The following is a 56,259-nucleotide window of genomic DNA, read 5'->3' as shown; positions in this document are numbered from 1 at the left end:
AGGTCGTCGTAGAGGTGCTGCCCGGGGCACTCGGTCGGATAGCCGTCGCGGTGACCGGAGATGCGGTGCATCGTGACCTGCTGGCCCAGTTTGTACTTGCCGTTGTCCGCCCCGGCCGTGAGCACCACGGTCCCGGTCGGGTCGAGGCCGTACAGGCCGAGCTTCCAGGCGGCGACCTTGGCGACCGACTCGCGCACCGCGGCGCCGGCGGTCGCCGTCGAGTAGTCACCGAGCACGGAGATGCTGCTGGTGGCGGTGTTGAAGCCGTAGGTGTGCGCGCCGAGGACGGGCTTGTCGATGCCTCCGGCGCGGCCCTCGAAGACGGTGCCGCACTTGTCGACGAGGAAGTGGTAGCCGATGTCGTTCCAGCCGTTGCTCTTCACGTGGTACAGGAACACGCCCCGCACGATCGACGCCGACTCCGAGCAGGCGTAGTCGTTGGTGCCCGCCGTGTGGTGCACGAAGATCGCCTTCGTGTCGGCGGTGTAGGTGGGCGGGTCCTTCACCAGGGACTCGTCGGCGCCCCACGCGGAGCGGGACGTCACCGCCGGGCGCTCCGCCGAGGGTGCCCCGGCGGCCGGGGGCACGGCGTCCGGGTCGACGGCCCCGGTGTGCACGGCGTCCGTCCCGCCGGCCGGGTCCACCAGGTCCACGCGCAGCCCCTCCGGCAGCGCCGTGCCCGAGACCCGCACCTGCACCCCGTCCGAGGGGCCGGTCCACAGCGGCTGGGTGCCGCCGCGCACCCCGGCGCGGTCGCGGTCGGGTCCCGTCTCGGGGGTCCGGACGCCGAGGTCCAGGGCGTGCCAGGCGCTCCACGCGCCCGTCTGACGGGAGCGGGTGCGCACCTGAGCGGTGCCCTCCAGCTGCGCCTTCGGGTCGTCCCAGGTGACCCCGAGCAGGCTGAACGGTTCGGTGGTGCGCGGGGCGAGGGACCGGTCGTGCGGGTCACCGTCCGGCACCCGGACGGTGTGCACCCCGTCGGAGGCGTCGGCCCGGGCGGGCTGGGCCAGACCGAGGGCACCGAGGGCCAGGGCGGTGGCGACCGCGGTGGGCAGCAGGCGGGAGGTCATACGGCGCTCGCCTTTCGTGGGCGGTGGCATCGCGGGCAGCACTCCCCGGTACGTCACTTGGACCAAACCTGTCCGGCCGCGCGCTCCCGAGGACGGCGGGTCGGATTGACCCGAACGGTGGGCGGGGACCGGGAACCTGACGCGCTGTGACACTTCCGCGCGCACCGGCGCTGATCACCGTGAGGATCGCGCACGCGGCACGGACGAGGACGTCACTTGGGTCAGGGAGCGGAACCCCGGCGCGCGCAGGCGCACGACGGGGAACTGGGCGCGGCCGTCGCACGGGCCCAGCAGGGTGACGAGGACGCCTTCGCGGCGGCCTACCGGCTGGTGCAGCCCGGGCTGCTCGGCTACCTGCGCGGGCTCGTCGGGGACGACGCCGAGGACGTGGCGTCCGACGCCTGGCTGGAGATCGCCCGGGACCTCGGGCGGTTCCGGGGCGACGGGGCGGGCTTCCGCGGCTGGACGGCGACCATCGCCCGGCACCGGGCGCTGGACCACCTGCGCCGGCAGCGGGTACGGCCCCGGCCGTCGGCGCTGGAGCAGGACGTGCTGGACCTGCCCGGGCCGCAGAGCACCCACGACCAGGCGCTGGAGGCCCTGTCCACCGAGTGGGCCCTGGAACTGGTGCGCGGGCTGCCGCGCGACCAGGCCGAGGCGGTGCTGCTGCGCGTGGTGGTCGGTCTCGACGGACCGGCGGCCGCCCGCGTGCTGGGCAAGCGGCCGGGTGCCGTGCGCACGGCCGCCCACCGGGGACTGAAGCGGCTCGCGAGCCGGCTCGGCGCGCCGAGTGTGACGGATGAGGCGCCGCGGACGCTGGGTGAGTCGACGTGAGCGGAGCCCCGGGCTCCGCCACCCGGCGGCCCGGGCTCCCGGGCGCACGCACCCCGCGGGGCTCTGAACAGGGCCGATCGGCGGGACGTACGGAGGAGACCCGGTGAGCCGGGTCGGGCGGATCGAGCAGAGGCGGGGCGGACATGGGTGAACGGCGAAGCGACGGCGGGCTTGCCGGCCGTGGTTCCCGTCACACCCTCCTCGAGGCCGATGTCGAGGCGCTGATCGTCGCGTGCCTCGTCCGGGACGGCGTCGACGCCGAGGCCGAGCAGCGGGCCGTGGCCGCCTTCCGGGCCGCCCGGGACGCCGGGACCGCGCACCGGCACGTCCGCCGGCGGCGCGACGACTGGAGCCCTGGGGGACCGCGCCTGCTCGGACGCTCCCTGCGGACCACGCTGTCCGTGCTGCTCGCCAGCCTCACCCTGGGCGGGGTCGCCGTGGCGGCGATCGGCGTGGCCGGCGGCTCGGCGGACGGACCGGACGACACCCCCGAGCGGCCGCCCTCCTCCAGCGCCGCCCCGCGCGACCCGGCCCCGGACCCGCCCAGGACCCCCCGCACCCCGCACCCGGGCGACGGCTCGGCCCCGGCCGGCCGGGCACCCGGCCGGGAGACGGCGGGGACGGGGAAGGGCGGCAACGCCGCGGACGCCCGGGACATCGAGGCGCACTGCCGCGCCTACGAACGGGCCGGGGGCAGCGGCCGGGCGATGGAGAGCACGGCCCTGAAGCGTCTGATCGACGCCGCGGGCGGTGAGAGGAACGTCACGGCGTACTGCGCCGCACGGAAATCCGGGGCCGAACCCGGCCGGAGCGACGCCCCCGCCACCAAGCGTCCCGGTGCGCAGGGCTCCCCGGCCGCGGGCGAGGGCTCGGACGGCAAGGCGGGCGGGGCAGCGGGCCAGGGGGCCGACAAGGGCCGCTCCGACGGCAAGCGCTCACCGTCCAACGGCCGCCGACTCTGAGGGACTTGGCGCCGTCCGGCCGATGCCGATGGCAACGGCCGGGGCCGCCACCCCCCACAGGAGAGGCCCCGGCCGTCGCGCGGCACGGGCCGCGCGGCGGCCCGTACTCCCTACAGCGCGCCGAGTGCGGTTTCTGTCACACCCCGCCGTGTCACGGCTTAGTTGCATCTCCGGCGGACATGGACGGGGAGTGGTTTCAGGTCGTAACGTGCCATTCGCGCCAGGGGCGGAGGCGGCAGGACCACCGCAATCACCTGCGGGCTTGTGACCGCAAGCATCAATCGGACGACCACGACGGCGAGAACCCGGCCCGCGAGAGCGGCGCCGGATCAGGCGCAGAAGGGCGCGCGGTGCTGGGGGACGACGCGGAGCTGACCGCCGCGGTGCGCGCGGCACAGGACGGGGACGAGACCGCGTTCCGGACCGTGTACCGCACCGTGCACCCGCGGCTGCTCGGATACGTACGGACGCTGGTCGGCGACCCCGACGCCGAGGACGTCACCTCCGAGGCGTGGCTGCAGATCGCCCGCGACCTGGAGCGGTTCACCGGCGACGCGGACCGCTTCCGCGGCTGGGCCGCCCGGATAGCCCGCAACCGGGCGCTGGACCACATACGGATGCGCGGGCGCCGTCCCGCCATCGGTGGCGACGAGACCGAACTGACCGGCCGGGCCGCCGAGTCCGACACGGCCGGCGAGGCCATCGAGGCCCTCGCCACCGACGGAACGTTCTCCCTGATATCCAGGCTGCCGCAGGACCAGGCCGAGGCGGTGGTGCTGCGCGTGGTGGTGGGACTCGACGCCAAGAGCGCCGCCGAGACGCTCGGCAAGCGGCCCGGCGCCGTCCGCACGGCCGCGCACCGGGGCCTGAAGCGGCTCGCCGAGCTGCTCGGTGACGCCCCTCGGGCCGATCCGGAATCGGCGGGGGTGCTCGACGCCCTGCCGCCCCAGAGAGAACCACGTGGCGGCGCGGTGACGTCCGCAGGTGTGACGCACGGCGTCGCGCGGACGCAGAAGGATGTGTGATGGCCGACGAGCAGTACGGGTGGCTGGACCGCGAGACGGCGGAGCGTTTGCTGAGCGGAGAGCCACCGGAGGCTGTCGACGGCGCCGGCCGGGACGAGGCCGCACGGCTCGCCGCGATCCTCGGAGCCCTGTCCCCGGCACCCCCGCCGGCCGGTGAGGAACTGCCGGGCGAGGCCGCTGCGGTGGCCGCTTTCCGCAAGGTCCGTGCCGAGCGCGCCGACGCGCACGCGGCCGGTGCCGCGGCCGCAGGCCGGGAGCCGTCCGGGCCCGCCGACGCCGGGCTCGTGCACATCGGGCACGCCCGCGCGGGCGCGGCCGCTCGCGGACCCCGCCGCCTGCGCCCCGCCCGCCTCGCGCTGGCCGCCGCGCTCGCCGTCGGCATGGTCGGCGGGGTCGCGGTGGCCGCCGGAACCGGAGCGCTGACGCCGTTCGGCGGGGACGATCCCGCCCCCGGCTCCTCGGTCTCGGCCGGCGCCGCCTCCTCCGGGCGCCCGCCGGGGTCGCCCTCGCCGAGCGACGCCGCTCAGGGCGGCGCCGGCTCCGGCGGCCTCGCCCCCGGCGGCGGCCCGACGGGCGCGACCGGCGGCGCCGGACGCCACGAGGCGGGAGGCGGCTCGACCACGAAGCCGGAGCCCGGCGGGAGACCCGGGCCGTCCGGCGGGGACCGGGAGGTCCTCGCCTCGGCCTGCCGCGACCTGCGCCAGGGCAAGCGCCTGGACGACCACCGCCACCGCGCCCTGCGCGACGCGGCGGACGGCACCCGCGTGTGGACGTACTGCAAGGGCCTCCTGTCCGGAGCCGACCGGGGCTCCGCCGGGCGCAACGGCGCGGGCAAGGGCAACGGCGCGGGCAAGGGCGACGGCACGGGCGCGGACCACGGCAAGGGCACGGCCCACGGCGACGGCGCTGGCTCCGGCAAGGGCGCCGGCAAGGGCGAAGGCAAGGGCGAAGGCGGCCACCCGGGCTGGGAGCGGAACAAGCCCGACCGCGGGCAGGACCGCGACCGGGGCCGTGGGCAGGACGGGCCCGACCGGGCCGACAAGCCGTCGGCCCACCGCGACCCGTCGGCCGGCGGCGCGGACGGCGACCGGGCCCAGTACGCGCCCGCACCGCTGCGACCTGCGGTTTCGTACACCGTGAAGGGCGCCTCGCCGAGGGTGTGACGTTTTTGCGGCCCGCGACGCAGTACTGAGTGAGCCGACTGGTCATCGGCTGTCGCACGGAGCCGGGGTTCCCCCCGTACCTACGGCTCGTGCACCTGAGCGCGGGCGGGACACGTTCCCCCGGTCCCGCCCGCGCCCCATCTTCCGCCCGCGCCCCTCACCAGGACACGACGACCTTGTCACCGTCGCGGACCTGTGCGTACAGCGCGGCGATCGCCGCCTCGTCGCGGACGTTGACGCAGCCGTGCGAGGCGCCCGCGTAGCCCCGGGCCGCGAAGTCCGCCGAGTAGTGCACCGCCTGGCCGCCGCTGAAGAACATCGCGTAGGGCATGGGCGAGTCGTACAGCGTCGACACGTGGTGGCGGGACTTCCAGTAGACGGAGAAGACACCCTCCCGGGTCGGCGTGTACTCCGAGCCGAAGCGAACGGCCATCGTCGACACCGTCCGGCCGTCGATCATCCAGCGCAGGGTCCGGCTGGTCTTGTCGATGCAGAGCACGCGCCCCGTCGCGCAGCGCGGGTCGGGCCGGTCCGCGGGCTGGCCGCCCATCAGATACAGGTCCCACCGGCCCGGCTCGCGGGTCATCCCCCGCAGCCGCTGCCAGGTGACGCTGTCGGTCCGGCCCGTGCGCGGCAGCCCGCGCTTGCCCTGGAAGCCGCTCACCGCCTCCCGCGTCCGCTCGTCGTACGTGCCGGTCGGGCCCTCGAACAGCCACGCCACCTGCCGCAGCCGCGCCTGGAGTTCCCGGACGTCCCGGCCGGTGTCGCCGTAGGACCACAGCACGCGGGGCGGGGTGCGCGGCTTGCCGTCGGCGCCGGACGGCGTCCCGTCCCCGCCGCCCGGCGTGCGGGCGGGGGAGGGGGTGCCGCCGGGCGGTTCGACGTGCACCGGCGGGCGGTGCCCGCCCTCGCCCCCGGGCGTCTGCACGGTGCAGCTCGTGAGTGCGGCCAGTGCGGCCAGTGCGGCCGATGCGGCCAGTGCCGTCGCGACGGCTCGTCCCCTGCCCGTGATACGCACGCGCCCCCCTGTCGTCCCGCCGCCGTGCCCGGATGTCACCTGAGATGTTCCCCGGGCGTGACCCGCCGCGAACCAGGGGGCATGGTGGTGAGCGAGGTCACTGCTGAGCGGGAGGCAATGCACCATGGCGCGCGAGTCGGAGTCGGGTCTGCCGATCGAGCCGGTCTACGGGCCGCAGGCCCTGGAGGGCTGGGATCCGGCGCGGCGGCTGGGGGAGCCCGGGGCCTATCCGTACACGCGGGGTGTCTACCCGACGATGTACACCGGCCGGCCCTGGACGATGCGCCAGTACGCGGGCTTCGGGACGGCGGCGGAGTCCAACGCCCGGTACCGGCAGCTGATCGCGCACGGCACGACGGGTCTGTCGGTCGCCTTCGACCTGCCCACCCAGATGGGCCACGACTCCGACGCCCCCCTCGCGCACGGCGAGGTCGGCAAGGTGGGCGTGGCGGTCGACTCGATCGACGACATGCGGGTGCTGTTCGGCGGGATCCCCCTGGACCAGGTCTCCACGTCCATGACGATCAACGCCCCCGCGGCGCTGCTGCTGCTCCTGTACCAGCTGGTGGCCGAGGAGCAGGGCGTGCACGGCGGGCAGTTGACCGGCACGGTCCAGAACGACGTGCTCAAGGAGTACATCGCCCGCGGCACCTACATCTTCCCGCCCCGGCCCTCGCTCCGGCTCACCGCCGACATCTTCCGGTACTGCAACACGGAACTGCCGCGCTGGAACACCATCTCCATCTCCGGCTACCACATGGCCGAAGCCGGTGCCTCGCCCGCGCAGGAGATCGCCTTCACCCTCGCCAACGGCGTCGAGTACGTGCGCACGGCCCTCGCGGCCGGGATGGACGTGGACGACTTCGCGCCGCGCCTGTCCTTCTTCTTCGTCGCCCGCACGACCCTGCTGGAGGAGGTCGCCAAGTTCCGTGCCGCACGCCGGATCTGGGCCCGCCTGATGCGCGAGGAGTTCGGTGCGGGGAACCCGAAGTCGCTCATGCTGCGCTTCCACACCCAGACCGCCGGCGTCCAGCTGACGGCCCAGCAGCCCGAGGTGAACCTCGTCCGCGTCGCGGTCCAGGGCCTGGCCGCCGTGCTGGGCGGCACCCAGTCGCTGCACACCAACTCCTTCGACGAGGCCATCGCCCTGCCCACCGACAAGAGCGCCCGCCTGGCCCTGCGCACCCAGCAGGTGCTCGCCCACGAGACCGACGTCACCGCCACCGTCGACCCCTTCGCCGGCTCCTACGCCGTGGAGCGGATGACCGACGACGTCGAGGAGGCCGCCCTCGCCCTGATGCGCCGGGTCGAGGACCTGGGCGGCGCCGTGGAGGCGATCGAACGCGGTGTGCAGAAGGACGAGATCGAGCGCAACGCCTACCGCATCAGCCAGGAGACCGACTCCGGCGAACGCGTCGTGGTCGGGGTCAACCGCTTCCGGCTCGACGAGGAGGAGCCCTACGAACCCCTCCGCGTCGACCCCGCCATCGAGGCCCGGCAGGCCGAACGCCTCGCCGCGCTGCGCGCCGGACGCGACCGGCGGGCCGTGCACACCGCTCTGTCCGCCCTCAGGAAGACCGCCGAGGGCGAGGACAACCTCCTCCACCCGATGAAGGACGCCCTGCGCGCCCGGGCCACCGTCGGCGAGGTCTGCGACGCCCTGCGCGAGGTGTGGGGCACGCACGTCCCGTCGGACGCCTTCTGAGCCCAGGGCCGAGCGGGAAACGGCATGTCGTACCGCCCGTCCCGCGTGCGACACTCCTTCGCATGTTCGGTGTCATCGATCTGCCCACCTACCTGGCGGGCCTCGCCCTGATCATCCTGCTCCCCGGCCCCAACTCGCTGTACGTGCTGTCCGTGGCCGCCCGCCGCGGCGTGCGGGCCGGGTACACCGCCGCCTCCGGCGTCTGGTGCGGCGACGCGGTGCTGATGACGCTGTCCGCGGCCGGCGTCGCCTCGCTGCTCCAGGCCAACGCCGTGCTGTTCGCCGTCGTCAAGTACGCCGGCGCCGGCTACCTGACCTGGCTCGCCGTCGGCATGCTGCGGGCCGCCCGGGCCATGTGGCGCACCCGCGCCGAGCGGACCGCCGCCACGGCGTCGACGCCCGTGCCCGCCGAGGAGCGGCCGTTCCGCCGCGCCCTGGTCGTGAGCCTGATCAACCCCAAGGCGATCCTGTTCTTCGTCGCCTTCTTCGTGCAGTTCGTGGACCCGGGGTACGCCCATCCCGCGCTGTCGTTCGTCGTGCTCGGGATCCTGGCCCAGCTCGCCAGCGTGCTGTACCTCAGCGCGCTGATCTTCGGCGGCACCCGGCTGGCCGCCGCCTTCCGCCGCCGCAGGCGCCTGTCGGCGGGGGCGACCTCGGCGGCGGGCGCGCTGTTCCTGGGCTTCGCGGTGAAGCTGTCCCTCGCGAGCGGCTGAGACCGGCCGGCCGGTCTAGCGCAGGCCCACGGTGGCCAGGTAGTCCGCGAGCCCGGCCGCCGTGGTGCCCGCCCAGCCGACGTAGCCGTCCGGCCTGACGAGGTACAGCCCCGGGCCGTACGCCGCCGGTGCGGAGCCCTGGACGACCCGGATCCGGGGGGTGGGTCCGGGGGCCTCGGCGCCGCCCAGGGCCAGCAGGGTCCAGTGCGGGCCGCGGAAGGCGTCGAAGAGCCGCACGCCGTCCACCCGCCCGTCGGGTGCCCGGTCCCCGGCCCGCAGGGGGCCCGGGTCGGTCCGGGTCTCGCAGGTGAGCGGCGAGTCGGGGTAGCCCAGGGAGAGCTGCCGGGTGGCCCCGCCGCGCCGGGTCTCGCCCCGGTGCACGCGGGTGGACAGCCCGAGCATGTCCGCGGCGACGGGCCGGCGTTCCACCTCGTAGGAGTCCAGCAGATCCGGTCCGGCGCCGTCGCGCAGCACCGCGCCCAGCTTCCAGCCCAGGTTGTAGGCGTCCTGCACGCTGGTGTTGAGGCCCTGGCCCCCCGCCGGCGAGTGCACGTGGGCCGCGTCCCCGGCGAGGAAGACCCGCCCGGAGCGGAAGCGGTCCGCGAGGGCGGCCCGGGGCCGGAAGTCCGAGGCCCAGCGCACCTGCGTCACCGCCTCCGGCGCGAGGTGGGAGCGGGCGGCGACGACCTTCCGCAGCCCTTCGAGGGACAGGTCCGGGGCGGACCCGTCCGGGAACTCGGCCACCAGCTGGAAATCCTCCGTGCCGGCCAGCGGGCAGATCGCCAGGAAGCCGTCGCCCGGGCCGCGCGGCGGGAAGAGGTGCCAGTTGTCCCGGTCCAGGCCGCTGATCCGCACGTCGGCCACGAGCGTCGGGTGCGGGTCGAGGGTCTCGCCGGTCATGGCGATGCCGAGCAGCCGCCGGACGGCCGACCGGCCGCCGTCGGCCGCGACCGCGTACCGGGCGGTGACGTCCGCGCCCGAGGCGAAGACCGCGCGGACCCCGGCCGCGTCCTGCGTCAGACCGGTCAGCTCCCGGCCGAAGGCCACCCGCCCGCCCAGTTCCTCGAGCCGCGCGTGCAGGATCTCCTGCGTCCGCCACTGGGGCACCATCCACGGCTCGTCGTAGGGCGCCTCCTCGCTCGGCTCGGCAGGCTCGAACATCCGGTGCTCGCCCGCGCGCCGGCCGTCCTGCCAGACCATCCCGACCGGGTAGGGGCCGCCCGCGGCGCGGATCGCGCCGAGCACCCCCAGATCGTCGAACACCTCCATCGTCCGCGGTTGCAGTCCCTTGCCCCGCGAGCCGGGGAAGAGCGTCCCCGCCCGTTCCACGACCAGCGCGGACACCCCCCGCCGGGCCAGGTCGACGCCGAGCGCCAGCCCGGTCGGGCCGGCCCCCACCACCAGGACGTCCGTCTCCATCGCCACCCACTCCTTAACGCTGTTAAGTGCCCGTTGTGCCCACGAGGGTCGCCTTAACGGTGTTAAGTTGTCAAGCGTGAGTACGGAACGACGCCCGCCGCTGGACCGCCGCCGGGTCGCGGACACCGCCTTGCGGCTGCTGAACGAGGTGGGCCTGGACGGCCTGAGCCTGCGCGCCATCGCCCGGGAACTGGACGTGAAGGCGCCCGCCCTCTACTGGCACTTCCGGGACAAGCAGGCGCTGCTCGACGAGATGGCGACGGAGATGTACCGGCGGATGGTCGCGGACACCGCGCTCGATCCCGCCGACACCTGGCGGGAGCGGCTGGTGAAGGCCAACCGCGGGCTGCGCACGGCCCTGCTGGGCTACCGGGACGGCGCGAAGGTGTTCAGCGGCTCGCGCTTCACCGGCATCGTGCACGCCGCGCAGATGGAGGACAACCTGCGCCTGCTCACGGCCGCCGGGTTCACGCTCCCGCAGGCGGCCCGCGCGTTCACCACGGTCTACCTGTACACCCTCGGGTTCGTCACCGAGGAGCAGGGCGTGCACCCCCTGCCCGGCGAACGCCGCGAGGGCTACGGCATGGACGAACGCGCCCGCCTGCTGGCCGACTTCCCGCTGTCGGCCCGGGCGGGCGCGGAGATCTTCGAGGACTACGGACGCCACTTCGAGGAGGGCCTGGCCCTCGTCGTCGACGGGATCGCGGCCCGCTACGGCGTCTCATGACACCGCGGCGGCTCCCCGGTCCCCCCGTCCGCGGGCCCGCCGCACGGCGCGGGTGACCAGCGGCGGAAGCAGGTCCTTGGCGAGCCGGCGGGCCCGGGAGGGCACGGGCCGGGCGGGGCGCGCGGCAGCCGGGGGCTCGGGTGCCGCCGGGGCCGCGGCCTGCGCCGGGACCGGCGCCACGTAGTGCCGGGAGGTCGGGAAGGCGGGCGGCTTCATGCCCCGGGACCGGGCCCGCACCAGCCGGTGGCCGGCCGCCTGCTGCACGCTCACCGAGCAGTCCGTGCGCTCCCGCAGCATGGCGAGCAGCTCCTCCTGGAGCGGCTCGGGATCGCCCCAGGTGCCGTACATCTTCTGGGTGCTCAGGCAGACGGGGTTCAGCCCCCGGTTCAGGACGGCCTCCCAGGCGGCGGCGGAGACGCCCGGGGTGTGCTCGGAGCGGAAGTCGTCCAGGACGACGACGCCGCCCGGCTGGAGGAGCTCGCGCGCCGCCCCGATGTCGCCGTGCACGTGCTCGTACAGGTGCGAGGCGTCGATGTGCACGAACCGGCAGGAGCCGGGGGCGACCCGCTCGGTCACCACGGAGCTGGGGGCCGCGATGACGGCCGGCAGGCTGTCGTGGAAGGAGAGGTAGTTCCGCTCGAACGCCTGGCGGGTGAGCGTGGCGTACGACTGGGCCGTCTCCACCTGGTTGGCGCCGTCCGGGGCCTCGCCCTCGAACAGGTCGCAGACGGTGAAGGTCTCGTCCTCGCCGAGGTGCCGGCCGAGCAGGATCGCGCTCTTGCCCAGGTACACGCCCAGTTCCAGCAGGTCGCCCCGGTCGCCCCGCGCGCGCTGCCGCTCCAGGAACCAGGTGAACAGCATCTGGTCCAGCGCCGGGAACCAGCCGGGCACGTCGGCCAGTTCGCCGGGGTGCTGGTCGGTGGGGGCTTGTGCGTTGGTCATGAGGCGAGCCTTCTCCCCGGGCGGTGCCCGAACCGGCGGATGGGTGAACGTCCCGTGGACAGCTCAGCGGCCCTTGGCCAGAGCGGCCCGCAGCCGTGGTGTCAGCGGTTCCTCCACATACTTGTTCAGCAGCCACGCCAGCAGCAGCATTGAGAGCACCGTCAGCCCGAAGGTCACCCCTGATGGCAGACGCAGCCCTTGGTGGAGCGCCTGCACCACCACCCAGCCGAGGTGCTCGTGCACCAGGTAGAAGGGGTACGTCAGCGCCCCCGCCACCGTCAGCCAGCGCCAGTTCACCCGGTTCAGCAGGCCCAGGGCGATCGCCGCGACGGCGAGGAAGCCGACGGTGACGACGAGGACGATCCCGAGCGAGGTGCGGTGGGAGAAGCCGCCCGCGTCCGGCGCGTGCCACAGCCCCTGCACCGCGTGGTGCTGCCCGATCGCCCAAGAGACGGCGACGATGCCCCAGCCGTACACGTCCCGGCGGTCGAGGTGGACCAGGTAGAGGCCGACACCGCCGACGAAGAACGGGGCGTACTCCGGCATCGCGACGATGTCGAGCAGCGGCAGGTGCGCGTTGTCGGCGATCGCGGCCGCCAGCGTCCAGCCGGCGCAGAACATGATCACCCGGCGGCGGGTGGCCCCGGGCAGCACGACGCACAGGGCGAACAGGGCGTAGAAGCGGACCTCCGCCCACAGCGTCCAGCACACCCCGAGCACCCGGTCCACACCGAGCGGCGTCTGCAGCATCGTCAGGTTCACCAGCGCGTCGCTCGGCGACACGGCCCGGTAGGCGACCACCGGCAGGGCGAACACCGCCGTCACGAGCAGCACCGCCACCCAGTAGGCGGGCAGCAGCCGGGAGGCGCGGGAGGCGAAGAACGACGTCAGCGGCCGGCCCCAGCCGCTCATGCAGATCACGAACCCGCTGATCACGAAGAACACCTGCACACCGAGGCAGCCGTAGGCGAAGTACTCGTGCAGGGTGGGGAACTGCTCCTTCGGCGAGGTGCCCCAGGCCCGTGCGATCTCGCCGTCGCGCCCGCCGTAGTGGTACGCCGCCACCATCAGGGCGGCCAGCAGCCGCAGTCCGTCCAGGGCGCGCAGCCGGCCCCCGGACCGCTCGCGGCGCCGCGGGGCGAGCGGGACGCCCGGTGGTTCGGCCGGGCTCGCGGCGGTGGGCCGGGGCCGGCGGGTGCTGACGACCGTCTCGGTCACGCTGGAAACCTCTGTGTGGCTCGTCCGTCCTTACCTGAGCCGCCTGGAGGCGGGCAGGGCGCCTGTCACCCTAGGGCGTGAATTGACGCAATCACGTTCGAAGATGACAGGCTTCGCCTGTCCGTTTCCAGGGGTTCATCCGGACGTCGCCCGGGCGGACCGCCGGGGCCCGCGGCATTCAGCCGCGGACCGCCTTGCGCAGGGCCCGTGCCCGCCGTACGACGCGGCGGGCCGTGGAATTGCGCGGGAGAAACGCCAGCCGCTGCGGAATTCCGCCGGGCAGGCCGAGCGCGGTGAGCCGGCGCTTCTTGAAATAGCGCCGGGTGCGCGGTCCGAGATGACGGGCCAGGAACTGTTCCGCCTGCGGGCGCAGTTCCGGGTAGATCTGCGGCTGCATCGTGAAACCGACGGCCGCGAGGAGTCCGGGCAGCCGCTCCGCCGGCAGGACATCACCATCGTGCGCGTCGTCCAGGTCCGGCAGGGCCGCGTCCGCCAGCGTGGTGGGGACGCGGTTGCTGTTCTGGTAGGGCGTCAGCCGCTCCAGCAGCAGCTCGGTGCCGACGCGGGCGACCGGCAGGTCGTAGAAGGCGGAGGCGGTGAACAGCGCCGTCGAGAAGCAGCCGACGACCAGGGCCGGGCGGGCGCGGTCGAAGAGGACCTCGGCGAGGACGGGGGTGTCCAGCACCGTGAGCTCCACGCCGAGTTCGCCGGCCTCGGTCTCCAGGGCGCGGCTGTAGCGGGCCGGGGCGGTCGGGTGGGGCTTGAAGACGACCGTGCGGTGGCCGCGGGCGACGGCGCCCCGCAGCATCCGCACGTGCAGGTCCTCCTCCTCCTCGGCGGAGAGGATGTCCAGCGCCGACAGGTACTGGCCCAGCAGCAGCGCCGCGTCGCCGGGCACCTCCGGCAGCCCGGGGGCGGCCGCGGCGACCTCGCCGAGCACCTTGAGGAAGGCGGGCGTCGGCACCAGGCGGGCGGGCACGCCGAACTCGGTGAGCAGCATCGGCGTCAGGCCCGGCACCAGGTCGAGGTGCAGCAGCCGCCGCACCCGCGTGCCGACCAGCGGGTCGAGCTTGTTGCGCGTGGGGCCGTAGCTCATCAGGCCGTCGGCGTAGACGTCCACGGGGGCGTCGGTGAACAGCTGGGCCACCGTCAGCGCCGGTGCGACTTGGAGGGACTCCAGGACCAGGCTGACCCGGTCGTCGCCGAGGCCCCACAGGAGCCGCAGATGGCGCTCGAACAGGGGGACGTCGTCGGCGCGCGGCGCCCACGCCCCGGGGTGAAAGGGGCGGATGGCCTCGTTCCAGGACAGCACCTCGTCGAAGTGCGAGCGCAGCGGCTCGAAGCCCGGCATCTCGTCGAGGGCCGGGGTGACCTCGGGGGTCGCGGAGTTGTTGAACACCAGCAGCACCCGGCGGTCCGGCTCCTCGAAGAGGTCGGAGTCGATCGCGGCGGCCAGGGTGGCGACGCCGTACAGCGTCGAGGCGCAGAAGATCTGGGTGGTCCCGGGCATCAGGCGGCCGCTCCCGTCGTGGTGACCCGGCGGCGCAGCCGCCGCAGTCGGGCAGAGCGGTCCATGTCCATGGCCTCCAGTGCGTCGGTGAGCGCGTCCTGCGGCATCCGCCTGACGGCCGCCGCGCTCATCGAGCGCAACTGCCGGGCCACGGACGGCTCGAACCGGTCCTCCTGGGACAGGTGGTGGGCGATGATCGCGCAGTAGGTCCGCACCGCCTTGGGCAGCAGCCGGTCCGCCTCGCGGTCCCGGGCCGTCTCCTCGATCACCTGGTCGAAGGCGCGGATGAAGTCGAGCTGGCGGACGTCGCCGATCTGGGTGAGCGACGAGGCGACCCCCCGCCGGTAGAACACGCCCAGCAGGCTCACCACGGCGAACGACTGCGCCTCCCGGTGCAGTTTCCAGATCCACGGCCGGTCCTCGGCCGTGCGCAGCCCGTCGGTGAAGTGGAGCAGGCCCCGGTCCACCAGGCGCCGGTGGTAGGCGCCGGCCCACGCGTACGCGTAGTCCACGGAGGTGGAGCGGTGCGCGGGCAGGATCGCCTCGCGCGGGTCGAACGCCTCCCAGCGGCGCCCGACCGGCACCCGGTGCACGGACCGGGCGCGCGCGGTGGCCTGGACGTGGTCGGTGCGCACGAAGTCGCAGCCCAACCGGTCCATGGCGGACACCAGTTCGGTGAGGTACCCGGGGGCCAGCCAGTCGTCGCCGTCCAGGAACGTCAGGTACTCGCCCTGAGCCGCGTTCAGTCCGGTGTTGCGGGCGGTGGCCAGACCCCCGTTGCGCTCGTGTCGGATGTAACGCACCTGCGCGACATCCGAGAGCTCCTCGGCGGCCCGTTCCACAATGGCCGGGGTCTCGTCCTTCGAATGGTCGTCGACCAGGACGAACTCGAAATCCCGATCGGCGTTCAGCCGAAGGCTTCTGAGGGTGTCCGGGGCATACTGCTGCACGTTGTAGAACGGCACGATCACGGAAAGCTTAGGCACCCGCAAAACGTTAGGAGGCCGCCCGGCAGGGCAACTTTCCGATGCGCGTACACCGGGTGAACTCCATGTGTCAGAACGGTGCACCCCGTGTACTTCCCGCTTTCCGGCGGGCCAGTTCGGCTCGCGGTGGGGTGTTGTTAACTTTTCGTTGAGTCCCGGTTCCGCCGGACCTCGGATTCGCTTCCTAGCGTCATCGACGTGCCAGCAAGTACACCGAAGCGACCGCGTATCGCGGTTCTCGCGGACTCCGACACCCGATGGAAATGGGGTGCCCTCACCGCGCACCGCATCGTCCCCGGACCGTCCATGGAAACCGCAGGGGACCGGGCCGCGCAACCCGGACCCGTCCTCGACGGGTTCCTGCTGCGCGGCCGGGCCACACCCACCCCGCGCCAGCTGCGCGAAGTGGGCGTGAGCGCCGACTCCCTGCGGGAGGTCACCGCGGCCGAGTTCCTGCGCGTCATGGGCGAGGAGACCTACGACGTGCTGGTCCTCGCGCTCGTCGGCGGCGGTGTGCAGGCGATGCTGCACGGCCTGCGGCACGCCTGGTCGGACCGCACCTCGCGTCCCGTCGTCGTCACCGGTTACGTGGGCGTCGTCTACGAGAAGCTCGCCGACGGCCTGCTGCTGCGGCACGGAGCCGACCTGGTCCTCGCCAACTCCCGCCAGGACGCGGACCGCTTCCGCGCCGTCTACGCGGGAGTGGGCGCCGACGCCGCGTCGGTCACCGAGGTCGCCCTGCCGTTCCTGGGCGGCGCGCCCTACGCCGGGGAGCACGACCCCTACCGGGTCGTCTTCGCCGCCCAGCCCTCGGTGCCCGACAGCCGCCGGGACCGTACGTACCTGCTGGACCGGCTGGTGCGGCACGCCCGCCGGCACCCCGGGCGCGAGGTCCTGCTGAAGCTGCGCTCCAAGCCGGGCGAACACACCACCCACATCGAGGAGCTGCCGTACCAGAAGCTGGTGCAGCGGCTCGACGCGCCGGACAACTTCCGCCTGGTGTACGGCAACATGGGCGAGGTCCTGGACCGCACCGACCTGCTGGTCACGGTCAGTTCCACGGCCGCCCTGGAGTCGCTGCACCGCCGCATCCCGACCGTCGTCCTCACCGACCTCGGCGTGCGAGAGTCGCTCGGCAACCACCACTTCGTCGGCTCCGGCTGCCTCGCCTCCTGGGACCAGCTCGACGCCGGGCACCGGCCCGTCCCCGACGAGGAGTGGGTGGCCCGCCAGGGCGTGCGGGCGGACGGTTCGTACGGCACCGCCTTCGACACCGCCCGGGAACGCATCGCCGAGCTGCTCGGCCGGCCCGGCGGGCTGCCCCCGCTCGCGCCGTACTACACCCCCGCCACCGCGCCCGGCTACCTGCCCGGCGTCCTCGCCCGCCACCACCTCGGCCCCGACGGCGCGCCCCTGCCCGGAGCGCCCACCGCCGACCGGGAGCCCGGACCGGTCCGGCAGATCGTGCGCCGGGCGGCCCGCGGCGCCTACCGGCACGGCGTGCAGCGCGTGGCCCCCGTCATCCGGCGGATGGGCGAGCTGTGAGCCGCCGCCCCGCCCCACGTCAAGGAGCTGAATCCATGTCCCACTCGGAAGCGGGCCCGGCCGCCCCGGCGGTACGCCGGGTGCTCGCGGTGATCCCCGCGCGCGGCGGCTCCAAGGGCGTGCCCGCGAAGAACCTCCTCCCGGTCGGCGGCGTACCCCTGGTGGCCCGGGCGGTGCGCGAGTGCCGCTCGGCGCGGCTCGTGACGGACGTCGTCGTCTCCACCGACGACCAGGCCATCGCCGCCGCCGCCCGCGAGGCGGGCGCCGAGGTCGTGCTGCGCCCCGCCGCCATCGCCGGGGACACCGCCACCTCCGAGGCCGCCGTCCTGCACGCCCTGGACGCCCACGAGGCCCTGCACGGCGCCCCGGTGGACGTGGTCCTGCTCGTGCAGTGCACCAGCCCGTTCCTGGTCCGCGAGGACATCGACTCGGTCGCCGGGGCGGTCGCCGTGAACGGCGCCGACACCGCGGTCACCGTCGCGCCCTTCCACGGGTTCGTCTGGCGGGACGCCGACGACGAGCTCGCGGCCGACCCCGTCGCGGAGAACGACGCGGCCGTGGGCGGCGGTTACGGCGTCAACCACGACAAGTCCTTCCGGCCCCGCCGCCAGGACCGCCCCCAGGACCTCCTGGAGACCGGCGCCGCCTACGCCATGGACGCGGCCGGGTTCCGCGAGCACGGCCACCGCTTCTTCGGCCGCACCGAGCTGGTCCGCACCGACCCCGCCCGCGTGCTGGAGATCGACGACCCGCACGACCTGGCCCGCGCCCGGGCCCTCGCGCCGCTGTTCGACGCGGAGCGGCCCGGCGCCCTCCCGACCGCCGACGACATCGACGCGGTCGTGCTCGACTTCGACGGCACCCAGACCGACGACCGGGTGCTGATCGACTCCGACGGACGGGAGTTCGTCTCCGTGCACCGCGGGGACGGACTCGGCATCGCGGCCCTCCGCAGGAGCGGCCTGAGGATGCTGATCCTGTCCACGGAGCAGAACCCGGTGGTCGCCGCCCGGGCCCGGAAGCTCAGGCTCCCGGTGCTGCACGGCATCGACCGCAAGGACCTCGCGCTGAAGCAGTGGTGCGAGGAGCAGGGCATCGCGCCGGAGCGCGTGCTCTACGTCGGCAACGACGTCAATGACCTCCCGTGCTTCGCCCTCGTCGGCTGGCCCGTGGCGGTCGCGAGCGCCCACGACGTCGTGCGCGGCGCCGCACGCGCGGTCACCACCGTCCCCGGTGGCGACGGCGCGATCCGAGAGATCGCCAGCTGGATCCTCGGCCCCTCTCTCGATTCCCTCACCAGGTAAGGACACCCCACGCCATGAGCACCAACTCCCGCATCCGCACCTTCGGTTCGCGCGAGGTCGGCCCGGGCCGCCCGGTCTACGTCTGCGGCGAGATCGGCATCAACCACAACGGCGAGCTCGAGAACGCCTTCAAGCTGATCGACGCCGCCGCCGAGGCCGGCTGCGACGCGGTGAAGTTCCAGAAGCGCACCCCGGAGATCTGCACCCCGCGCGACCAGTGGGACATCGAGCGCGACACCCCCTGGGGCCGGATGACCTACATCGACTACCGCCACCGCGTGGAGTTCGGCGAGGACGAGTACCGCGCCATCGACGACTACTGCACGTCGAAGAACATCGACTGGTTCGCCTCCCCGTGGGACACCGAGGCCGTCGCCTTCCTGGAGAAGTTCGACGTCCCCGCCCACAAGGTCGCCTCCGCCTCCCTCACCGACGACGAGCTGCTGCGCGCCCTGCGGGCCACCGGCCGCGCGGTGATCCTCTCCACCGGCATGTCGACCCCGAAGCAGATCCGCCACGCCGTCGAGGTCCTCGGCTCGGACAACATCCTGATGTGCCACGCCACCTCGACCTACCCGGCCAAGGCCGAGGAGCTCAACCTGCGCGTGATCAACACCCTCCAGCAGGAGTACCCGAACGTCCCGATCGGCTACTCCGGCCACGAGACCGGCCTGCAGACCACCCTCGCCGCGGTCGCCCTGGGCGCCACCTTCGTCGAGCGCCACATCACCCTCGACCGCGCCATGTGGGGCTCGGACCAGGCCGCCTCCGTCGAGCCGCAGGGCCTGACCCGCCTGGTCCGCGACATCCGCACCATCGAGGCCTCCCTCGGCGACGGCGTGAAGAAGGTCTACGACTCCGAGCTGGCCCCGATGAAGAAGCTGCGCCGGGTCGCCGGCGTGGTCGCCGAGGCGGAGATCGCCACGGCGGCGGGCGAGCCGGTCGGCGTCTGAGCACCCACCCCACCACCCCCTACGACGGGACGGTCGTACGTCGATGAGCCCCCGCGCCGGGAACGCCGGCCCCCACACCCTCGCCTTCGTCGAGAGTCCGGTACAGCTGCTGAACGTGCTGGAGTGGGCGCACGCGCACGCGCCCGGCGTGGGGCTCACCCTCGTGGTGCTGTCACCCGTCGACCCGATGACGCGCGGCCAGCTGCGGCGGATGTCCGACCTGGCCCGCGACGAGGGGCACGAGGTCCGCTGGGAGGAGGCGCGCGGCGGCCCGCTGGCGCCCTTCCAGACCATCGGCGGCCTGGCCGGGCTGCTGCGCCGGGCCCGCCGGATCGTGCTGGGGGACCCCTTCTCCCGCTACGTCCAGCTGCTGCTGACGATCGCCCGCGCCCGCGACCTGGTCGTCGTCGACGACGGCACCGCCACGATGGAGTTCGTCGGCCAGCTGGCCCGGGGCGAACGGCTGGTGCGCTGGCACCGCAAGGGCGGCCGGCCCGGCCCCCGGGACGTGCTCTTCGCCCCGGTGTCGTCCGCCGCCCGGCGCCGCCTGACCCCGGGCGGCGGACGCCGGGTGGAGATCTTCTCCTCCATGCCGATGTCCCAGACCCCCCCGGGCGTGACCGTCAGTGCCCACACCTTCGCCTGGACCCGCGCCCGGTTCGGTCCGCCCCGCATCACCAAGGGCGCGGACATGGTGGGCACGTCCCTGGTGGAGACGGGAGTGGTCGACGACGGCCGCTACCTGGAGGCGGTCCGCGCCCTGGCCGCCGCCCACGGCGCCACGCGCTACTTCGCCCACCGCCGCGAGAGCACCGAGAAGCTGCACCGCCTCGCGGTCGAGACGGGCCTGGAGATCGTCCGCCCGGAACTCCCGCTCGAACTCATCGCCCGGCGCGGCCCCATCGGCCGCACCGTCGTCAGCTTCCCCTCCACGGTCGTGCACACCCTGCCGCTCGCCCTCTCCGGCACGGGCGTGAGGGTCGCGGTCTGCGACATCGACCCGGCCTGGCTCACCGACACGGCCTCCCCCCGGGCCCAGGGCTTCCTCACCGGGGTCACCGACTCGGCCCGCGACGCCCACCGCCTCCCTCCGGCGGGCCGGGACCGCCCGGGCCCGGCCGAAGCCGGGGGCGGCGCCGGCACCGTCACCGCGAGGCAGGGCCCGGTCGGACTGGCGGCCTCCTGATCCGGAACTGCGTCCGGTCGGTGAAAGACGGCGGTGTTCGGCGCGCGGGGCGTGGTAGACGTGGAAGAGGATGGAGGGATACCGGAGTGATGCACGAGTGCGGGATGTCACACTCCGTGGGATGGCGTGCACCCGCGGGGCCCAAAAGGCAGGCAGGTTACCCATCTCAGTTGATACCTATGCGTCCGGCGGTCAGATTTTCCTCCCCTAACGGGTTGAAGTTTTTGTGATCGAGGGTCAGCAGACCGCCCTGGCGCCCTACCCTTCAAAGGGTGAAGCAATTGATGTCACTGGAGTCCGAGGTCGATCTTCCTGGGGGAGCCGAGCTCCCCGGCGCGCTGCCCGACGCTCTGCGCGCCGAGCTCATCGCGTTCCGGCGCGACCTGCACATGCACCCGGAGCTGGGCAACCAGGAGTTCCGCACCACCGCCGCGATCAAGGAGCGGCTGGAGCGGGCCGGCCTCAGGCCACGCGTCCTCCCCGTGGGGACGGGCCTGGTCTGTGACATCGGCCTGGAGGGCGACCAGTGGGAGGGCGGGCCCAGCATGCTCGCCCTGCGCGCCGACATCGACGGCCTGCCCATCCCGGACATGAAGGCGGACTGCCCGTACCGCTCCACCGTGCCCGACCGCGCCCACGCCTGCGGCCACGACGTGCACACCACCGTCGTCCTCGGCGCCGGTCTGGTCCTCGCCGACCTGCACCGGCGGGGCCAACTGCCGCGGCCCGTCCGGCTGATCTTCCAGCCGGCCGAGGAGGTGCTGCCGGGCGGCGCCGCCGACGCCATCAAGTGCGGTGCGCTGGAAGGGGTCGGCGCGATCATCGCCGTCCACTGCGACCCCCGCGTCGACGCGGGCCGGATCGGCCTGCGCGAGGGCCCCATCACCTCCGCCTGCGACCGGCTGGAGATCGGCCTGGACGGCCCGGGCGGCCACACCGCCCGCCCGCACCTGACGACCGACCTGGTCACGGCGGCGGCCCGCGTGGTCACCGACGTGCCCGCCCTGGTCGGACGGCGGTTCGACACCCGCAGCGGACTCGCCATCACCTGGGGCCGCATCGAGTCGGGCCACGCCCCGAACGTCATCCCGCAGCACGCCGAGCTCTCCGGCACGGTCCGGTGCCTCGACCTCGAGGCGTGGCGGCAGGCCCCCGACGTGGTGGTCGGCGCGATCGACGAGATCGCCAACCTGCACCGGGCCAAGTCGGAGATCAACTACGTGCGCGGCGTCCCGCCGGTGGTGAACGAGCCGGGCGTGACCGAGCTGCTGCGCGAGGCCATGATCGCCCGGCGCGGCGTCGAGTCCGTCGAGAGCACCGAGCAGAGCCTCGGCGGCGAGGACTTCTCCTGGTACCTGGAGCACGTCCCCGGCGCGATGGCCCGCCTGGGCGTCCGCACCCCGGGCGAGCGCCACGTCCGCGACCTGCACCAGGGCGACTTCGACGTCGACGAGTCGGCCATCACGGTAGGCGTCGAACTCTTCACGGCAGCGGCCCTGGTCAACGCCCTGCGCTGACACGACCCCACAAGGGGCGCGGGGAACTGCGCGACCAGCCACGACGCAGCCGCACCGGGACGACGACCACCCGGGGACGCCCCGCACCCCGTAGCCCGGGCGGTGGCCATGCCCCCAAAAGGGGCGCGGGGAACTGCGCGACCAGCCACGACGCAGCCGCACCGGGACGACGACCACCCACGGGCAACGCCCCGCGCCCCGGGCACACGCCATGCCCCACAAGGGGCGCGGGGAACTGCGCGACCAGCCACGACCCCGCCGCACAGGACGACCCCCACCCGGGGACCGCCCGTCACCCCACGCACAGCCCCCGGTTGCGCCCCCCGCACCCCGGGGGCAGCCTGGTGCCCGTGACGAGCAGGCACGAGCCGTGTGCCCGAGTACACCTTTCGACCCCGTTCGAACCCGTGGTTCACAAGGGCGTAACCGGCCATCGGCACGAATGGATAACGGCCCCGCGGCGAACCGTTCCCAGGAGTGTCTACGCGCGTTAATGTGCGCCGAACCGAGCACCCACTGCGGGGCTTTGGAGAATGGGGAACTTCAGATGCGTCGGATTTCCAGGATGGCCCGGATCGCGGTGGGGGTCGCGTCGCTCGGGCTCGTCGCCACGGCGTGTGGCGGCACCAGCAGTGACAGCAACGACAGCGACAGCAACGACCGCGGCGTGGCCATCGCCTACGACGTCGGCGGCAAGGGCGACCAGTCCTTCAACGACGCCGCCTTCGCGGGCCTGACCAAGGCCAAGGACGAGTTCGGCTACAAGACGGCCGACATCGAGCCCACCGAGGGCGAGACGGACGCCGACAAGGAGCAGCGCCTGGCGTCGCTGGCCAAGCAGGGCTACAACCCCGTCATCGGCGTGGGCTTCGCCTACGGCCCGGCGATGAAGGCGGTGGCCGCCAAGTACCCGAAGACCACCTTCGGCATCGTGGACTCGGTCGTCGAGGGCAAGAACGTCGCCTCCCTGGTCTTCGCCGAGGAGCAGGCCTCCTACCTCGCCGGTGTCGCGGCCGCCAAGGCGACGAAGTCCGACGTGGTCGGCTTCATCGGCGGTGTCGACGTCCCGCTGATCCACAAGTTCGAGGCCGGCTACAAGCAGGGCGTGCAGGACACCAACCCCAAGGTGAAGGTCCTGTCGCAGTACCTGACGCAGACGGCGGAGGAGGGCGGCTTCTCCAGCCCCGACAAGGGCAAGGCCGCCGCCGAGGGCCAGATCGAGAAGAAGGCCGACGTGCTGTACGCCGCGGCCGGCCTGTCCGGCCAGGGCGTGATCGAGGCCGCCGCCAAGGCGAAGGTCTGGGCGATCGGCGTCGACTCCGACCAGTACAAGCAGGCCGCTCTCGCGCCGTACAAGAACTACATCCTCACCTCCGCGCTCAAGGACGTCGGCGGTGCTGTCTACACGCTGTCCAAGTCGGTCCACGACGGCAAGCCGCTGACCGGCACCCAGACCTTCGACCTGAAGGTCAACGGCGTGGGCCTGTCGGAGTCCAACCCGGAGTACGCGAAGATCCCGGGCCTGAAGGACGCCGTGGCCAAGGCCAAGGAAGGCATCGACGACGGCTCGATCAAGGTCAACACCGAGTGACGACGCCGTAGACGCAGCACATGGAGCGGGCGGGCACCCCTGGTGCCCGCCCGCTTCGCGTGCCGGCGGCCGGGAGCCGCGGAACCGGGCACCGGATCACCCAGCGCCACCCCCCGTTTGCGGTCGGCAACACCGGGGCCGGGACCCGGTGATGGCTTGGGCACGGGCGGATAACAAGGTGGACAGAAGGGGTTTTCAGGCAGGTCTACGCGCGTTAATCTGCGGCGAAGCCAGCGCTGAAGCTGAACCGTCCCGGCGCTGTGCGACCTCGGTTGTACGACAGGAGCACCCACACATGCGCCGGATTTCCCGGATCACGGTCGCAGGCGCAGCGACCGCCTCCCTGGCCCTCGCGCTCTCCGCCTGCGGCGGCACCTCGACCTCCGGGTCCTCGGAGTCGAAGGGCGGCGACAAGGGCCTCGCCATCGCCTACGACGTCGGTGGCAAGGGCGACCAGTCCTTCAACGACGCCGCCTTCGCGGGCCTGGAGCAGGCGAAGAAGGAGTTCGGCTACAAGACGGCCGACCTGGAGCCCACCGAGGGCGAGACGGACGCCGACAAGGAGCAGCGCCTGGCGTCCCTGGCCAAGCAGGGCTACAACCCGGTGATCGGCGTGGGCTACGCGTACGCCGCGGCCATCAAGGGCGCCTCCGAGAAGTTCCCGGACACCACCTTCGGCATCGTCGACGACTCCACCATCGAGGCCAAGAACGTCGCGGACCTGGTCTTCAGCGAGGAGGAGGCCTCCTACCTGGCCGGCGTCGCCGCCGCCAAGAGCACCAAGTCGAACGTGGTCGGCTTCGTGGGCGGCGTGGACATCCCGCTGATCCACAAGTTCCAGGCGGGCTTCGCGCAGGGCGTCAAGGACACGAACCCGAAGGCCAAGGTCCTCTCCCAGTACCTCACCCAGACGGCGGAGGAGGGCGGGTTCTCCAGCCCCGACAAGGGCAAGACCGCCGCCGAGGGCCAGATCGAGAAGAAGGCGGACGTGGTCTACGCGGCCGCCGGCCTGTCCGGCCAGGGCGTCATCGAGGCCGCCGCCGCCAACAAGGTGTGGGCCATCGGTGTCGACTCCGACCAGTACCAGCAGGAAGCCCTCGCCAAGTACAAGGACTCGATCCTGACCTCGGCGATGAAGGATGTCGCCAAGGCGGTGTACAACCTGGCGAAGTCGGTCGAGGACGGCAAGCCCGAGACCGGTATCGTTCGTGGCGATCTGAAGACCGGCGAGGTGAGCCTGTCGAACTCCAACCCGAAGTTCGCGGACGACGCCGAGCTCCAGGAAGCCATCAAGACGGCCAAGGAGAAGATCATCAGCGGCGAGATCAAGGTCAAGAGCAGCTGACGAGCGACTGCCTCGCAGCAGGCGGTAACCCCCGGGGGTTGCGTCCGCTCGACGGGGTACGGGGAGGCCGCTCCTCGTGCCCCGTCGCCGCGGGTCGCCGACCCCTTTGTATGCCGTAGGGGCGCTACGCGCGTAGACGGCCCCCGTCCCCAGGAGAGTGCGCCATCAACGCGTCCAGCAGCCCTCCGGCCGGAGCGGCGGTCAACGATTCGGTGACCGCCGTCGAGCTCGCCGGGATCACCAAGCGTTTCCCCGGTGTCGTGGCCAACCACGACATCCACCTCAGCGTCCGCAAGGGCACCGTGCACGCCCTCGTCGGTGAGAACGGCGCCGGCAAGTCGACGCTGATGAAGATCCTCTACGGCATGCAGAAGCCGGACGAGGGCACCATCGCCGTCGACGGGCAGCAGGTCGCCTTCTCGTCGCCGGCCGACGCCATCGCCCGCGGCATCGGCATGGTCCACCAGCACTTCATGCTCGCCGACAACCTCACGGTCCTGGAGAACGTGGCGCTCGGCAGCGAGAAGCTCTACGGCATCGGCGCCAAGGCCCGCCGCAAGATCAAGGAGCTCTCCGACCGCTACGGCCTCGGCGTCGAGCCCGACCTGATGGTCGAGGAGCTCGGTGTCGCCGCCCGCCAGCGCGTGGAGATCCTCAAGGTCCTCTACCGCGGCGCGACCACCCTCATCCTGGACGAGCCGACCGCGGTCCTCGTGCCGCAGGAGGTCGACGCCCTCTTCGCCAACCTGCGCGAACTGAAGTCCGAGGGCCTGTCGGTCATCTTCATCTCGCACAAGCTCGGCGAGGTCCTCTCCGTCGCCGACGACATCACCGTCATCCGCCGCGGCACCACCGTCGGCACCGCCGTCCCGTCCGAGACGACGCCCCGTCAGCTCGCGGAGATGATGGTCGGCAGCGAGCTGCCCACGCCCGAGACGGCCGAGTCCACGGTCACCGACCGCCCGGTCATCACCGTCGACCGCGTGCGCCTCGCGGCCCCCGGCGGCAAGGCCCTCCTCGACGACATCAGCTTCACCATCCACGCCGGCGAGGTCCTCGGCATCGCCGGCGTCGAGGGCAACGGGCAGACCGAACTCGTCGACGCGCTCATCGGCCTGCGGTCCCCGGACAGCGGCACGATCCGGCTCGCCGACGAGGAGATCACCGCCTGGCCCACCCGCAAGCGCCGCGAGCAGGGCATCGGCTACATCCCCGAGGACCGCCACCGCCACGGCCTCCTGCTGGAGGCGCCCCTCTGGGAGAACCGCATCCTCGGCCACGTCACCGAGAAGCCCCTCGCCAAGGGCGTCTGGCTGGACCCGAAGGCGGCCCAAGAGGACACCCGCCGGATCGTCACCGAGTACGACGTCCGCACCCCCGGCATCGACGTCACCGCGGCCTCCCTGTCCGGCGGCAACCAGCAGAAGCTGATCGTCGGCCGCGAGATGAGCCACCAGCCGCGCTTCCTCATCGCCGCCCACCCCACCCGCGGCGTGGACGTCGGCGCGCAGGCCGCCATCTGGGACCACATCCGCGAGGCCCGCCGCGAGGGCCTGGCCGTGCTGCTGATCTCCGCCGACCTCGACGAGCTGATCGGCCTGTCCGACACGCTGCGCGTGATCTACAACGGCAAGCTGGTCGCGGACGCCGACCCGGCCACCATCACCCCCGAGGAGCTCGGCTCGGCCATGACCGGTGCCGCCACCGGGCACCTCGCGCACGACGAGACCCCCGAGATCTCGAAGGCAGACGCCCCCGAGTCTCCGGAAGACGAGGCCCGCTGATGAAGAAGTTCGACAAGGAGCGCGTGCTCCTGGCGGTGGCCGGGCCGGTCATCGCGCTCGCCGTGGCCTTCGTCCTGAGCGCGATCGTGCTGATCGCGTCGGGCAAGAACCCCGTCGAGCCCTTCGCGTTGATGTTCGAGCAGATCGGCTTCTCGGACATCCAGGTGCTGATCATCAACCAGGCCTCGATGTACTACATCGCGGCCCTGGCGGTGGCCATCGGCTTCCGCATGAACCTGTTCAACATCGGTGTCGACGGCCAGTACCAGCTCGGCGCCATGATGGCCGCCGTCGTCGGCGCGCACATGAACCTGCCCGCCGCGCTCCAGGTCCCGCTGCTGCTCCTGACGGCCGTCCTCACCGGCGCGTTCTGGTCCGGCATCGCCGGTGTCCTCAAGGTCACCCGCGGGGTCAGCGAGGTCGTCGCCACGATCATGCTCAACGCGATCGCCACCTCCGTGATCGCCTACCTGTGGCTGCCGGACGTCTTCGGCGTCAAGGTCGGCAACAACAACACCACCGGCGAGATGCACGAGTCCGGCTGGATCCCCGGCATCCCGATGGGCGACGCCGGCGAGATCTACGGCCTGGTGCTGCTGGCCGTGCTGCTCGGCATCGGCTACTGGGTCGTCCTCAACCGCACCCGCTTCGGCTTCGACCTGCGCGCCTCCGGCGCCTCGCAGACCGCCGCCGCGGCCAGCGGTGTGGACCCCCGGCGCATGGTGCTCAGCGCCATGCTGATCTCCGGCGGCATCGCGGGCCTGGCCGGCCTGCCGATCCTGCTCGGCGACACCCACACCTACAGCCTGAACTTCCCCACCGGCATCGGCTTCCTCGGCATCGGCATCGCCCTGCTCGGCCGCAACAGCCCCGTCGGCATCGCCTTCGCCGCCCTGCTGTGGGCCTGGCTCGACAAGGCCTCCCCGGAGCTGGACTTCCACGGCTACGACAAGGAGATCGCGGTCATCATGCAGGGCCTGATCGTCCTCTCCGTCGTCGTCTCCTACGAGGCCGTCCGCGAATGGGGCCTGCGCCGCCAGCAGCGCCGCGTCGGCGCCGAACTCGCCGCGGGCCACGTCCTCGGCGCCCAGAACACGAAGGAGGTGGCTGGCCGATGACCGCTCCTACCTCGGCGATCGACGTCAACCAGCCCACGCTGCAGCCCGCGGCGCCGACCGGCCGCCGCCTGTCGTGGCCCGTCCTGCTGCTGATCATCGCCGGCGGACTGGCGCTCACCTCGATCGTGCGCCTGATCACCGGCGCCGACGGCATCACCAACGTCAGCCAGATGTCCACGGCCCTCCAGCTCGCCGTGCCGATCGGCCTCGCCGGGCTCGGCGGTCTGTGGGCCGAGCGCGCGGGCGTGGTCAACATCGGCCTCGAGGGCATGATGATCCTCGGCACCTGGTTCGGCGCCTGGGCCGGCTTCCAGTGGGGCCCGTGGACCGGTGTCCTGGTCGGCATCCTCGGCGGCGCGATCGGCGGCCTGCTGCACGCCTTCGTCACCGTCACCTTCAACGTCAACCACATCGTCTCCGGTGTGGCCATCAACATCCTCGCCCTCGGCGCCACCCGCTACCTCGCGCCCCTCGCCTTCGAGGGCCACACCGGCGGCTCGGCCAAGCAGTCCCCGGCGGTGGAGTCCCTCGGCCACTTCACGGTGCCGGGCCTGTCCGACGCCCTGCGCGACCTCAACAACCAGGGCTGGTTCTTCGTCTCCGACATCGCCGGCCTGCTCGGCGGCCTGGTCACCAACGTGTCCTGGCTGACCCTGATCGCCGTGGCGCTGATCCCCGGCACCTGGTGGATCCTGTGGCGCACGGCCTTCGGCCTGCGGCTGCGCTCCTGCGGCGAGAACCCGGTGGCCGCCGAGTCCCTCGGTGTGAACGTCTACAAGTACAAGTACATCGCCGTCGTCATCTCCGGCGGTCTGGCCGGCCTCGGCGGTGTCTTCCTGTCCATCGTCGCCAACCCCTTCTACCTGGAGGGCCAGGTCAGCGGCCGCGGCTTCATCGGCCTCGCGGCGATGATCTTCGGCAACTGGATGCCGGGCGGCCTCGCCCTCGGCGCCGGCCTGTTCGGCTACACCGACAGCCTCAACCTGCGCGGCGGCTCCGCCAACGTGCACGCCCTGCTGCTGCTCGGCGCGCTGCTGCTGATCATCGGCGCGATCTGGCTGGTGATCCGCAAGAAGTACGCCCCGTCGATCATCACCGCGGTGGTCGCCGCCCTGGTGTTCGCCTGGTACGCCACCACCGACGAGGTCCCCAACCAGGTCGTCTCCGCCACGCCGTACGTCATCACGCTGATCGTCCTCGCGCTGTCCGCGCAGCGGCTGCGGATGCCCAAGGCGGACGGACTGCCGTACCGGAAGGGGCAGGGCAAGTGACCGGCGCCGGCCCCGCCGCCGACTGGGAGAAGCTGCGCGCGGTGGCCCGGGACGCCATGTCCCGGGCGTACGCCCCGTACTCGGGCTACCCGGTCGGTGTGGCGGCCCTGGTCGACGACGGACGGATCATCTCCGGCTGCAACGTCGAGAACGCCTCGTACGGGCTCGGTCTGTGCGCCGAGTGCGGCCTGGTCTCGGAGCTGCACAACACCGGCGGGGGCCGGCTGACGCACTTCACCTGCGTCGACCGCGACGGCGCCACGCTCGTGCCGTGCGGACGCTGCCGCCAGCTGCTCCACGAGTTCGGCGGCCCGGACCTGCTGCTGGAGACCCCGGAGGGCATCCTGCCGCTGTCCCGCATGCTGCCCCAGGCCTTCGGCCCGGAACACCTCGCCAAGTAACGCCCGCCCGGCCCCCCTGAGTTGCCCATGCGACCGGCTCAGGGGGGCCGTGCGGTTTCTGCAACCCTCGGAAGGAAGCCAAGCCATGGCCATGGACGTCATCTCCGTCATCCGCACCAAGCGGGACCGCGGCGAGCTCAGCGACGAGCAGATCGACTGGGTCATCGACGCGTACACCCGCGGGGAGGTCGCCGACGAGCAGATGTCCGCGCTCGCCATGGCGATCCTGCTCAACGGCATGAACCGGCGCGAGATCGCCCGCTGGACGGCCGCGATGATCGCCTCCGGCGAGCGCATGGACTTCTCGTCCCTGTCCCGCCCGACCGCCGACAAGCACTCCACGGGCGGTGTCGGCGACAAGATCACCCTGCCGCTGGCCCCGCTGGTCGCGGCCTGCGGCGCGGCCGTCCCGCAGCTGTCCGGCCGCGGCCTCGGCCACACCGGCGGCACCCTGGACAAGCTGGAGTCCATCCCCGGCTGGCGCGCCCTGCTGTCCAACGAGGAGATGCTGGACGTCCTCGACACCACCGGCGCGGTCATCTGCGCCGCCGGTGACGGTCTGGCCCCGGCCGACAAGAAGCTCTACGCGCTGCGCGACGTCACCGGCACCGTCGAGGCGATCCCGCTGATCGCGTCCTCGATCATGTCCAAGAAGATCGCCGAGGGCACGGGCTCGCTCGTGCTGGACGTGAAGGTCGGCACCGGCGCCTTCATGAAGACCGTCGAGGACGCCCGCGAGCTGGCCTCCACCATGGTCGGCCTGGGCACCGACCACGGCGTGCGGACCGTCGCGCTGCTCACCGACATGTCCACCCCGCTCGGCCTGACCGCGGGCAACGCGCTGGAGGTTCGCGAGTCCGTGGAGGTCCTGGCGGGCGGCGGCCCGGCGGACGTGGTCGAGCTGACGGTCGCCCTGGCCCGCGAGATGCTCGACGCGGCGGGCGTGAAGGACGCCGACCCGGCCAGGGCCCTGGCCGACGGCTCCGCGATGGACGTCTGGCGGCGCATGATCGCGGCCCAGGGCGGCGACCCGGACGCGGCCCTGCCGGTGGCCCGCGAGCAGCACGTGATCAAGGCCCCGGCCTCGGGTGTCCTCACCCGCCTCGACGCCTACGACATCGGCGTCGCCGCGTGGCGCCTCGGCGCGGGCCGCGCCCGCAAGGAGGACCCGGTGCAGGCGGGCGCGGGCGTCGAGATGCACGCCAAGCCGGGCGACACGGTCACCGAGGGCCAGCCCCTGCTGACCCTCCACACGGACACCCCCGAGCGCTTCGACTACGCCCTCCAGGCGGTCGAGGGCTCCTACGACGTGGCGGCCCCGGGCACGGACTTCAGCGCCTCCCCGGTGGTCCTGGAGCGCATCGCCTGACCAGGCGGTTTCCCTTTCGGGTGAACGGGACCGGTGGACCCCCGCCGGTCCTGTACCCGTTCCGGGTCACCCCAGCACGGCCGCCACCACCACCAGGACCGGCACCGCCGCCACCGTCGACAGCAGGATCGCCTCCCTCGCCAGCACCTCGCCCACCCGGTAGCTGCTCGCGTAGGTGAACAGGTTCTGGGCCGCGGGCAGGGCCGACGTCACCACCACGTCCAGCAGCGACGCCCCGTGCAGGCCGAAGACGCCCACCGCCAGGGCCCAGGCCGTCAGGGGCTGGACGACCGCCTTGAGCGCCACCGCGAGCAGGACGGGCCCCCGTTCCGGGCCGCGCAGCGGCAGGGTGCTGCCCCGCAGGGAGATGCCGAAGGCCAGCAGGACCGCCGGCACCGACATGTTGCCGATCAGGGTCAGGGGGTCCAGCAGCGGGCCCGGCACCGGCAGCCCCGACGCCGACACCGCCACGCCCGCCAGCGACCCCACCGCGATCGGGTTGCGCAGGGGCGTGAGCAGCCGCTGCCACAGGGGCCGCCTGTGCCCGCCGCTCGCCAGGTCCAGGACGGTGAGGGCGACGGGGGTGACGCCGACCAGCTGGAACAGCAGCACCGGCGCCACCAGCGACGCGTCGCCCAGCACGTACACGGCGATCGGGATGCCGAGGTTGCCGGAGTTGACGTAGCCGGCGCACAGCGCGCCGATCGTCGTCCGGCCCACACCCCAGCCCCGTACGGCACCGGCCGCCACGAAGACGCCGGCCACCGCCGCCGTGCTCAGGGCGGTGACGAGCAGCCGGTCGGAGAAGACCACCGACAGGTCGGCCCCGGCCAGGGTCGTGAAGAGCAGGGCGGGGGACGCCACGTGGAAGGCGAGCTTCGTCAGCACCTCGCGTCCGCCGCTGCCCAGATAGCCCCGGCGGCCGATCAGATAGCCGACGCCGATGACGACGGCGATCACCGCGAAGCCGCTCAGCACTCCCTGCACGGCACCGCCTCACCGGTGCGACGGGCATCGGTCGGCGCGGACGGGGCAGATGCATGGGGCATACAGCCAACCCTCCGGGGCGGGCCGTGCCGAGGTCAATGTGATGTTCACGGCGCGCACGGGGCCGGTGCGCCGCTCAGAGGGAGGCCTGCCGCGATGAGTTCCCGCCCCCCGCCCGGTCTACCGCTCGTGGACGCCATGACACCGCCCGTGCTCGTACTGCCCGGCCCCGTCGACCGGGACGAGGTGAGGGGGCTGAGCGACGACGTGCGGGCACTGCTACGGGGCGGCGGTGCCCGGGTCGTGGTCTGCGACGTCGGGGGCCTCGGGCCGCCGGGTCTGGCTGCCGTCGACCTGCTGGCGCGCCTGCAGCTGGCCGCCCGGCGCGCCGGGGGGCGGATACGGCTGCGCGATCCGGATCCGGCGCTATGCGCCCTGCTCGACCTGGTCGGCCTCCGCTTCGAGGTGGAGGGGCAGGTCGAAGAGGGGGAACCAGCGCTGGGTGTCGAGGAAGCAGTGGAATCCGGTGATCCGGCCGTCTGAGACCTCCAGGACCTGGACGGCCCACGGGGTGAAGCCGCCCTTCTCCGGGTCCGGCTTGTACTGGGCGAAGCCCGGCAGGCCGTTGACCTGCACCGGCACCAGCCGTGAGCCCGCGCAGGGCGCACCCAGGGTGGTCATGAAGCCCGTGATGTCGTCGGCGCCGGTCAGCCACAGGTCGAACGGCGGCATCGTCATGATGGCGTCCTCGTGCAGCAGCGCGGTCAGCGCCGTCATGTCGTAGCCCTCGAAGGCCGCCACGTAGCGGTCCAGCAGCTTCTGCTGGTCCTCGTCCAGCGGGTCGGAGACGGCCGCGTCGGCGCCCGGCTGCTGTCGCTCGGCGAGGGTGGCGCGGGCCCGCTGCAGCGCGCTGTTCACCGACGCGACGGACGTGCCCAGCAGCTCGGCGACCTCGCTCGCCCGCCAGGCCAGCACCTCGCGCAGGATCAGCACGGCCCGCTGCTTGGCGGGGAGCTGCTGCAGGGCGGCCATGAACGCCAGCCGCACGGACTCCTTGGCCACGGCCGCCTCCGCCGGGTCGTCGGTCGTCGGCAGCACACGGGCGTCCGGCATGGGCTCCAGCCAGGTGTTGTCCGGGCGGGGCGAGAGGGCCGCCCGGGCGAGCGGGGTGGACTCGGTCAGGTCCATGGGCCGGGCGCGCTTGTTGCCCGCGGTCAGCATGTCCAGGCACACGTTCGTCGCGATGCGGTAGAGCCAGGAACGCAGACTGGAGCGGCCCTCGAACTTGTCGTAGCTGCGCCAGGCGCGGACCATCGTGTCCTGCACCGCGTCCTCGGCCTCGAAGGAGGAGCCGAGCATCCGGTAGCAGTAACCCGTCAGCTCGGTGCGGTGTGCCTCCAGCCTGGTGTCCAGGTCCGTCGGTGCCGCCGTGCTGTTCGCCATCTCCACCCACCCCTGTGGACGTTCTGTTCACGCGCCATTGCGCCCCAGCACTTCGGAAGCTACCGCAGCCCACTGACAACGGCCCCCCGAGCGCAGGAAAGCGCAGCTCGGAGCAGGTGATCCGGAACGCCGCAGGAGCCTCCCGGCGTCACACCGCCGCGGCGAGCCGGCGCTCGGCGCGGGCGGCCCGGGTGCCGAGGACGGTGATCGTCACGACCCCGAGCACGGCCAGCAGCCCGACCCCGACCGTCCCGGCCCAGCCGCCCGCGTGGAAGGCGGCCGCGCCGGCCGTGCTGCCGACGCTGGAGCCGATGTAGTACGCGGACTGGTACAGCGCGGAGGCCTGGGCGCGGCCGTGCGCGGCGGTCCTGCTCACCGCCGAGGAGGCCACCGCGTGGCCCGCGAAGAAGCCCGCCGTGATGAGGACCAGGCCCAGCAGGACCAGGGGCAGCGACCCGGCCAGGGACAGCAGCAGGCCCGCGGCCGTCGTGGCGCCGCCCGCGTACAGCGCGCCGCGCCGGCCCAGCCGGCCCACCAGGCGCCCCGCCGTGGACGCCGAGACCGTGCCGACGAGGTAGACGAGGAAGATCGAGCCGACGATGCCCTGGGGCAGGGAGAAGGGCGCCTCGGTCAGCCGGTAGCCGATGACCGTGTAGACCCCGCCGAACACCGTCATGAACAGCGCGCCGATCGCGTACAGCCGGCGCAGCAGCGGGTCGGACAGGTGGTCGCGGACGGTCCGCGCCAGGACGCGCGGGCGCAAGGAGCCGGCCCGGAAGTGCCGCGGGGCGGGCAGCAGCAGCCGGAAGGCCACCGCGCAGGCCACCGCGATCACTCCGATCACCGCGACGGCGATCCGCCAGCCCCACTCCTGCGCCACCCAGCCGGTGATGACCCGGCCGCTCATCCCGCCGACGCTGTTGCCCGCGACGAACAGCCCGATGGCCGTCACCAGAGCCCTGGGACCCACCTCCTCCGCGAGGTACGCGGTCGCCGACGCGGGCAGCCCCGCCAGGGCCGCGCCCTGGAGCGCCCGCAGCGCGATCAGCGCTCCGAGGGAGGGGGCGAGGGGCACCAGCACGCCCACGGTCACCGCCACGGCCAGCGAGGCCGTCATGACCGTGCGCCGTCCGAATCGCTCCGACAGCGCGCTCATCGGCAGGACGAACAGCGCCAGCCCGCCCGTCGCGGCGGCCACCGTCCAGCTCGCGTCGCTCGCCGCCACCCCGAACTCGCCGGAGATCAGCGGGAGCAGGGCCTGGGTCGAGTACAGCAGCGCGAAGGTCGCGACACCGGCGAGGAAGAGGGCGAAGCTCATCCGGCGGTACCCGGGCCCGCCCGGGACCATGCGGGAGTCGGCGGCAGGGACAGCGGCATCGGCGCCCACGACGGTGGACGCCCCGGTACTGGCGGGAGACATGCCTCGAACGTACGGACCGCCGCACTGATCCGTCCAATGCATGGAACGGTCATAATCGTTCCCATGGTGCATCAAGCGAGTTCAGGGCGGCGCCTGTCACCGTCCAGTGACACAGAAGACACCGCGGAGATGTCCAGGGTGCTGGCCCCGCGCCTGGCGTACTTCGCCGGCGTGGCCCGTACCGAGCACGTCACGCGGGCCGCCCAGGAGATGGACGTCCCGCAGTCCACCCTGTCCCGGTCCCTGGCCCGTCTGGAACAGGACCTCGGGGTCGAGCTGTTCGCCCGGCGCGGCCGCACGGTCTCCCTCACCCCGGCCGGCCGCACCTTCCTCACCTCCGTCGAACGCGCCCTGGCCGAGGTCGAGCGGGCCGCCGAGGAGGTCCGCGCCGACGCCGACCCCACCAGCGGCAAGGTCGCCTTCGGGTTCCTGCACACCATGGGCGCCGAGACGGTCCCCGGTCTCCTGCACGCCTTCCGCGCCGACCACCCCCGGGTCCGCTTCAGCCTCGTCCAGAACTACGGCGAGGCCATGCTCGAACGTCTCAGGGCGGGCGAACTCGACCTGTGCCTGACGTCCCCGGTGCCCGACGCGCCCGACCTGGTGGCCCGCCGCCTGGACGAGCAGAAGCTCCGCCTGGTCGTCCCGGCCGACCACGCCCTGGCCGGGCGCCGCCGCATCCGCCTGGCCGAGGCCGCCGAGGAAACGTTCGTCACCCTGGAGCCCGGCTACGGCCTGCGCCGCATCACCGACGACCTCTGCAAGGAGGCCGGCTTCCGGCCCCGGATCGCCTTCGAGGGGGAGGAGGCCGAGACCCTGCGAGGTCTGGTGGCGGCCGGTCTCGGGGTCGCCCTGCTGCCTCCGCCGGCCGTCCCCCGTCCCGGTGTCGTCGAACTGACCGTCACGGCCCCCAGAGCCGTCCGCGAGATCGGTGTCGCCTGGCTCCAGGGCCATCCGGACACACCCCCGGTGGCGGCCTTCAAGAAGTTCCTGCTCTCCAGGAGGGGCAGCCTGCTCCCCACCTGAAAGGGCGCTACCGCCGGGCGGGGCTGAACCCCGCGGCCAACGGCATCCGCAACCCCAGCGGCGGCGGCGCGGCCAGCGCGTCCCGCACGGGCCGCGACACCGGCCTGCCGAACAGCGCGCCCATCACGAAGTCCTCGGTCAGCGCCAGCACTTCGTCCCGATACTGGGTCAACCCGTGCCCGTCGGCGTGGACTTCGAACCGGCACACGTCCCGGTTCGCCTTCTTCGCCCGCGCCGCGAACCGGAACGACAGCTCCGGGTCGGTGCGCGCGTCGTGGGTACCGTGCACGATCAGCACCTGACGTCCCGCCAGCTGCTTCACCGGTTCGGGTGGCGCCGCCACGTCCTCCGCGGGAAGCCAGGGGGCAAGCGCCACCACGGAGTTGACGGCCTCGTGCCCGCCCGTCCGCAGCCCGGCCCGCCCGCCCATGCCGAGTCCCACCAGGCACACCGGGACGTCCCCGTACCGCCGCACCACCTCGTCCACCGCCCAGGCGGCGTCCCGCGCGAGATCGGCCTCGCCGCCGTTCCAGCCGCGCAGGCGGTAGTGCACCACGTGCGTGGCGAGGCCGTCCTCCCGGCCCGCGCGGGCCAGCCTGCGCCCGAGGGCGCGGACGGACGCGGTCGCCAGCAGCGGGGAGGGTCTGCGGCCGGAGACCTCCTCGCCCCCGGGCAGCAGCAGCACGGCACCGCTCACCGCCTCCGGCTCCGGGCCCAGTGCCCTTCCCAGCCGGGCCCTGCGCGCCGGCGTCGCTTGGTCTGCCATGACAGAACAGTGTCAGAAGGGCGGGTGTACGCGACCCGTCCGCGGGGTCACCGTTACGTATCGGCGAAAACGTCAAGCGACGAGCACGCGCCCTCTACGCGCGTAGGAGTTAGAGTGCGGAAATGACGAGCCAGACCATCGCGAACACCCCGACACCGGACCAGATCCGGCGGGCGCCCAAGGTTCTGCTGCACGACCACCTCGACGGCGGACTGCGCCCCGCCACGATCGTGGAACTCGCCCGTGACACCGGATACACCCAGCTCCCCGACACCGATCCGGACAAGCTCGGCCTCTGGTTCCGCGAGGCCGCCGACTCCGGCTCCCTGGAGCGGTACCTGGAGACCTTCTCCCACACGGTCGGCGTCATGCAGACCCGCGACGCCCTCGTGCGGGTGGCCGCCGAGTGCGCCGAGGACCTCGCCGCGGACGGCGTCGTCTACGCCGAGGTGCGCTACGCCCCCGAGCAGCACCTGGAGGGCGGGCTGAGCCTGGAGCAGGTCGTCGAGGCCGTCAACGAGGGCTTCCGGGAAGGCGAGCGGCGCGCCCGGGACAACGGCGCGCGCATCCGCGTCGGCGCCCTGCTCACCGCCATGCGGCACGCGGCCCGCGCCCTGGAGATCGCCGAACTGGCCAACCGCTACCGGGACCTGGGCGTCGTCGGCTTCGACATCGCGGGTGCCGAGGCCGGTTACCCGCCCACCCGGCACCTGGACGCCTTCGAGTACCTCAAGCGCGAGAACAACCACTTCACCATCCACGCCGGCGAGGCCTTCGGACTGCCCAGCATCTGGCAGGCGCTCCAGTGGTGCGGCGCCGACCGGCTCGGGCACGGCGTGCGCATCATCGACGACATCCAGGTCCACGAGGACGGCCGCGTCGAACTCGGGCGGCTGGCCTCCTACGTCCGGGACAAGCGCATCCCGCTGGAGCTGTGCCCGAGCTCCAACCTCCAGACGGGGGCGGCCTCCTCGTACGCCGAGCACCCCATCGGGCTGCTGCGCCGGCTGCACTTCCGCGCCACGGTCAACACGGACAACCGCCTGATGTCCCACACCAGCATGAGCCGGGAATTCGAGCACCTTGTCGAGGCCTTCGGCTACACGCTCGACGACATGCAGTGGTTCTCCGTCAATGCGATGAAATCAGCGTTCATTCCTTTCGATGAACGACTGGCGATGATCAATGACGTGATCAAGCCCGGATATGCCGAGCTGAAATCCGAATGGCTGTTCCGGCAGACGGCTTCCACCAGCGGTTCTGCGCCTTCGGGGGAGTGATGCGCGGGGTGCCGGGGCCGGGGAGTGCGGAACGCGTTCACCATTCGTCCGCATTTCGATGTTTGCGGCATGCGGCGCGCGGTGTTTAACGTCGCTGGACCGCTCACATCCCCGTCATCCCTTTTCGAGGACGCATTTCATGAAGCAGTCTGCTGTCAAGTCCCTCGGTGTCGCCGCGCTCGGTGCCGCCTTCGCCGCCACCGGTGCGGGTGCCGCCGACGCGGCCTCCTCCCTCCCCGACACCGCCCAGGCGCTGAAGACCGTCACCACGGCGCTCCCGGCGGAGCAGCTCTCCCAGACGCTGCCGGGCTCGGCCGAGGCGCTGGGCCAGGGACAGACGGCGGCCGGTGCCGGTCTCGCCGCCGCCCAGCCGGTCGCCGAGCAGCTGCTCGCCGAGGGGCCGACCGGCCCGGCCGCCAAGCTGCTCGGCGGACTGCCGGTGCAGAACCTGCCCACCCACGGCCTGCCGGTGAACGGCGTGCCGGTGGGCTGAGCCCTCCCGCCCGGGCGGACACCACACGCCGATGGGGCGCACCCCCCGCAACGGGGGTGCGCCCCATCGGCGTTCGCGCGGGGACGGCGTCACCAGGCCGTCTGCGCCTTGCTCTGCACCTTGCTCTCCGAGGGGAACAGGATCCACAGGGCGATGTAGAGCAGGAACTGCGGGCCGGGCAGCAGACACGAGACCAGGAAGATCACCCGCATCGTCGTCGCGGACGTGCCGAAGCGCCGTGCCAGTGCGGCGCACACTCCGCCGATCATGCGGCCGTGGGTGGGGCGGGCGAGGCGGGACATGTGCGTCTCCTTCAGCGTCGGGCGGTGAGGTCTCCGGTGCGAGTACCCCATCTGCCCTCGACACTACGGAGACGAAGGGGGCAAAGCGTCGCTCCACGGGGCGATCCCGACCCTGGGAATCGTCGGGGTCCGACCCTGAGCCGGCTCCGGAAGGACCGGGGTCGCGCGGCCCGGACGTACCGCGTGGCGGCGCAGCCAGGAGCGGCCGGCCGGAACCAGTGCCACGTGCGCGAGGGCGACACCCGCGGTGTTCAGGAACAGCGAGTCGACGTCGACGACCTGACCGGGAACCCCGGTCTGCAGCAGCTCGATGACGGTCGACAGCAGGGCACCGGCCGTGACCGTGCGCAGCAGGGACGCCAGCGGGGAGACGGTCAGTCTGCCGGCCACCAGCGGCAGCAGCACGCCCAGCGGCGCCAGCAGCGCCAGCTTCTCCCCGATGCTGCGGGCCGCCGCGGGCCAGCCCAGGACGAGATCGGCCCTGACCCCGTCGAACGGCCGCAGATTGGCCGGCATCACCCAGGGCACGTCCAGCGGCCGCAGCGTGAACCAGGCGACGAACGCCAGGTGTGCGACGAGGAGGACACCTCCTGTCACCCGGATGCGGAACGCGGCGCTGCCGCCGATGGAGCCTTGACGCTGCACGCCCCCCAAGACGCCGCGTCCGGCCGGATCGGTTCCGCGCCGGGCCGCCGCGCACCGGTGAGGCATGCGCCACAGCCCGGCGGGGCCCGGCCGGTTCACTCCCCGGCCGCGTCCTTCGACGGCGGTTCGTTGCTGCCCGGACGGGCCCGGACCTCCTCGGTGCACTCGTAGCGGCGCGGGGGAGCGGCGCCGGGTCCGCCGAGGACCACCGAGCCGTCGCCCTGGGCCGCCGCCGAGTCGGAGAAGGTGCACACGATCTGCGCCAGGGCGTACGAGGTGAGGCTGTCGGGGGCCGTGCTCAGCCGCAGGGTGTCCTCCGGGTCGCCGGGCCGGGGCCCGCCGGCGGTGATGCCCTCACGGACGTCGGTGCTGTAGCCGGCCTCCTTCTCGGCCGGTGAGGGCGGCGTCGCGAGCTGGTCCAGCAGCCCCTGCGCCACCAGCAGGCGCCGCTCGGAGTCGGCCGCGCCGTCCGCGACCCGCACGGTCCGGTCGACGGTCACCAGCGAGGACCCGCACAGCAGGAACACCCGGACCGGCAGGCCGCGGGCGGCCTGGGTCGCCGTGTCGGCCTCGGACAGCGAGCACTGCACCCGCGAGGGCGCGGGCCCGAAGTTCGTCGGCACCTCGGTGGCCCGGATCCCGCAGCCGGCGAGCAGCAGGGCGAGGGCGGGAAGCGCGGCGAGGCGGACGGCACCCCGCCGCGGGGCCACGGGGCCGTCTCCGACCCGGGCGGCACCCCGGGCCCCTGGGCGTCGTACGGGCATCACGCGTCCCCCTGGGCGTCGGGGCCCCGCTGCGGGCCGTCGGTCCCCGAGTCCGGGTTGTCCCCGGCCGGTTCGTCCGGGGACGTGGACGTGTCGCGCGGCAGCCGCAGCGTGAACACCGCCCCCGCGTCGGAGTTGGCTGCGGTGATCTCGCCGCCGTGGATGTGGGCGTTCTCCAGGGCGATGGACAGGCCCAGCCCGCTGCCCTCCGAGCGCGGGCGCGAGGCGCTGGCCTTGTAGAAGCGGTCGAAGACGTGCGGCAGCACGTCCTCGGGGATGCCGGGGCCGTGGTCCCGCACCTCGATGACGACCCAGTCGTCCGCCAGCCGGACCGACACCCGCACCGGCGAACCGCCGTGCTTGAGCGCGTTGCCGATGAGGTTGGCCAGGATGACGTCCAGGCGGCGCGGGTCCAGCCGCGCGTGGATGCCGCGCTCGGCGTCCAGCTCCACCGCGTCCAGCCAGGCCCGGGCGTCGATGCAGGCGGTGATCTGGTCGGCCACGTCGACGTCGTCCAGGACGAGCCGGGCGGTGCCCGCGTCGAAGCGGGTGACCTCCATCAGGTTCTCCACCAGGTCGTTCAGCCGCCGCGTCTCGCTGACGACGAGCCGCACGGCCGGCTCGATCATCGGGTCCATGCTCCCGGTCTCGGCCTCCAGCTCCTCCTCCAGCACCTCCGTGACGGCGGTGATGGCGGTGAGCGGCGTGCGCAGCTCGTGGCTCATGTCCGCCACGAACCGCCGGGACGCCTCGTCGCGCCCGGCCATGTCCGCGACCCGCTTCTCCAGCGCCTCGGCCGCGTTGTTGAACGTCCGTGACAGGTCGGCCAGTTCGTCGGTGCCGGACACCCTCAGCCGGGTGTCGAGCCTGCCCTCGCCGAGCCGCCGGGCCGCCGCCCCGAGCCGCTGCACCGGCTTCAGCACGGTCGTCGCGGCGGCCTGCGCGAGCAGCGCCGAGCCGATCAGCGCCAGGGCGGTGGCGATGCCCAGCGACCAGGCCAGCGAGTTGAGGTCCTTGGCCTCCGGCTCCAGCGACTTGAGCATGTAGCCGGTCGGACCGCCGCCGATCACCCGCGTCCCGGCCACCAGGTACGGGGTGTCGTGGTGGACTATCCGCTGCCAGTACAGGTGGTGCGGGTACTTGTTGGCGCCGTCGACCTTCTGCGTCCGGTTGACCGCCGTGCGCAGCGAGGCGGGCACGTCCCGCAGCGAGAAGCCGCTCAGCCCGCCGGAGCTGCCGTAGACGGTCCGGCCGTCGGGGTTCTCGGCGACCAGCAGCACACTGAAGCGCTGGTCGCTGCCCGCCATCCGGCCCGCGGTGTGCTGCAGTTCGTCCTGCGTGGGCCGCTCGGGCAACGCGCCCGCCCGGTTCTGCATCTCCTGCTCGAAGTCCCGCAGCACGGCGTCCTGGGTACGGGTGAGCACGGCCTCCCGATTGAGCCAGTACGCGATGCCGGACGCGGACACGGCCGCCGTGAGGGCCACCAGTGCGAAGACCAGGACCAGCCTCAGTCGCAGGCTCGTGAAACGCAGCCGCGACAGAACTCCCTTGCGCTCCGCGGTCCAGCCGCGGTTCCCCCCTGGGTGCTGCTGGGTCACTGAGGCGGATCCAGCCGGTAGCCCACACCCCGCACGGTACGGATCAGCGTCGGGGACGACGGCACGTCCTCGACCTTGGCGCGCAGCCGCTGGACACAGGCGTCCACCAGCCGCGAGTCGCCCAGGTAGTCGTGCTCCCACACCAGCCGCAGCAGCTGCTGCCGCGACAGCGCCTGCCCCGGCCGCCGGCTGAGCTCCAGCAGCAGCCGCAGCTCGGTCGGCGTGAGCTGGAGGTCCTCGCCGTTCTTCGTCACGGTCATCGCCGAACGGTCGATGACCAGGCTGCCGAACGTGGCCGCGTCGTTGGACTCCCGCTCGCCGCGGCGCAGCACGGCCCGGATACGGGCGTCCAGCACCCGTCCCTGCACCGGTTTCACCACGTAGTCGTCGGCACCGGACTCCAGCCCGACCACCACGTCGATGTCGTCGTTGCGCGCGGTCAGCAGGATGATCGGCAACTGGTCCGTGCGCCGGATGCGCCGGCACACCTCGAACCCGTCGATGCCGGGCAGCATCACGTCCAGCACGATCAGGTCCGGCCGCTGCTCGCGCAGGAGCTTCAGACCGTCCTCACCGCTGGCAGCGGTCGCCACGCGATGGCCCTGGCGCGTCAGAGAGAGCTCCAGGGCCGTCCGGATGGCGTCGTCGTCCTCGATCAGCAACAGGGAAGGCACGGGCTCATTCTGGCCCATGGAGGGCCCGGGGTTCGACCGGTGGGGCGCACACGGTTGCTCCGGCACCGGCGACTCCTGTGAAGAGTGTGCTCTTCCTGTGGCCGACCCCTGTGACAGGTCTGTGACAGTCGGCGGACACGGCGATGAAAGTGCCGCGGCAAGCTTTTCGGCACAGGGAAGGCAGCCCGCTCCGGCGGGCCGCACACCGGAAGTCCACGACGGGGGGCGCGAGATGAACACGCTGCACGGCACCAGCACCAGCGCAGTGATCACGCGTCTGCACGACGTGAACCGGGGCACCGACCGCAGCCGCGAGCTCGGGGGGGCACGGGGGTGCGCTCGCGGTACCGGGCGTCAGCACACCGGGTTCATGACGGTGGTCGACGCACGCACGGGGGAGGACAAGGGGACGGGGGCGGCTCACGGGGGAGCCGCGTACAGGGAGGGCTCGGGGGAGCGCAGCTCGCTGACGGAGGCGGAGTTCACCGCCTATGTCCAGGAGCGCCGCGCCTCCCTGTACGCAACCGCCTACCACCTGACCGGTGACCGCTTCGAGGCCGAGGACCTGCTGCAGAGCGCGCTGTTCTCGACCTACCGGGCGTGGGACCGGATCAGCGACAAGGCCGCGGTCGGCGGATACCTCCGCCGCACCATGACCAACCTGCACATCAGCGCCTGGCGGCGCCGCAAGCTCAACGAGTACCCGACCGAGGAACTGCCGGAGACGGCCGGCGACACGGACGCGATGCGCGGCACCGAGCTGCGCGCGGTCCTGTGGCAGGCGCTGGCCCGGCTGCCCGAACTCCAGCGCACCATGCTGGTCCTGCGCTACTACGAGGGCCGCACGGACCCGGAGATCGCGGAGATCCTCGACATCAGTGTCGGCACGGTGAAGTCCAGCATCTGGCGGTCGCTCCGCCGGCTGCGCGAGGACGAGGTCCTCAGCTTCGGCCGTGACGAGGAGGACGCCTTCGGCGAGCTCGTCGCCTGAAGGTACGGGGGGGGGAGCACCACAAGGGGTGGGGCCCACGGGGGAGACCGGAGGGGGCGCTGGGGGGCGTCCGCTTCGGGAGAGTGGGGGACACGGGGGAGCACCGAAGCGGGGCTGGAGGGCCGGGGGGTCCGTCCAGCCCCGTTCTCGTGCGCGCTCCTGCCGCGTGCCCCTCAGGCCGCCGTGCGCAGGTCCGCGCAGTGGCCCGCCGCCGCGGACGCCAGACGGCCCATCGCCTCGTCCCGGTCGCAGGCGTACGCGCCGAGTGCGGTCTGGCGGGCGACGATCGAACGCTCCTGCCGCATCAGCCGCCAGCCGCGGCGCAGCAGGAACGGCACCGACTTGCGGCCCTCCCGCAGATCACGCAGGAAGCGGCGGCGGAACGTCTTCACCGCCCCGCGGCTCAGGCACAGCGCGTCGGCCAGCACACCCAGCTCCCGCAGCCGCGTGACGATCTCCGCGGCGAAGATGCCCTCGGCGATGAACAGCGGGGTCGGGCCGATCTCGACCGTCTCGGCGCCGGTCCGGGCGCTCAGCGACAGGTCGTAGACCGGGACGTCCGTGCGGCCGGTGCCGCACAGGTCGACGATGGCGGCCACGGCCGCGTCCGCGTCCCAGGAGTCCGGGTGGTCCCAGTCGATGTCGGAGCTCCCCGCCACCAGGGGCAGGGTCGGGTCGTCGCCCTCCTTGTAGAAGTCGTCGAGCCGCAGCACCGGGAGGCCGGAGCGGGCCGCGAGGAGGGACTTGCCGGAGCCGGAGGGGCCGCAGAGCAGCACGACTCGGGTCTGTATGGGCAGAGGGGAACTCACGGGACACCAGTGTGAGGCATCCACCGGGCGCCGTACGACCCTGCGGGTCGTCTTTGATGCGCGCGTCACACCTCAACTACCCTCGGTCCCGAATCGATTACCCAGTGCATCAGAAGGTGGCAGTCATGGCCCGACACGACTCTCCCAAGCAGCCGACCGCCCAGCGGGCCCTGGCCGTCCTCGCGACCGCGGGCGTGGCGCTCGGCGCGGGCACGGCGTCGGCCGCGGCGGACACGACGTCGATCCTGGGGATGGTCAACACCCGCCCGACCTCGCTCGGGAAGATCGACCCGCAGTCGGGCCTCCAGGCCGCCACAGGCACCGTCGGCTACGTCACCGGCCCCGTCGCCGGTCTCAAGCCCAATCCGCTCGCCGGCACGGGAGTCGACCCGCTGGACAACGGCGTGGGCACCCAGCTCGGCGACTTCCGGCCGCTGACGTCCCAGGCGCTGACGGGGCCGGTCGCGCAGGCCCAGTCGATCGCGGGCATCCCGGTGGTGGGGCAGGCGGCCGGGCTGCTGTCGCAGCAGTAGCGAAGGCGGGCACGCAAGAAGCCCCGGCCCTCCCGGACGGAGGAGGGCCGGGGCTTCGGCTGCGGAGGCGCCTAGTAGCTGGAACCCGACGCGCCCAGCGAACCCGTGGAGTGCCAGACCGTCTTGGTCTCCAGGAACGCCGTCATGCGGTCGGTGCCGGGCGTCCGGACGTAATCCACAGGCTGTGGACGGAGAACGCGCTTGAGGTTGTCGGCCGCGGCGATCTCCAGCTCCTTCGCCAGCGCCTCGTCGGCGCCCGCGAGATCGATCGCGTTGACGTCCTGGTGGGCGGCGAGCGGCGCCGCGATCTCCGCCGTGCGGCCCGACAGGACGTTGACCACGCCGCCGGGGACGTCGGAGGTGGCCAGCACCTCGGCCAGGGACAGCGCGGGCAGCGGGGCCTTCTCGCTGGCCACCACGACGGCGGTGTTGCCGGTGGCGATCACCGGGGCGAGCACCGACACCAGCCCCAGGAAGGACGACTCCTGGGGCGCCAGCACCGCCACCACACCCGTCGGCTCCGGGGAGGACAGGTTGAAGAACGGGCCCGCGACCGGGTTTCCGCCGCCGACGACCTGGGCGATCTTGTCGGTCCAGCCGGCGTACCAGACCCAGCGGTCGATCGTCGCGTCGACGACCGCGGCGGCCTTGGACTTGCCCAGGCCCTCCGCGTCGCCCACCTCGCGCACGAACTGGTCCCGGCGGCCCTCCAGCATCTCGGCGACGCGGTAGAGCACCTGGCCCCGGTTGTACGCCGTCGCGCCCGACCAGCCGCCGAACGCCTTGCGGGCCGCGACGACCGCGTCCCGGGCGTCCTTGCGGGAGGACAGCGGAGCGTTGGCCAGCCAGTTGCCCATTGCGTCGGTCACCTCGTACACCCGGCCGCTCTCGGAACGCGGGAACTTCCCGCCGACGTACAGCTTGTAGGTCTTGAAGACACTGAGACGGTCAACTGCACTCATTTAGCGCTCGCCCTCCGGGCTCGACGGGGCGAGGTACGCCTCCAGGCCGTGACGGCCGCCCTCGCGGCCGGAGCCCGACTCCTTGTAGCCGCCGAACGGCGAGGTCGGGTCGAACTTGTTGAACGTGTTGGCCCACACGACGCCCGCGCGGAGCTTGTTCGCCACCGCCAGGATGCGCGAGCCCTTCTCCGTCCAGATGCCGGCGGACAGGCCGTACGGCGTGTTGTTGGCCTTGGCGACGGCCTCGTCCGGCGTGCGGAACGTCAGCACCGACAGCACCGGCCCGAAGATCTCGTCCCGGGCGACGGTGTGCGCCTGGGTGACGTTCGTGAACAGCGTCGGGGCGAACCAGTAGCCGCTCTCGGGCAGTTCGCAGGACGGGGACCAGCGCTCGGCGCCCTCCGCCTCGCCCTGCTCGACGAGCGAGGTGATGCGGGTGAGCTGCTCCTCGCTGTTGATCGCGCCGATGTCGGTGTTCTTGTCCAGCGGGTCGCCGAGGCGCAGCGTGGACAGGCGCCGCTTGAGGGAGTCGAGCAGCTCCTCCTGGATCGACTCCTGCACCAGCAGGCGGCTGCCGGCGCAGCAGACCTGGCCCTGGTTGAAGAAGATGCCGTTGACGATGCCCTCGACGGCCTGGTCGATCGGGGCGTCGTCGAAGACGATGTTCGCGCCCTTGCCGCCCAGTTCCAGCGTGACCTTCTTCTTCGTCCCCGCGACCGTGCGGGCGATCTCCTTGCCGACGGCCGTGGACCCGGTGAAGGCCACCTTGTCCACGTCCGGGTGGGCGACCAGCGCCGCGCCCGAGTCGCCGAAGCCCGGCAGGATGTTGACGACGCCCTTGGGCAGGCCCGCCTGGCGGCAGATGTCCGCGAAGAACAGCGCGGACAGCGGGGTCGTCTCGGCGGGCTTCAGGACGACGGTGTTGCCCGTCGCCAGCGCCGGGGCGATCTTCCACGCCAGCATCAGCAGCGGGAAGTTCCAGGGGATGACCTGGCCCGCGACACCGAGCGGCCGGGGGTTCGCCCCGAAGCCGGCGTGGTCGAGCTTGTCGGCCCAGCCCGCGTAGTAGAAGAAGTGCGCGGCGACCAGGGGCAGGTCGGCGTCGCGGGTCTCCTTGATCGGCTTGCCGTTGTCCAGCGTCTCCAGGACGGCCAGCTCCCGGCTGCGCTCCTGGATGATCCGGGCGATGCGGAACAGGTACTTGGCGCGCTCCGAGCCGGGCAGCGCCGACCACGTCCCGAAGGCGCGGCGCGCGGCCTTGACCGCGCGGTCCACGTCCTCGGCGCCGGCCCGGGCGATCTCGGAGAGGACCTCCTCGGAGGACGGCGAGACGGTCTTGAAGACCTTGCCGTCCGCCGCCTCGACGAACTCGCCGTCGATGAACAGGCCGTACGACGGCGCGATGTCGACGATCGAGCGGGACTCGGGGGCGGGGGCGTATGCGAATACCGAAGACACGTTGTCCATGTTCATGGGGTTCATGGGGTCTCAGTCCACCGTCACGTAGTCGGGACCGGAGTAGCGGCCGGTGGCCAGCTTCTGGCGCTGCATCAGCAGGTCGTTGAGCAGCGAGGAGGCGCCGAAGCGGAACCAGTGGTTGTCCAGCCAGTCCTCGCCCGCCGTCTCGTTGACCAGCACGAGGAACTTGATGGCGTCCTTGGACGTGCGGATGCCGCCGGCCGGCTTCACGCCGACCTGGATGCCGGTCTGGGCGCGGAAGTCGCGCACCGCCTCCAGCATCAGCAGCGTGTTCGCCGGGGTCGCGTTGACCGCGACCTTTCCGGTGGAGGTCTTGATGAAGTCCGCGCCGGCCAGCATGCCGAGCCAGCTCGCGCGGCGGATGTTGTCGTACGTCGAGAGCTCGCCCGTCTCGAAGATGACCTTCAGGCGCGCGGAGGTGCCGCAGGCCTCCTTCACGGCGGTGATCTCGTCGTACACCTTCAAGTATCGCCCCGCGAGGAACGCCCCGCGGTCGATGACCATGTCGATCTCGTCGGCGCCGGCGGCGACGGCCTCGCGGACGTCGGTCAGCTTCACGTCGAGCGAGGCGCGGCCGGCCGGGAACGCCGTGGCCACCGAGGCGACCTTCACGCCGGAGCCGGCGACGGCCTCCTTGGCCACGCCCACCATGTCGGGGTAGACGCAGACCGCGGCCGTCGTGGGCGTCGTACGGTCGGTCGGGTCGGGCCTGACCGCCTTCGCGCCGAGTGCCCGGACCTTGCCCGGGGTGTCCGCGCCTTCCAGCGTCGTCAGGTCGACCATCGAGATGGCGAGGTCGATCGCGAACGCCTTCGCGGTCGTCTTGATCGAGCGGGTGCCGAGGGAGGCCGCACGCCCCTCGAGTCCGACCGCGTCGACGCCGGGGAGCCCGTGGAGGAAGCGGCGCAGCGCGCTGTCGGACGAGGCGACGTCCTTGAGGGGGTGAGCTGCGGTGAGTGCAGAACTGGGCATGGTCACCAGACGAGCATATCTACGCGCGTAGCGGCTGTACAGCCCCCGGATGTTCCCGAAGGCCGGCGGAGCCGCGGGTGCGGGTGCCGGGCGGGGCCCGGACGGGCCCGGGTGGGCCCGGGAGTCCGGAGCGGGGAGGGTCCGGCAGAATCGAGGCATGACGAGCCCCGATTCCCAGTCGCCCGCGCCGCAGCCCCCGGACTCCCCGTCCGGTGACCGGGTCCACCGGTCGGTTCCGGCCATCGCCGGCGGCGTGATGCTGCTCGCCATCGCCGCGTGGATCGGCATCGACGCGGTGGTCAACGGGCACGGCCGCACCCCTTGGCTGGCGCTCGCCGTGCTGCTCCTCGTCGTGCCGCTGGTCGTCGCCTTCACGCTGCGGCCCGCGGTGTACGCCGGGGAGGACCGGCTGCGGATCCGCAACCCCTTCCGCGTGATCGTGCTGCCCTGGGGACAGGTGGCCGCGCTGAAGTCCGCCTACTCGAACGAGGTCCTCACCGAGTCCGGCACGAAGTACCAGCTGTGGGCCGTCCCCGTCTCGCTGCGGGCCCGCAAGCGGGCCAGGCGGCGCGAGATGCGCGCGACGGCGCAGGCCCGGCGGCAGTTGGGCCAGGACGGCGGCGGTGCGCTCGGGTTCGCGGCCGGGCGCGGCGGCGGAACGATGTCCGACGGGCCGGTGCGGGCCGAGACCGACCGGATCATGGACGACCTGCGGGCCCTGCGCGAGGACCGGCACGGGTCCGCGTCGGCGCAGGGCGAGGTCACCGTGCGGTGGGCCTACGAGATCATGGGCCCGGCGCTCGCCGGGGCGGTGCTGGTGCTGATCCTGCTGGCGGCGGGCTGACCGACCGGCCGACGGGGCCGCTGCGGCCTGCTGGGCGGCGAAGCGTGCGCATGGCCCGGCCGGCCTTGCGGGCCGGTGGCCGGCTGCCCGGACACCCGCGCTGCGGGCCGGCTGCTTGCCGATGGTTGGTTCTGTGCGGCGGCGGCTTCGAGGCGGGGTGGCGGGCGGGCGGACGGCTGTTGTGTGTCCCTGCGGGTCCGCTCGGGTTGGGGGCGCATGGGTGGCTGCGGTGGGCGGGCGGACGGCTGTTGTGTGTCCCGGAGGGTCCGCTCGGGCTGGGGGCGCATGGGCGGCTGCGGTGGGCGGGGTGCTGTGCCGGTGGCCGGTTCTGTGCGGCGGAGGCTTCGAGGCGGGGAGCTGCGGTCCGGCGGACGGCTGTTGTGTGTCCCTACGGGTCCGCTCGGGCCGGGGGCGCGCGGGCTGCCGCCTTGTGGTGGGGGCCTTGCGGGTGGGCGGTCGGCGTGGGCGGGGCTGCCCCCTGGGCCGGTGGGCTGGTTGCTTTGCCCGTCGCCGGTTTCGCGGAGCGGCTCACTTGGCGGGTGGGTCGTTCGCCGCGCGTGGGTCTGCCCGCGCGGTGGCCCGGGGTGTCCGGGAGGGCCGGTGCCTCGCCGAAAAGCAGTGGAGCGGGCCGGGCGGTGAGCCTAGGTTCGGGGGATGAGCACTCGTACCTTCCGTGTGACCGTGCGCGGCGTCTTCGACGGGCTGAGCGACGAGCAACGGGCCGCGCTGCTGGAGCGCGCCGCGGAGCACGACATGCTGCACGCGGCCTTCACGCCCGAGGGGCACCTCTCCTACGACGTGGCCGCGCGCGCCGCGTTCACCTTCCGGTTCCTGGACTCCGGGGACGCCGAGGAGGACATCCTGGAGGCCACCGAGCGGGCCGAGAACGCCGCGCGGTCGTGGCTGGAGGAGCGCGGGTACGGCTACAAGAAGCTGCGGTCCTCGGCCGAGGACCTCTCCCAGGCGCCCCTGGGCAAGCGGCAGCGGCGGGAGGCCGCCAAGAAGGGGGCGTAGGGGTTCGGGGCGGCCGCCCGGTGGCCGCGGGGCCGCCGGGGCCGGGAGGCACTGCGCCGGGCGGCTCCCGGGGGAGTGCCCGGAGCCGGCACGGCCGTCGGGCGCCCGGCGGGGGCCGGGCGCCCTGCCGTGTCAGATGCCCGCGGCCGCCGCGAGGTCGCGCTTGACGGCCTCCAGGACCTCCGTGGCCTTCGCCCGGGCCTCGGGGAGGTCCGTGCGGGAGGCGACCGGGACCACGACCTCCAGGTAGCACTTCAGCTTCGGCTCCGTGCCGCTCGGGCGCACGATCACCCGCGCCCCGTCCAGGGTGTAGCGCAGACCGTCCGTGGGCGGGAGGGACTCCGTGCCCCGGGTGAGGTCCTCCGTGCGGGTGATCGGCAGGCCCGCGAGCCGCGTCGGCGGGTGCTCGCGCAGGCGGGTCATGGCCGTCGCGATCACCGAGAGGTCCTCGACGCGGACCGACAGCTGGTCCGTCGCGTGCAGCCCGTGCTCCACCGCGAGGTCGTCCAGCAGGTCCAGGAGGGTGCGGCCCTCCTCCTTGAGCCGGGACGCCAGCTCCGTGATCAGCAGGGCGGCCGTGATGCCGTCCTTGTCGCGCACGCCCTCGGGGTCGACGCAGTAGCCCAGCGCCTCCTCGTAGCCGAAGCGCAGGCCCTCCGCCCTGGCGATCCACTTGAACCCGGTGAGGGTCTCCACGTGCCGCAGGCCGGCCTTCCCGGCGATGCGGCCGAGCAGCGACGACGAGACGATCGACTCGGCGAAGGTGCCGGTCGCGCCGCGGTGGACCAGGTGGGCGGCGAGGAGCGCGCCGACCTCGTCGCCGCGGAGCATGCGCCAGCCGTCGCCGTCCTGCACGGCCACGGCGCAGCGGTCCGCGTCCGGGTCGTTGGCGACGACGAGGTCCGGGCCGGTCTCGCGGGCCTTGGCGAACGCCAGGTCCATCGCGCCGGGCTCCTCCGGGTTGGGGAACGCGACGGTCGGGAACTCCGGGTCCGGCTCGGCCTGCTCCGCGACGAGGACCGGCTCCGGGAAGCCGGCGCGGGCGAACGCGGCCAGCACGACGTCCTTGCCGACGCCGTGCATCGCCGTGTACACCGTGCGGGCGGTACGCGGGGAGCCTTCGGCCAGGACCGCGTCCGTGCGGGCGAGGTAGGCGTCGAGGACGCCGTCGCCGAGCGTGTCCCAGCCGCCGTCGGGCCGGGGGACGTCGGTCAGGCTGCCGATCGCCTCGATCTCGGCGGCGATCTCCGCGTCGGCGGGCGGGACGATCTGGGAGCCGTCGCCGAGGTAGACCTTGTAGCCGTTGTCGCGGGGCGGGTTGTGGCTGGCGGTGACCTCGACACCCGCGACCGCGCCGAGGTGCCTGATCGCGAACGCGAGCACCGGCGTGGGCAGCGGGCGCGGCAGCAGGGCCGCGCGCAGGCCGGCGCCGGTCATGACGGCGGCGGTGTCGCGCGCGAAGTCGGCCGACTTGTGGCGGGCGTCGTAGCCGATGACGACCAAGCCGTCGCCGTGGCCCTGCTTCCTGAGGTACGCGGCCAGGCCCGCGGCGGCGCGGATGACGACCGTGCGGTTCATGCGCATGGGGCCGGCGCCCAGCTCACCGCGCAAGCCTGCGGTGCCGAACTGGAGCGTGCCGGCGAAGCGGGCGGCGAGCTCGGTCTCGTCCTTGGCGTCGATGAGGCGGGCGAGTTCGGCGCGGGTGTCCGGGTCGGGGTCCTCGGTGAGCCAGGTCTGGGCCTGTGCGATGAGTTCTTCGTACACGGTTCGGTGTCGGCCTCTCCGTCGTGTGTGGTGTGCCTGCGGCGGCCTGTGCCGCTTCGGGGGGTGTGCGCGTCGCGCGTGGCGCCGGGTGGTGGGTCGGGGCCGCGCCGGGGGGTGTCCATCCTCGGAACGGCGCGATGGGGTCGGATACCGACTGACCGTCCGTTGACGCGCCAACCGCTGCGGGCGGACACCCCCCGACCCGACCCCTTGCGTCGTCCGGCGGGTGCGGCTGCGTCCCCATGGCTGTGCGGACGACCTGCGGAAGCGTCCCTTACAGGCGGCCCAGGACCTGAGCGAGCAGGGAGCCCATGCGGGTGGCGCTGTCGCGGCCCGCCTGAAGGACCTCCTCGTGGTTCAGCGGCTCGCCCGTCATGCCGGCGGCGAGGTTCGTCACCAGGGAGATGCCGAGGATCTCCGCGCCCGCCTCGCGTGCGGCGATCGCCTCAAGGACGGTCGACATGCCCACCAGGTCCGCGCCGATGACCCGGGCCATGCGGATCTCCGCCGGGGTCTCGTAGTGCGGGCCGGGGAACTGGGCGTAGACGCCCTCCTCCAGCGTGGGGTCGACCTCCTTGCACAGGGCACGCAGGCGCGGGGAGTAGAGGTCGGTCAGGTCGACGAAGTTCGCGCCGACGATCGGGGAGGTCGCCGTGAGGTTGATGTGGTCGCTGATCAGGACCGGCTGGCCGGGGCGCATGCCCTCGCGCAGGCCGCCGCAGCCGTTGGTCAGCACGACCGTCTTGACACCGGCGGCGACCGCGGTGCGCACGCCGTGCGCGACCGCCGCCACGCCGCGGCCCTCGTAGTAGTGCGTACGGCCCAGGAAGACCAGCGCCCGCTTGTTGCCGATGCGGTACGAGCGGATCTTGCCGCCGTGGCCCTCCACCGCCGGCGGCGGGAAGCCGGGCAGCTCGGTGACCTGGAACTCGGCCTCGGGGGCGCCCAGCGCGTCCACGGCCGGGGCCCAGCCGGAGCCCATCACGAGGGCGACGTCGTGGGTCTCGGCGCCCGTCAGTTCGCGCAGGCGGGCCGCGGCGGCGTCGGCGGCCGCGTGCGGGTCGCCCTGGATGTCGTCCGGAAGAAGAGATGCGTTCACGCGCATGAGGGTAGCCGCTGATTGCCTACGCGCGTAGATGTCAAAGCTCACGGGGTGGCGATCGTTGTCTTGTCGTTTCCGACGAGTGCGGCCCGGGCCGGCCCTCAGCAGGGGCGCTTGCGCAGCTCCATCACATAGTCGTGCGGGGCCCCGGCCGACTCGGCCGCGTCGGCGATCTCGCCCAGGTAGCGGGCGGAGGGCAGCCCGCCCTCGTACGCGTTCAGGGTGAAGGCCCACGCGGACTCCTCGCCGTCCAGGGTGTGCACCCTGACCCGCGTCCGGCGGTAGATGTCCAGCCCCACGCCCTCCCAGCGGTCCAGCGACTCCTCGTCCATCGGGGCGATGTCGTACAGCGCGACGAAGACCTGGCAGAGGGGGTCCTCCACGATCGTCGGCAGCGCGCCCTCCCAGCCCATGTGCTCGCCGCCGAACGTCAGCCGCCAGCCGTTCATCCAGCCGGTGGCGCGCAGCGGCGAGTGCGGGGCGCGGCGGGACATCAGCCGCGCGTCGAGGTTGCCGGCGTACGCGGCGTAGAGCGACATGGGGGAAGGGTACGGCAGGTGCTCCGGCGTCACTCGGGTAACGACAGGCCCGTCGGCGGGCCCCCGGGCGGTGTCCCCTTGTTGCGTGCGGGACAATGGAGTACGTGACTCGGATCGTGATCATCGGTGGCGGACCCGGCGGATACGAAGCGGCGCTGGTGGCCGCTCAACTCGGCGCGGAGGTGACCGTCGTCGACTGCGACGGTCTGGGCGGGGCGTCGGTGCTGACCGACTGCGTCCCGTCGAAGACTCTCATCGCCACGGCCGAGGTGATGACCACCTTCGACTCCTCGTACGAGGAGCTGGGGATCATCGTCGCCGACGACACCCCGCACATCGAGCAGGCCGCCCGGGTGGTGGGCGTGGACCTGGGCAAGGTCAACCGGCGTGTGAAGCGGCTCGCGCTCGCCCAGTCGCACGACATCACGGCCTCCGTGACGCGTGCCGGGGCGCGTGTCGTGCGCGGGCGCGGGCGGCTGGAGGGCATGCAGGCCCTCGACGGGTCGCGCAAGGTCGTCGTGCGCGCCGCCGACGGCAGCGAGGAGACCCTCACGGCCGACGCGGTCCTCATCGCCACCGGCGGGCACCCCCGCGAGCTGCCCGACGCCCAGCCCGACGGCGAGCGCATCCTGAACTGGACGCAGGTCTACGACCTCGACGAGCTGCCCGAGGAACTGATCGTGGTCGGCTCGGGTGTGACCGGCGCCGAGTTCGCCGGCGCCTACCAGGCGCTGGGCTCCCGCGTGACGCTCGTGTCGTCGCGCGACCGCGTGCTGCCCGGTGAGGACCCGGACGCCGCCGCCGTGCTGGAGGACGTCTTCCGGCGGCGCGGCATGAACGTGATGGGCCGTACCCGCGCGCAGTCGGCCAAGCGGGTGGGGGACCGGGTCGAGGTGACCCTGTCCGACGGGCGGGTCATCACCGGCTCGCACTGCCTCATGGCCGTCGGCGCCGTGCCCAACAGCGCCGGCATGGGGCTGGAGGAGGCCGGTGTCCGGCTGCGCGACTCCGGGCACATCTGGACCGACAAGGTCTCGCGCACGACCGCTCCCGGCGTGTACGCGGCCGGTGACGTGACCGGGGTGTTCGCCCTCGCGTCCGTCGCCGCCATGCAGGGGCGCATCGCCATGTACCACTTCCTGGGTGACGCGGTGGCGCCGCTTGACCTGAAGACCGTCTCCTCGAACGTCTTCACCGACCCGGAGATCGCGACCGTCGGCTACACGCAGTCCGACGTCGACGGCGGGAAGATCGACGCGCGGGTCGTGAAGCTGCCGCTGCTGCGCAACCCGCGCGCCAAGATGCAGGGCATCCGCGACGGCTTCGTCAAGATCTTCTGCCGCCCCGGCACGGGCATCGTCGTCGGCGGCGTGGTCGTGGCCCCGCGCGCCTCGGAACTGATCCACCCCATCTCGATCGCGGTCGACAACAATCTGACGGTCGAACAGATCGCGAACGCCTTCACCGTCTACCCGTCCCTGTCGGGCTCGATCGCCGAGGTGGCACGGCAGTTGCACACGCGCAAGGAGTCGGCGGAGGGCTGAGAGGCCGGTTCCGTCCCCTCGCCGCTCACGAGGAGTGTCCGACCGTGCGGACGGCATAGGCGGCGGGACTAGGCCTTATACCACTGCGCGGGGTCCGCTGCGAACATCTTCTGCTATTCAGCGCAAACTGCTGAAAGCAGACGGTCGCTGGCGTTACTGTCAGTTTCGTGTTCGCTGCAGAACGTCGCCAATTGATCCTCGAAATGGTGCGAGCGAACGGGGCCGTGTCGCTCCGTGAGCTCGCCCGCGTCGTCCAGACCTCCGAAGTGACCGTACGGCGGGACGTGCGCGCGCTGGAGGCAGAAGGACTCCTCGACCGCCGGCACGGCGGTGCGGTACTGCCGGGCGGTTTCACGCGGGAGTCCGGCTTTCCGCAGAAGTCTCATCTCGCGACCGCCGAGAAGACCGCCATCGCCGACCTCGCCGCGAATCTCGTGGAAGAGGGCGAGGCGATCGTGGTCGGGGCGGGTACGACGACCCAGGAGCTGGCCCGCCGGCTCGCCCGGGTGCCCGGCCTGACCGTCGTCACCAACTCGCTGCTGGTGGCGCAGGCACTGGCCCACGCCAACCGGGTCGAGGTCGTGATGACCGGCGGGACACTCCGCGGCTCGAACTACGCCCTCGTCGGCAGCGGGGCCGAGCAGTCCCTGCACGGGCTGCGGGTGTCGCGGGCGTTCCTGTCCGGGAGCGGGCTCACCGCCGAGCGGGGGCTGTCCACCTCCAACATGCTGTCCGCGTCCGTCGACCGGGCGCTGGTGCAGGCCGCGGCGGAGGTCGTGGTCCTCGCGGACCACACCAAGCTGGGCACGGACACCATGTTCCAGACCGTGCCGACGGACCTCATCACCCGCCTCGTGACGGACGAGCCGCCCGCGCACGACGACCGCGCCGGGACGGAGCTCCAGGCCCTTGCCGACCAGGGCGTGCAGATCGCCGTGGCCGGCGGGCAGGGAGGTGCCACGGGAGCGGCAGGCTCCGGAGGTGATGCCGTCCCGGCGCGCCAGCAGCGCCGGGACGTGCCGCTGCCGGGACCCCGGCGGCAGGTGCCGGGCGGCGGGGGCGGCGCCCTGCGCTCCACCGCGATGCTCGGCGAGCAGGGCCCGGGAGCCGAACGGGCCCGGGTCGCGGACCTGCGCCGCCGCTGACACCGGGGGCCGGCCGGGAGGCGCCGCACGTCACGGCCGGCCGCCGACCGAGGTCGTGACCTGGGGGCCCATGGTCCCGTCACCCGGTGGGTCGGTGGGTCGGTGGGTCGGTGGGCCGGTATGCCGATGTGCCGGTAGGGGGCCTGAGCGCGCCGAGCGACATGGGCGCCTGCCGGCGGGCCTGCGGCGCCGACGCCCGGCGAGCCGCAGTCGGCCGCCCGGCTCGGGCCGTGGCGGTCGGACCTGCGGCGGCGCCGGCGTCAGCGGGCGGCGGGGCGGGTCGTGCTCGCCTGTCAGCCCGGGCCGGGACCGGATGGGCCGGATGGGCCGGACGGGGGGCGACGGAAACGGCTGCGGCGGGGGCCCCCGGGGGGGGGGGCCCCCCCCCCCGGGGGGGGGGGGGGGGGGGCGGGGGGCCCGGGGCCCCCGGGGGCTATTTGAAAAAACCCCCCACGCCGGGCCCCGACGTGTGGAGTAGAATAAATAT

Annotated in this window: 51 protein-coding genes and 1 pseudogene (1 of these 52 only partly in view); 29 read left to right on the top strand and 23 right to left on the bottom strand. The window is 73.0% G+C overall.

The features are described from left to right. A protein-coding gene (locus ACH4C6_RS03905) for an N-acetylmuramoyl-L-alanine amidase (protein ID WP_398106912.1) crosses the window boundary here: on the bottom strand, nt 1-1,070 show its 5' portion. It extends 100 nt beyond the left edge of the window; the window shows 1,070 of its 1,170 coding nt (coding positions 1-1,070); the start codon lies at nt 1,068-1,070; the stop codon falls past the left edge of the window. A 216-nt stretch (nt 1,071-1,286) separates the two neighbouring features. Between ACH4C6_RS03905 and ACH4C6_RS03900 the strand changes: the two genes are divergently transcribed. From ACH4C6_RS03900 to ACH4C6_RS03885, 4 genes are all read left to right on the top strand, one after another. Beyond that, a complete protein-coding gene (locus ACH4C6_RS03900; protein ID WP_398106911.1) occupies nt 1,287-1,904 on the top strand; it encodes an RNA polymerase sigma factor in 618 nt (205 codons plus the stop codon). A 143-nt stretch (nt 1,905-2,047) separates the two neighbouring features. Then, complete coding sequence (locus ACH4C6_RS03895; RefSeq protein ID WP_398106910.1) at nt 2,048-2,866, top strand: hypothetical protein; 819 nt, start codon at nt 2,048-2,050, stop codon at nt 2,864-2,866. A gap of 350 nt (nt 2,867-3,216) precedes the next feature. Further along, nucleotides 3,217-3,891 carry an RNA polymerase sigma factor gene (locus ACH4C6_RS03890; protein WP_398106909.1) on the top strand — a complete coding sequence of 225 codons (675 nt, stop codon included), beginning with the start codon at nt 3,217-3,219 and terminating at the stop codon, nt 3,889-3,891. Next, on the top strand, nt 3,891-5,054 hold the full coding sequence (locus ACH4C6_RS03885) for a hypothetical protein (RefSeq protein ID WP_398106908.1): 1,164 nt from the start codon (nt 3,891-3,893) through the stop codon (nt 5,052-5,054). Before ACH4C6_RS03890 ends, ACH4C6_RS03885 begins: the two co-directional genes overlap by 1 nt. 157 nt (nt 5,055-5,211) lie before the next feature. Here the strand turns inward: ACH4C6_RS03885 and ACH4C6_RS03880 are convergent, their stop codons facing one another. Further along, nucleotides 5,212-6,072 (bottom strand): L,D-transpeptidase family protein, encoded by an 861-nt coding sequence (locus tag ACH4C6_RS03880; protein WP_398106907.1) that lies wholly within the window; start codon nt 6,070-6,072, stop codon nt 5,212-5,214. Between the two features lie 124 nt (nt 6,073-6,196). On the opposite strand from ACH4C6_RS03880, the gene ACH4C6_RS03875 reads away from it, so the two are divergent. Next, nucleotides 6,197-7,777, top strand: coding sequence for a methylmalonyl-CoA mutase (locus ACH4C6_RS03875; protein ID WP_398106906.1), 1,581 nt, complete (start codon nt 6,197-6,199; stop codon nt 7,775-7,777). A 62-nt stretch (nt 7,778-7,839) separates the two neighbouring features. Next, on the top strand, nt 7,840-8,490 hold the full coding sequence (leuE, locus tag ACH4C6_RS03870) for a leucine efflux protein LeuE (protein WP_398106905.1): 651 nt from the start codon (nt 7,840-7,842) through the stop codon (nt 8,488-8,490). A gap of 15 nt (nt 8,491-8,505) precedes the next feature. On the opposite strand, the gene ACH4C6_RS03865 is transcribed toward leuE, so the two are convergent. After that, on the bottom strand, nt 8,506-9,909 hold the full coding sequence (locus ACH4C6_RS03865; RefSeq protein WP_398106904.1) for an FAD-dependent oxidoreductase: 1,404 nt from the start codon (nt 9,907-9,909) through the stop codon (nt 8,506-8,508). A gap of 76 nt (nt 9,910-9,985) precedes the next feature. On the opposite strand from ACH4C6_RS03865, the gene ACH4C6_RS03860 reads away from it, so the two are divergent. Continuing rightward, a complete protein-coding gene (locus ACH4C6_RS03860) occupies nt 9,986-10,636 on the top strand; it encodes a TetR/AcrR family transcriptional regulator (protein ID WP_398106903.1) in 651 nt (216 codons plus the stop codon). Here the strand turns inward: ACH4C6_RS03860 and ACH4C6_RS03855 are convergent. From ACH4C6_RS03855 to ACH4C6_RS03840, 4 genes are all read right to left on the bottom strand, one after another. Further along, nucleotides 10,631-11,578 carry a class I SAM-dependent methyltransferase gene (locus tag ACH4C6_RS03855; protein ID WP_398106902.1) on the bottom strand — a complete coding sequence of 316 codons (948 nt, stop codon included), beginning with the start codon at nt 11,576-11,578 and terminating at the stop codon, nt 10,631-10,633. The genes ACH4C6_RS03860 and ACH4C6_RS03855 overlap by 6 nt on opposite strands. Before the next feature lie 63 nt (nt 11,579-11,641). Further along, nucleotides 11,642-12,796, bottom strand: a complete 1,155-nt coding sequence (locus ACH4C6_RS03850; RefSeq protein WP_398106901.1) for an acyltransferase family protein — start codon at nt 12,794-12,796, stop codon at nt 11,642-11,644. 178 nt (nt 12,797-12,974) lie between these two features. After that, entirely contained in the window at nt 12,975-14,306 is a 1,332-nt protein-coding gene (locus ACH4C6_RS03845; protein WP_398106900.1) for an alpha-2,8-polysialyltransferase family protein, read from the bottom strand. Beyond that, nucleotides 14,306-15,292, bottom strand: a complete 987-nt coding sequence (locus ACH4C6_RS03840) for a glycosyltransferase family 2 protein (RefSeq protein ID WP_398106899.1) — start codon at nt 15,290-15,292, stop codon at nt 14,306-14,308. The genes ACH4C6_RS03845 and ACH4C6_RS03840 overlap by 1 nt, the downstream gene beginning before the upstream one ends. A gap of 198 nt (nt 15,293-15,490) precedes the next feature. Here ACH4C6_RS03840 and ACH4C6_RS03835 point away from each other — a divergent pair, with 198 nt between their 5' ends. The 12 genes from ACH4C6_RS03835 (at nt 15,491) to ACH4C6_RS03780 (ending at nt 30,676) form a co-directional block, all read left to right on the top strand. After that, nucleotides 15,491-16,837: a DUF6716 putative glycosyltransferase gene (locus ACH4C6_RS03835; RefSeq protein ID WP_398106898.1), complete on the top strand. Its 1,347-nt coding sequence runs from the start codon at nt 15,491-15,493 to the stop codon at nt 16,835-16,837. Nucleotides 16,838-16,872: 35 nt separating this feature from the next. Beyond that, on the top strand, nt 16,873-18,141 hold the full coding sequence (locus ACH4C6_RS03830; RefSeq protein ID WP_398106897.1) for a cytidylyltransferase domain-containing protein: 1,269 nt from the start codon (nt 16,873-16,875) through the stop codon (nt 18,139-18,141). A gap of 14 nt (nt 18,142-18,155) precedes the next feature. Further along, nucleotides 18,156-19,094 carry an N-acetylneuraminate synthase family protein gene (locus tag ACH4C6_RS03825; RefSeq protein WP_398106896.1) on the top strand — a complete coding sequence of 313 codons (939 nt, stop codon included), beginning with the start codon at nt 18,156-18,158 and terminating at the stop codon, nt 19,092-19,094. 43 nt (nt 19,095-19,137) lie between these two features. Continuing rightward, a complete protein-coding gene (locus ACH4C6_RS03820) occupies nt 19,138-20,280 on the top strand; it encodes a hypothetical protein (RefSeq protein ID WP_398106895.1) in 1,143 nt (380 codons plus the stop codon). A 284-nt stretch (nt 20,281-20,564) separates the two neighbouring features. Next, nucleotides 20,565-21,797: a M20 family metallopeptidase gene (locus tag ACH4C6_RS03815; RefSeq protein WP_398107126.1), complete on the top strand. Its 1,233-nt coding sequence runs from the start codon at nt 20,565-20,567 to the stop codon at nt 21,795-21,797. Nucleotides 21,798-22,344: 547 nt separating this feature from the next. Next, on the top strand, nt 22,345-23,388 hold the full coding sequence (locus ACH4C6_RS03810; protein ID WP_398106894.1) for a BMP family protein: 1,044 nt from the start codon (nt 22,345-22,347) through the stop codon (nt 23,386-23,388). 295 nt (nt 23,389-23,683) lie between these two features. Next, nucleotides 23,684-24,733: a BMP family protein gene (locus tag ACH4C6_RS03805; protein ID WP_398106893.1), complete on the top strand. Its 1,050-nt coding sequence runs from the start codon at nt 23,684-23,686 to the stop codon at nt 24,731-24,733. Between the two features lie 212 nt (nt 24,734-24,945). Further along, the gene (locus tag ACH4C6_RS03800) at nt 24,946-26,517 is read left to right on the top strand and encodes an ABC transporter ATP-binding protein (RefSeq protein WP_398106892.1); all 1,572 of its coding nucleotides are present in this window, start codon (nt 24,946-24,948) and stop codon (nt 26,515-26,517) included. Then, on the top strand, nt 26,517-27,635 hold the full coding sequence (locus ACH4C6_RS03795) for an ABC transporter permease (protein ID WP_398106891.1): 1,119 nt from the start codon (nt 26,517-26,519) through the stop codon (nt 27,633-27,635). The genes ACH4C6_RS03800 and ACH4C6_RS03795 overlap by 1 nt, the downstream gene beginning before the upstream one ends. Then, the gene (locus tag ACH4C6_RS03790; protein ID WP_398106890.1) at nt 27,632-28,906 is read left to right on the top strand and encodes an ABC transporter permease; all 1,275 of its coding nucleotides are present in this window, start codon (nt 27,632-27,634) and stop codon (nt 28,904-28,906) included. Before ACH4C6_RS03795 ends, ACH4C6_RS03790 begins: the two co-directional genes overlap by 4 nt. After that, the gene (locus ACH4C6_RS03785; RefSeq protein WP_398106889.1) at nt 28,903-29,307 is read left to right on the top strand and encodes a cytidine deaminase; all 405 of its coding nucleotides are present in this window, start codon (nt 28,903-28,905) and stop codon (nt 29,305-29,307) included. The genes ACH4C6_RS03790 and ACH4C6_RS03785 overlap by 4 nt, the downstream gene beginning before the upstream one ends. Nucleotides 29,308-29,398: 91 nt before the next feature. Continuing rightward, nucleotides 29,399-30,676: a thymidine phosphorylase gene (locus ACH4C6_RS03780; protein ID WP_398107125.1), complete on the top strand. Its 1,278-nt coding sequence runs from the start codon at nt 29,399-29,401 to the stop codon at nt 30,674-30,676. A 66-nt stretch (nt 30,677-30,742) separates the two neighbouring features. On the opposite strand, the gene ACH4C6_RS03775 is transcribed toward ACH4C6_RS03780, so the two are convergent. Further along, nucleotides 30,743-31,663 (bottom strand): AEC family transporter, encoded by a 921-nt coding sequence (locus tag ACH4C6_RS03775; RefSeq protein WP_398106888.1) that lies wholly within the window; start codon nt 31,661-31,663, stop codon nt 30,743-30,745. A gap of 156 nt (nt 31,664-31,819) precedes the next feature. Between ACH4C6_RS03775 and ACH4C6_RS03770 the strand changes: the two genes are divergently transcribed. Further along, nucleotides 31,820-32,206: an STAS domain-containing protein gene (locus ACH4C6_RS03770; protein ID WP_398106887.1), complete on the top strand. Its 387-nt coding sequence runs from the start codon at nt 31,820-31,822 to the stop codon at nt 32,204-32,206. Here the strand turns inward: ACH4C6_RS03770 and ACH4C6_RS03765 are convergent. Both ACH4C6_RS03765 and ACH4C6_RS03760 read right to left on the bottom strand, forming a co-directional pair. Beyond that, complete coding sequence (locus tag ACH4C6_RS03765) at nt 32,090-33,106, bottom strand: sigma-70 family RNA polymerase sigma factor (RefSeq protein ID WP_398106886.1); 1,017 nt, start codon at nt 33,104-33,106, stop codon at nt 32,090-32,092. The two genes, ACH4C6_RS03770 and ACH4C6_RS03765, sit on opposite strands and share 117 nt — an antisense overlap. Before the next feature lie 148 nt (nt 33,107-33,254). After that, nucleotides 33,255-34,526, bottom strand: a complete 1,272-nt coding sequence (locus ACH4C6_RS03760) for an MFS transporter (RefSeq protein ID WP_398106885.1) — start codon at nt 34,524-34,526, stop codon at nt 33,255-33,257. A 63-nt stretch (nt 34,527-34,589) separates the two neighbouring features. On the opposite strand from ACH4C6_RS03760, the gene ACH4C6_RS03755 reads away from it, so the two are divergent. Then, nucleotides 34,590-35,552, top strand: coding sequence for a LysR family transcriptional regulator (locus ACH4C6_RS03755; protein WP_398106884.1), 963 nt, complete (start codon nt 34,590-34,592; stop codon nt 35,550-35,552). Nucleotides 35,553-35,559: 7 nt separating this feature from the next. Here the strand turns inward: ACH4C6_RS03755 and ACH4C6_RS03750 are convergent, their stop codons facing one another. Further along, on the bottom strand, nt 35,560-36,318 hold the full coding sequence (locus ACH4C6_RS03750; RefSeq protein ID WP_398106883.1) for an alpha/beta hydrolase: 759 nt from the start codon (nt 36,316-36,318) through the stop codon (nt 35,560-35,562). 122 nt (nt 36,319-36,440) lie between these two features. Between ACH4C6_RS03750 and ACH4C6_RS03745 the strand changes: the two genes are divergently transcribed. Next, nucleotides 36,441-37,598: an adenosine deaminase gene (locus ACH4C6_RS03745; protein ID WP_398106882.1), complete on the top strand. Its 1,158-nt coding sequence runs from the start codon at nt 36,441-36,443 to the stop codon at nt 37,596-37,598. Nucleotides 37,599-37,737: 139 nt separating this feature from the next. Next, complete coding sequence (locus tag ACH4C6_RS03740; RefSeq protein ID WP_398106881.1) at nt 37,738-38,091, top strand: ATP-binding protein; 354 nt, start codon at nt 37,738-37,740, stop codon at nt 38,089-38,091. An 89-nt stretch (nt 38,092-38,180) separates the two neighbouring features. Here the strand turns inward: ACH4C6_RS03740 and ACH4C6_RS03735 are convergent, their stop codons facing one another. The 5 genes from ACH4C6_RS03735 to afsQ1 form a co-directional block, all read right to left on the bottom strand. Then, complete coding sequence (locus ACH4C6_RS03735) at nt 38,181-38,393, bottom strand: PspC domain-containing protein (RefSeq protein WP_369197003.1); 213 nt, start codon at nt 38,391-38,393, stop codon at nt 38,181-38,183. A 63-nt stretch (nt 38,394-38,456) separates the two neighbouring features. After that, nucleotides 38,457-39,038, bottom strand: coding sequence for a VanZ family protein (locus tag ACH4C6_RS03730; protein WP_398106880.1), 582 nt, complete (start codon nt 39,036-39,038; stop codon nt 38,457-38,459). 95 nt (nt 39,039-39,133) lie between these two features. Beyond that, entirely contained in the window at nt 39,134-39,748 is a 615-nt protein-coding gene (locus ACH4C6_RS03725) for a hypothetical protein (protein ID WP_398106879.1), read from the bottom strand. Nucleotides 39,749-39,801: 53 nt separating this feature from the next. After that, nucleotides 39,802-41,400: an ATP-binding protein gene (locus ACH4C6_RS03720; protein WP_398106878.1), complete on the bottom strand. Its 1,599-nt coding sequence runs from the start codon at nt 41,398-41,400 to the stop codon at nt 39,802-39,804. Further along, a complete protein-coding gene (gene afsQ1, locus ACH4C6_RS03715) occupies nt 41,397-42,074 on the bottom strand; it encodes a two-component system response regulator AfsQ1 (protein ID WP_158101933.1) in 678 nt (225 codons plus the stop codon). The genes ACH4C6_RS03720 and afsQ1 overlap by 4 nt, the downstream gene beginning before the upstream one ends. A gap of 232 nt (nt 42,075-42,306) precedes the next feature. On the opposite strand from afsQ1, the gene ACH4C6_RS03710 reads away from it, so the two are divergent. Then, nucleotides 42,307-43,065 (top strand): SigE family RNA polymerase sigma factor, encoded by a 759-nt coding sequence (locus ACH4C6_RS03710; protein ID WP_398106877.1) that lies wholly within the window; start codon nt 42,307-42,309, stop codon nt 43,063-43,065. Nucleotides 43,066-43,238: 173 nt separating this feature from the next. Here ACH4C6_RS03710 and ACH4C6_RS03705 read toward each other — a convergent pair whose 3' ends face one another. Then, complete coding sequence (locus tag ACH4C6_RS03705; protein ID WP_398106876.1) at nt 43,239-43,943, bottom strand: uridine kinase; 705 nt, start codon at nt 43,941-43,943, stop codon at nt 43,239-43,241. Nucleotides 43,944-43,999: 56 nt separating this feature from the next. Between ACH4C6_RS03705 and ACH4C6_RS03700 the strand changes: the two genes are divergently transcribed. Further along, a complete protein-coding gene (locus tag ACH4C6_RS03700; protein ID WP_398106875.1) occupies nt 44,000-44,407 on the top strand; it encodes a hypothetical protein in 408 nt (135 codons plus the stop codon). A gap of 71 nt (nt 44,408-44,478) precedes the next feature. Here ACH4C6_RS03700 and ACH4C6_RS03695 read toward each other — a convergent pair whose 3' ends face one another. Genes ACH4C6_RS03695 through deoC form a run of 3 tightly spaced genes read right to left on the bottom strand, consistent with a single transcriptional unit; the run spans nt 44,479 to nt 47,820 of the window. Further along, complete coding sequence (locus ACH4C6_RS03695) at nt 44,479-45,369, bottom strand: aldehyde dehydrogenase family protein (RefSeq protein ID WP_398106874.1); 891 nt, start codon at nt 45,367-45,369, stop codon at nt 44,479-44,481. Beyond that, nucleotides 45,370-46,827: an aldehyde dehydrogenase family protein gene (locus ACH4C6_RS03690; protein WP_398106873.1), complete on the bottom strand. Its 1,458-nt coding sequence runs from the start codon at nt 46,825-46,827 to the stop codon at nt 45,370-45,372. 30 nt (nt 46,828-46,857) lie between these two features. Then, nucleotides 46,858-47,820, bottom strand: coding sequence for a deoxyribose-phosphate aldolase (gene deoC, locus ACH4C6_RS03685; RefSeq protein ID WP_398106872.1), 963 nt, complete (start codon nt 47,818-47,820; stop codon nt 46,858-46,860). Nucleotides 47,821-47,977: 157 nt separating this feature from the next. On the opposite strand from deoC, the gene ACH4C6_RS03680 reads away from it, so the two are divergent. Together ACH4C6_RS03680 and ACH4C6_RS03675 are read left to right on the top strand one after the other, a co-directional pair. After that, nucleotides 47,978-48,664 carry a PH domain-containing protein gene (locus ACH4C6_RS03680; protein WP_398106871.1) on the top strand — a complete coding sequence of 229 codons (687 nt, stop codon included), beginning with the start codon at nt 47,978-47,980 and terminating at the stop codon, nt 48,662-48,664. Between the two features lie 654 nt (nt 48,665-49,318). Continuing rightward, complete coding sequence (locus ACH4C6_RS03675) at nt 49,319-49,678, top strand: DUF6204 family protein (RefSeq protein ID WP_398106870.1); 360 nt, start codon at nt 49,319-49,321, stop codon at nt 49,676-49,678. A gap of 132 nt (nt 49,679-49,810) precedes the next feature. Here the strand turns inward: ACH4C6_RS03675 and ACH4C6_RS03670 are convergent, their stop codons facing one another. From ACH4C6_RS03670 to ACH4C6_RS03660, 3 genes are all read right to left on the bottom strand, one after another. Next, nucleotides 49,811-51,442, bottom strand: coding sequence for a phospho-sugar mutase (locus tag ACH4C6_RS03670; protein ID WP_398106869.1), 1,632 nt, complete (start codon nt 51,440-51,442; stop codon nt 49,811-49,813). A gap of 274 nt (nt 51,443-51,716) precedes the next feature. Next, nucleotides 51,717-52,541: a purine-nucleoside phosphorylase gene (locus ACH4C6_RS03665; protein WP_376328833.1), complete on the bottom strand. Its 825-nt coding sequence runs from the start codon at nt 52,539-52,541 to the stop codon at nt 51,717-51,719. 104 nt (nt 52,542-52,645) lie between these two features. Next, nucleotides 52,646-53,083 (bottom strand): gamma-glutamylcyclotransferase, encoded by a 438-nt coding sequence (locus tag ACH4C6_RS03660; protein ID WP_398106868.1) that lies wholly within the window; start codon nt 53,081-53,083, stop codon nt 52,646-52,648. 92 nt (nt 53,084-53,175) lie between these two features. On the opposite strand from ACH4C6_RS03660, the pseudogene ACH4C6_RS03655 reads away from it, so the two are divergent. Continuing rightward, nucleotides 53,176-54,627: pseudogene (locus tag ACH4C6_RS03655) on the top strand (NAD(P)H-quinone dehydrogenase); the annotation flags it as partial. 167 nt (nt 54,628-54,794) lie between these two features. Beyond that, entirely contained in the window at nt 54,795-55,772 is a 978-nt protein-coding gene (locus tag ACH4C6_RS03650) for a DeoR/GlpR family DNA-binding transcription regulator (RefSeq protein ID WP_398106867.1), read from the top strand. Nucleotides 55,773-56,259: the final 487 nt, after the last annotated feature.

Origin of the sequence: Streptomyces sp. NPDC017943 (genome assembly GCF_044328425.1) — a bacterium.
Taxonomy (GTDB): Bacteria; Actinomycetota; Actinomycetes; order Streptomycetales; family Streptomycetaceae; genus Streptomyces; species Streptomyces djakartensis_A.
This window is presented reverse-complemented; position numbering and strand designations above follow the sequence as displayed.

Bases quoted from the DNA above. Each gene is read 5' to 3' on its own strand.
- ACH4C6_RS03875 (WP_398106906.1), top strand. From the start codon at position 6,197: ATGGCGCGCGAGTCGGAGTCGGGTCTGCCGATCGAGCCGGTCTACGGG.
- ACH4C6_RS03865 (WP_398106904.1), bottom strand. From the start codon at position 9,909: ATGGAGACGGACGTCCTGGTGGTGGGGGCCGGCCCGACCGGGCTGGCG.
- ACH4C6_RS03815 (WP_398107126.1), top strand. From the start codon at position 20,565: ATGTCACTGGAGTCCGAGGTCGATCTTCCTGGGGGAGCCGAGCTCCCC.
- ACH4C6_RS03895 (WP_398106910.1), top strand. From the start codon at position 2,048: ATGGGTGAACGGCGAAGCGACGGCGGGCTTGCCGGCCGTGGTTCCCGT.
- ACH4C6_RS03810 (WP_398106894.1), top strand. From the start codon at position 22,345: ATGCGTCGGATTTCCAGGATGGCCCGGATCGCGGTGGGGGTCGCGTCG.
- leuE (WP_398106905.1), top strand. From the start codon at position 7,840: ATGTTCGGTGTCATCGATCTGCCCACCTACCTGGCGGGCCTCGCCCTG.
- ACH4C6_RS03795 (WP_398106891.1), top strand. From the start codon at position 26,517: ATGAAGAAGTTCGACAAGGAGCGCGTGCTCCTGGCGGTGGCCGGGCCG.
- ACH4C6_RS03660 (WP_398106868.1), bottom strand. From the start codon at position 53,083: ATGTCGCTCTACGCCGCGTACGCCGGCAACCTCGACGCGCGGCTGATG.
- ACH4C6_RS03855 (WP_398106902.1), bottom strand. From the start codon at position 11,578: ATGACCAACGCACAAGCCCCCACCGACCAGCACCCCGGCGAACTGGCC.
- ACH4C6_RS03750 (WP_398106883.1), bottom strand. From the start codon at position 36,318: ATGGCAGACCAAGCGACGCCGGCGCGCAGGGCCCGGCTGGGAAGGGCA.
- ACH4C6_RS03700 (WP_398106875.1), top strand. From the start codon at position 44,000: ATGGCCCGACACGACTCTCCCAAGCAGCCGACCGCCCAGCGGGCCCTG.
- ACH4C6_RS03745 (WP_398106882.1), top strand. From the start codon at position 36,441: ATGACGAGCCAGACCATCGCGAACACCCCGACACCGGACCAGATCCGG.
- ACH4C6_RS03760 (WP_398106885.1), bottom strand. From the start codon at position 34,526: ATGTCTCCCGCCAGTACCGGGGCGTCCACCGTCGTGGGCGCCGATGCC.
- ACH4C6_RS03790 (WP_398106890.1), top strand. From the start codon at position 27,632: ATGACCGCTCCTACCTCGGCGATCGACGTCAACCAGCCCACGCTGCAG.
- deoC (WP_398106872.1), bottom strand. From the start codon at position 47,820: ATGCCCAGTTCTGCACTCACCGCAGCTCACCCCCTCAAGGACGTCGCC.
- ACH4C6_RS03710 (WP_398106877.1), top strand. From the start codon at position 42,307: ATGAACACGCTGCACGGCACCAGCACCAGCGCAGTGATCACGCGTCTG.
- ACH4C6_RS03770 (WP_398106887.1), top strand. From the start codon at position 31,820: ATGAGTTCCCGCCCCCCGCCCGGTCTACCGCTCGTGGACGCCATGACA.
- ACH4C6_RS03680 (WP_398106871.1), top strand. From the start codon at position 47,978: ATGACGAGCCCCGATTCCCAGTCGCCCGCGCCGCAGCCCCCGGACTCC.
- ACH4C6_RS03885 (WP_398106908.1), top strand. From the start codon at position 3,891: ATGGCCGACGAGCAGTACGGGTGGCTGGACCGCGAGACGGCGGAGCGT.
- ACH4C6_RS03765 (WP_398106886.1), bottom strand. From the start codon at position 33,106: ATGGCGAACAGCACGGCGGCACCGACGGACCTGGACACCAGGCTGGAG.
- ACH4C6_RS03735 (WP_369197003.1), bottom strand. From the start codon at position 38,393: ATGTCCCGCCTCGCCCGCCCCACCCACGGCCGCATGATCGGCGGAGTG.
- ACH4C6_RS03695 (WP_398106874.1), bottom strand. From the start codon at position 45,369: ATGAGTGCAGTTGACCGTCTCAGTGTCTTCAAGACCTACAAGCTGTAC.
- ACH4C6_RS03820 (WP_398106895.1), top strand. From the start codon at position 19,138: ATGAGCCCCCGCGCCGGGAACGCCGGCCCCCACACCCTCGCCTTCGTC.
- ACH4C6_RS03755 (WP_398106884.1), top strand. From the start codon at position 34,590: ATGGTGCATCAAGCGAGTTCAGGGCGGCGCCTGTCACCGTCCAGTGAC.
- ACH4C6_RS03780 (WP_398107125.1), top strand. From the start codon at position 29,399: ATGGACGTCATCTCCGTCATCCGCACCAAGCGGGACCGCGGCGAGCTC.
- ACH4C6_RS03740 (WP_398106881.1), top strand. From the start codon at position 37,738: ATGAAGCAGTCTGCTGTCAAGTCCCTCGGTGTCGCCGCGCTCGGTGCC.
- ACH4C6_RS03675 (WP_398106870.1), top strand. From the start codon at position 49,319: ATGAGCACTCGTACCTTCCGTGTGACCGTGCGCGGCGTCTTCGACGGG.
- ACH4C6_RS03805 (WP_398106893.1), top strand. From the start codon at position 23,684: ATGCGCCGGATTTCCCGGATCACGGTCGCAGGCGCAGCGACCGCCTCC.
- ACH4C6_RS03825 (WP_398106896.1), top strand. From the start codon at position 18,156: ATGAGCACCAACTCCCGCATCCGCACCTTCGGTTCGCGCGAGGTCGGC.
- ACH4C6_RS03845 (WP_398106900.1), bottom strand. From the start codon at position 14,306: ATGCCCGGGACCACCCAGATCTTCTGCGCCTCGACGCTGTACGGCGTC.
- ACH4C6_RS03830 (WP_398106897.1), top strand. From the start codon at position 16,873: ATGTCCCACTCGGAAGCGGGCCCGGCCGCCCCGGCGGTACGCCGGGTG.